The following is a 51,813-nucleotide window of genomic DNA, read 5'->3' as shown; positions in this document are numbered from 1 at the left end:
CAGCTTCTTTCAGATTCCAACTCGCGATGGACACCCTTGCTTTGGGCTGTATGATTCCCGCTATTAGGGCTCATTAGGGACTTGCACCCGTTAGCTAATACTCATGCCGAGCATACATCTAAGGAACCGGTTCGCAGGGATGCGCGCCGGTTTTTGATTTATGCGAATCAGGTGTTAAACGTCGTTATGTTTCACAGAAGTTATCACTTCGTTTAGGAGTCATACTTCACGCGGTATTTATTTGTGCATTTTAATGGAACACAGACAACACGGAAAGACACAGATTTTATTTTAATGTGCCAATGAATAATAAGGCGTAAGCATTCTAAGAAATACACATTGCATGCCCTATGGTTTGATTGTAATTTTGCCCCTGCATAACAATCAAACCGAATGCTTACAATAAGGCAATGTGCTAATTTATTTTCACATCAGCATATTGATTATTGACCTGTTCTTCTGTGTATTCTTGTGTAGTCTGTGTTCTATGATAGCATCACAAGAATCCGTTGTCAACTCCCGATTCGCATAATCAGCTGGTAAAAAACAGGGAACGGGGGTAAACAAAATAATGCTCTTGCGTTATATTTTAAAAACAACAATATACCGAATGCCATGAAACAGCTATATATCATCCTCCTTGCTTGCCTGCTTGTCGGATGCCAGGAAGAACAACTTATGGACAACTCACTTATAACAGTCTCCATCCAAGGAAACCAATTGGAAGGGATGACCCGGAACAATGAAGGAAAAAATATCTTCACCGCAGGCGACAATGCCTCCCTTTTCAGTCAAGGAGGAATAAACGCCAACAATATCGCCCTGACTTATCAAGATGGGGAATGGCATCCTGAGACTCCATTGTACTGGGATAAAAGTGGAAATGAAGCATCGGTTGTCGTCTACTATCCGGCATTCGCATCAACCCAACAAGAACTTTACGATACGGAAGGAAATCTGAAAGACATCTTATATGCAGCTCAAGAAACGCCCTACGGCAAACCAGTCGAACTGCAATTCGAACATCTCTTTGCCAAAATCACTTTTGAGACAGATGAATCAATCCATACACAGATGCAAAACATCCGTTTTACTCCATCCGTCCGACTGGCAAGCATAGAGCCTCACACCCGAACATTCACATTTGCAGAAACTCCGGCACCTACCGTTTCTTTCGAAAAACGAACCGACCGTATGTATACACTTTTCATACCTCCTGCCGACAATGTTTCTGTCGACATCAGGCTTGTCACCCCCGAAGGTGAACTACAACTCACCACTCCGACACAATCTTTCATTTCGGGACACCAATATACCTACCGGCTTATTTCCAAAGAAAAAGAAACCGGCATCTACACCGCAGAAGAATTTATCGCATTCTCCCATCTGATAAACGGGATGGAATACGAAGGCTACACGCTGGACGATTTCGGACATGAAGTAGATGGCGTCATGACCTATTTCCTTTGTGCAGACATTGCGTTTACAGAAGAGCAAAGTGAGCTAGTGCAGCCGATAGGGTGTAAGTCGACAGCATTGGGTAAAAGCAAATCTTTTAATAAATGTTTTGACGGTCAAGGGCATTCGCTTTCCAATCTACGTTTGATTACTCCGGAAGACACTAAACATCAGGGACTATTCGGATATATAGGCGAGCGAGGAATGGTAAAAGACTTGACTTTAGAAAACTGTTCGTATGTCAATCTTGATTTTCTTAATGAAACTCATTATGATGGAATGATTGTCGGTTTTAATGAAGGGAATGTGATTGGTTGCCATGTTCTATCGTGTAGTATCGAAGATAAAGCATTTGGTTATGCAGGAGGCTTAGTTGGTGAAAATAAAGGTACTATTGCCAATAGTTCAGTATGTAATGTTAGTTTTGAAGGAAGGCTTGATGGTATAGGAGGATTATGTGGACATAATTATTTGTATGTTATCAATAGTTATGCAAGTTCTTGTCAGTTTACGAAAAACGCCAATGCAGGAGGTCTATGTTATAATATGGCTTCCGGTGCTGTGCTGACGAATTGCTATGTACATGCCCCATTTTTCAATGGGAACTCACAATCCGCTCTCTTTTCTTATCAACTTTCAGCCGGTATATCTAATAATTGTTATTATCCGAAAGATAGTGGTCTAAAAGAATTTTATAAGGGCACGAAAAATGAAGGGAAAAATTATGCATACGATACTGATTTCACCGTTACTGATACGGGCGAAAACCTTTTGGATGCCTTGAATGCCTGGGTAGACAAGCAGCAAGGCGAGTATAACGGACTTCCCCTTTTGCATTGGGAAGCAGGAGATGAAGGTGTTCCAGCCAAGTTGGCAGGCCTTTAAAAGTCTGTTTTGAGTTTTGTGTGATGATGTAGGATGAGTTTTTAAGAGCTATTCCCAATAACCAGTAAGGCAGAATCAGCAAACAACCCCCAAAACCCAAAAACTTAAAAACTCAAAAACTTAAAACGCATGAACTCATCCCCATTATAGTTTTTTATCAGCCCAAAAGACTACATCTGTACAAAATGTTGTAATTTTGCGCCCAAACTCAAGAGTCTATGGAAAAAAATAAAAAATTAGTTGGAGCGATTATTCTATTGATTGTCATTGTTGCAGGCGTTTCTTTCCTTGCCGTGAACGAATACCGGAAAAATAAGGAAATGGCCGAAGTGTTTGCCGTAGAAAAACAAGAAATGGAAAATGAATATAGCGCGTTTGCTACACAATACGATGAACTTCAGGTGCAGATCAACAACGATTCGCTTCGTGAAAAACTGGAAAGTGAAAAGTTGAAGACCCAACGGTTATTGGAAGAACTGCGGCAGGTGAAGACAACCAATGCTGCCGAAATATTGCGGTTGAAGAAAGAATTGAAAACCGTACGTGCCGTGCTGCGTACCTATGTTATCCAAATTGACTCGCTCAACCGGCTCAACGCTGCACTGATGGAAGAAAATCAGGAAGTGAAAAGCAAATACTCAGCTGCCACAGCGCAAATCAATACCCTCTCGCAAGAAAAGAAAAACCTGAACGAAAAGGTATCGCTAGCAGCCCAACTGGATGCCACCAACATCTCTGCACTACCGATGAATAAACGTGGCAAGAAAGCACGAAAGGTGAAAGACGTGAAAAAAATTGCTATCTCATTCACCATCGTAAAGAACATCACTGCCGAAACGGGCAACAAAACAATCTACGTCCGCATTGCCAAGCCCGACAATGACATCCTCTCGAAAGGCAATACCACCTTTGCCTACGAAGACCGTGAAATTACTTACTCCATTAAAAAGTATATTGAATATACCGGAGAAGAACAAAGCGTTACCGTCTATTGGGACGTGGAAGAATACCTTCCTGCAGGTACCTATACGGTCTATATCTTTGCCGACGGCAATATGATCGGACAAAACTCGTTTACCATGAAATAAAAGCCTGCATCATGAAAAGAAGCCTATTCCACATCCATGCGCTATGCATGCTTGCATCTGCCTTATTCCTTGCATCGTGCGGGCAAGACCGCTCGGGGGAATATTATGCCCTCATCGGGCCAAAAACGTGGATGTACGAAACCATGCAACAACATTACCTGTTTTACGAAGACCTTCCCACCGAAGAAGGACTGAACTTCTTCGATAAGCCCGAAACATTTCTCCAGTCGGTTGTTTCTTCACAGGACCAGAAAAATGGAAGCGTGTTTTCCCACATTGATTCGGTAAATGTTTCACGTGTACAAAGTGCTTACCCCACTTTCGGATTGGAAGGCTCATTGATACGCAATACCAACGGTGACTATGTAGTACATATATTATATGTGTATCCTGATTCTCCAGCTTCTGAAGTGGGACTGAAACGCAACGACTGGGTGGTAAGCGTGAACGACCGGGCTTTGAATACAAGTAACTTCGAATCTTTCTTCCAGCGTCCCAGCAGCTCCTGCCGCTACCGGGTAGCTACAGAAGTAGATGGACAGCCGGATACATCCTACGTTGACATGCCTGCTCCCCGAATCATCGAACAACCCAGCGTATTTACCTATAAGACCATAACCGCCGGAAGCAAAAAAGCTTTTTATATCCTCTACAATGGATTTGAAACGGACGACGAAGAATCACTGAAAGCAGCCTTCAACGAAGCTGCCGCCCAGTCACCATCCGACATCATCCTCGACCTTCGCTACAATCCGGGTGGCTATGTATCCACCGCCCAATTGCTTAGTACCATCCTTGCCCCACAAGGTGCAATGGGACAACCGTGGCTTACAATGGTATTTAATGACAAGACTGATCCTCAGACACAGACCTATACTTTTGATGCCAGTCTGCTGCAAGGGGTAACCAATCTGAATTATGACCACCTGTACGTCATCACCACCTCTAATACAGCCTCGGCATCCGAAATTGTTATCAATACCTTGCGCCCATATTTAGGTGATAAGCTATTACAAGTAGGTGCTGCCACCTTTGGAAAAAATGTGGCACAGAGCTTGTTTACCAATGAAGCTTACCCACAACTGGAATTCTGGTTAACCACCTCATATACAGCTAACTCGGAAAACTTTTACGATTATTATACTGATGGGCTGCAACCTGATTATGTTTCATCTGAAGACTTAACTGCCAATTTAGGAGAGTTCGGCACACCAGCCGACAGTATTTTGGCTCCGGTATTTTATCATTTGGAACACGGCACGTTTCCCTCGACTGGAACAGAAGAAAGTACCCGTTCAACAGGAAGCAAAATTATTTATAACCCTATAGACCACAAGCCAAAGCGAAGCCAAATGTCAATAAAATGAATGTTGACATTTATCAGCATGTTCTCATGAAAACGCAATAGGACAGGCTTTGCCAAATAAATCGCCCAAAGCACACACGAAACGAACACATCAAGACAAGAAAAACTTTTTGGAGAAATTCAAAACAGTTTCTCTTGGCTTTATGCTATTTTGCTAGCACATTTTACAAACATAGGAACTAAAAATTCACCGCAAAACAATGCCTGTTATTTTCATACCAGTAGTTCACTTTCCATCCATGGTATTCGCAAACCGCTTTCACTATCGCCAGTCCTAATCCATTACCTTTTGTTTTTTCTGACGGGCGGTAGAAGCGATTGAATACCTGCCGGGCGTCCAATTCCGGCTCATCGGAAGTGTTCGATACGATAAGCTGCCTGCCGGTCAGAACAAGAGTGATGTCCCCATTCGGACGGTTATGGTGGACAGCATTCACCACAAGATTATTCACGAGACTTTCCAGAAGGGTGCGGTTGGCACGTATCATCAGCGAAGTCTGGAAATCTTTGCGGAGAACGATGTTTCCCATAAGGCATTCCAATGAAGGCAGCAGTCTGTCGAGAAAATCGCCCAAACTGATGGTTTCCATCTGTTCGTACTGGCGGTTGTCTATCTTGGCAAGCAGCAACACCGCGATACACATTCTTGACGCAATCCCTCACACCCACCTCCGCCAGCTTCGCCTTCAAGTTCTTGATGTGCGTGTAGACGAAGTCGTGATTGTCCAGCATATCCGCCATGTCGCCGCTGGGATACTCTGCCATCCCCGCCTTCGACACCGCCTTGCCCACGTTACCGATGAAGGGCAAACAGCTCCCTTTCGTCTTCGATTATCAGCAGTTTCATTGCGTTTGATGAATAAACATGGAAGCAAAGGTAATAGGGAAATTTGAAGATATATTGAAGAAGAATCGAATTTTTCACTATATTTACCCACAAAACTACTTATACTGAAAAAGATATGGATACTCAGACATTCATCAGCAAATACCGCCAGGCTTTTGGTGAAACGGCGGAACTTCCGCTTCTGTTCTATTATGATAACGAACCGGTGGCAGATACAGATAAGATAAACGGTTGTCTCTTTAAGGGAATGAATGCCGCGAGAAAAGGGAAAGGGCTTAGCCTGAATGCCGAGACCATCGGTTGTGGCGGAGGCAAGCTCTATACCGCCTTTGCGCCGATGCCTGAGCATGTGCCCGGCTTTGTGTCACATAAAGAACGCTACAAGGCTTCTCCAGAAGATGTGATAACGTGCATTGAACGGCTTGATATACGGCCGGCTGCTAAAAAGTATCTTAATTTCATACGGATTGACCGCGTAGAGAGTTTTGAACCCATGGAAGGGATTTTGTTTTTTGCTACTCCCGACATGCTGTCAGGACTGGCAACTTGGGCATTCTTCGACAATAACGCCGATGATGCTGTCTCCTGCATTTTCGGCTCAGGCTGTTCATCAGTTGTAGCCCAAGCCGTAAAAGAAAACAGAACAGGCGGCCGTCGTACGTTTATAGGCCTGCTCGACCCTTCCGTGCGCCCTTATGTAGAAAGCAATGTGCTGAGTTTTGTGATTCCGGCAAGCCGTTTTAAAGAGATGTATCAGACAATGGACCGTTGTTGCCTCTTCAATACAAATGCATGGAGTAAGGTAAAAGAACGGATAACCAACAGCATCTGACCTGCGCTTACTTGATTAACATGATGATGCTTCCGCCCGTAATCAGCAGCGCGCCCGCCACCACCCGCAGGCTGACCGGTTCCTTCAGAAACAAGAACGACAGGCAGATGGTGATGACGACGCTCAGCTTGTCTATCGGCGCCACGCGCGACACGTCGCCCGTCTGCAACGCCTTGAAGTAGAAGAGCCACGACAGTCCCGTCGCCACGCCGCTCAGCACGAGGAAGAGCCAGGCATGACGCGGTATCTCCCTTATCTCGCCCACGTGCTGCCCGAAGAGCACGATGCCCCACGTCAGTAGCAGGATGACGGTGGTGCGGATAGCCGTAGCCAAGTCCGAATTGATGTCCTTCACGCCCACCTTGGCGAAGATGGCGGTCAGCGCGGCAAAGAGGGCGGACAGCAGTGCATAGTATTTCCACATAATCGCTTTCCTGTTTTTAAGTCGGTTGCAAAGTTATTGTATCTGCGCAAAGGTAGGAGCGGATTTTGTAGGAATTTTGAAGAAAGAAGGAAAGCCTCTGCCGGGAATAGTACTTTTTCCTGTAAGATTTGTCGGAGCTTCGGATGGGGGCGGATTACTTAGCATAAGGCTTGTATTCTTCAGGGATAGGAATATGGAAATGGTAGCACAAGGCAAGCACATCTTTAATATCGTTTTCATCAAAAACATATCCTGTGTGGAAAGCGACCTGTGCCTGGGGAGGAATACACGACACTTTCTTTCTGCCGATACAGCCTTCTCCATTGAACGTGTCCGCCGGATAAATTGCTCCTTCAAAAACAATCTTCCGTTCCGAAGTATATGTAAACAAATGCAAGTCCACCGTCCGCCCATCCGCATCTGCGAAAACGATGTGCTGCGGAGTGGAATATGTTTCTGTCCGTTCCTTGAATCCCTGTTGATGTAAAGCATGAATGAAACGCACAGCCTGCCTTTCTTCCACAAACAAGTCAATGTCTTGATGTTCTCTCGTTTGTTCGCCTAACAATGCATCTACACCCCAGCCGCCGTCAATGAAAACATTTATCTCCAATTCTTCGGCAAGCATGATTAAATCAATAGCATCTTTTTCGGTAATCATATCTAAATTTTGGAAGTTTGCATGCGAATATAGAAAAAATCAGCAAGCGGAGCAAACACTAAGCCTCATCAAAAACAGATTTACACCGTCGGCTCCCCGAAGGACTCTACCGGGCAAAAATATGCCGGAATATTTCTTTCACTACTTCTGACTTCGCATCGGCATACTCTTGTACATATTTCCAATCTTTGGTGGCCAAGTGCTTTTTCGTGTTTGCATACAGACGGCGGTCATCTTCATGCGCTATCAGCCAATCACGGAAGTCTATCATTCTGTCTGCTTCCTTGCATCCGATTGAAAAGACATGCAAATTCACTTCCGGCGATTTGCCTTTGAACATCCGATGTTCAAACCATTCTGGTTCACGGATTCTAAGAACATATCCTGCGTCTTGCAATAACCTCACGTAATAGGTTTCATCTGCCGAATCTGGTACCAAAAGAAGAATGTCGATAATCGGTTTCGCGCATAATCCAGGAACTGAGGTGGAGCCGACATGTTCGACAATAATCTCTTTTCCGCACAAGGCTTTTTCTATCCGACTCTTTTCACGTTGAAACATAAGTTTCCAATGAGGGTTATATTCATCCAAAATGATTTTCTCCGACAATTCGGCAAGATTCCCGATAGTTACCTTTTCAAGATAGTCTTTTGATGTCATAGTTTTTTCTTGCGAAGATATAAAAATTCAGCAAGCGGAGCAAACACCAAGCACCACCAGCTGCAGGGGCAGACCTGCCACGAAGAGGATGGGCTTGGCGTAGAGTTGATCCCGCGTAGAGTTGATGAATCGAAAGAGTTGCTTTCATATCCAAGTTGTGTTTAGTGGTTCCAGTAATTGTAAGCGGCGATGACAAGCTGCCGGTTCGTACGCATCAGCAGGGCATCCCGTTCCGTCTGTATCTTGTTGCGGAGCACGGTCAGATAATCCAGCACGGACACCTGCCCGGCCTCCACCTCCCGCGCATAATCGGACAGGACACGCTCGTATCCGGCGAGTAGCTCCGTCAGAGCCTTTTCCCTCCGGTCATATTTCTCCAACTCCGACAGGCATTGGCAGAGCCTCATGCTGCGTTGGTATTCGGCATGGTCCCGGTAGATGCGTATGCTTTGCTGCTGCAGTTCCGCCTGACGCTCCTTCCAACGCTTTTGCCTGCCGTCGAAGAGCGTCCACGTAAATGTCAGTCCTGCGCTCCAGCCGAAATGCCTGTACCATTGCGAGAAGCTGCCCGTCTGCATGCCTCCGTCCACAAACAGGTCCAGCCGCGGCTTGTACTGCAAGTTGAAAGAGCGCAGCGATGCCGCCGTGTTCAGGCTGTCCAACCGGTACTGTTCCGTCACCGCGCGTTCCAGTTGGTTCTCTTCCAGGCGGATGTGGTTGCGAGCCATATCCATATTGATGCGGGATTGCTCCTGTGCCACTTTGTAAGACGAATGTCCCAAGAGCGGCTGTGTCCACGTGGCTCCGGCATGCAGGTGCCCGCTACTCTCGCCCAAGTCGTAGCCGTAATAATCCGTGGCATCCTGTGCGTTCCATCGGAAAGAGGTTTGTCCCCCGTCTTTGGTCAGGACGGGTACGAACAGGTAATCCCCGTTCAGCTCCAGCCGTGAACGGGTGTACAGCGCCTTCAGCCGCCGGAGTTCCGCCTGCTCTATTTGCAGTTGGTTGCGGTAATCGTGGAGCAAGGGGCTGTAATTCCGTGCAGCTTCTGCATAATAAGACAAATCATGAGACATTTGCTGCCCTCCTGCCGTAAGGATACAAAAGGAAAAGACTAAAATAAAACATATCCGAATCATATTGATACCGTTTATTCCGGCAAAAATAGATACGGATGTTGTAGGAATCTTGAAGACATCCGGCAAATCCCCAAGAATAGTGAAGACAAATGCATCAAGGCGTGAAAACTTTTTGAAGAAATTCACAACAGTTTTTTAAAATCTGAACCAATGCTTTGCCAATCAAATAAAAAGCATTACCTTTGCAGCCGCTAATACGAGTTATTAGTATAATTCAAATCATTTTATTATTTACTAAACTTTATATTTAAAGATGGCAACAAAAATCAGATTGCAAAGAAACGGACGCAAAGGATATGCGTTTTATTCAATTGTTATTGCAGACTCAAGAGCACCACGTGATGGTAGATTTATTGAAAAAGTTGGTACATACAACCCCAATACCAATCCTGCCACAGTAGATTTGAATTTCGACCGTGCATTGTATTGGGTAAAAGTAGGTGCACAACCTACAGATACTGTACGTAACATCTTGTCTCGCGAAGGTGTTTATATGATGAAACACTTGCAGGGTGGTGTTGCAAAAGGCGCATTCGATGAAGCTACAGCACAGGCTCGCTTCAGCGCTTGGAAAGAAAACAAACAAGCTAATTTGGCCGCAATAAAGGCTAAAGCAGAAGAAACCAAACAAGCAGCCGTTAAAGAACGTCTGGAAGCAGAAAAGAAAATCAATGAAGAAATTGCTAAGAAAGTAGCTGAAAAGAAAGCTGCTGAAGCTGCCGCTAAGGCAGAAGCTGAAGCTGCTACCGCAGAAGAAACTCCGGCTGAAGAAGCACCTGCTACCGAAGCTCCGGCTGAAGCATAAATTCGCTTTTTGACGTAATAAAAGCGAGGCTGTCGCAAAATAAAGAATGGCAATACTTCTTGCCATTCTTTATTTTTTTAATGGATGTCCGCAAACAGCCAATGTAGGGGCGTATCGCATACGCCCGGATGCACCAACTTATCCACGCCGAAAGAGTTATTATGTTTCAGTTGAACCACGGATATAGGTGCAACGGTAAACGCAGATAGGCTCATCCGCTGTAAGATTAATAATCTTCAGGCTGCAAGATTATTAATCTTACCAAACGAAGCTATCTGCGTTGAAGCAAGAAGATAATAACAGTTTCGCTAACCAATTTTGTTTACTACACTTAGAAGCTGTTTTGAATTTCTCCAAAAAGTTTTTCTTGGCTTGATGTATCCGTTTTCGTGTGTGCTTTGGGCGATTTTTTGGTTCTTTTCGCTCCTGTTCTTCGTCAGATAGCCCGCTATCTTCCTCATCACAGAAGCGAAAATGCCTCAAAAACTCATCCCAAATCATCGCACGATAAATTCAAAACAGCTTCTTACTTATTACCGCTTGATGAAATAAACCACGGTGGGCAAATGGTCGCTATAGCCGTTCAGCCAACGCCCGCCCGCTTGCGTACGGTTGGGATAACCGGCATATTTTCCTTCGGTCTGGAACAGATAGTCGCGTTTGAATATCTGATGGCTCTCGTACGTCAGCTTCCGGTGCCGGCGGTTCAGGAAATTGCCGGTAAAGACTATCTGGTCGAAAAGGTTCCATTTCCCCCGGTACTTCAATGTCCCGTCACCCCCTTCCAGCGTATTCCACCACGGATTATACAGTTCTTTCTTTTTCACATCCTTGGCATTACGTTTGGCTCCGAGCGATTCTGCCATGCTCTTGTCCATCGGGTCGTCGTTCATATCACCCATAATGACAATCTTGATTTTCGAGTCCAGACGTTGCAAAGAGTCTTTCAAGGCACGCACCTGCACACCGGCACGCTCACGAGCCGGAGACTTGGCTCCACGCGAAGGCCAATGATTGACAATAAAAGCTACCCGTTCGCCTGCCAATTCTCCGTCCGCTATCAAGAAGCCACGTGTAGGCCTGTCGGACGGTTCCGCAAGCTGATAAGGCACCAACCTTGTAGATTTCACCTGATAAAGTTCCGGATTATAAAACATGGCACAATCGATGCCCCGTTCGTCCGGACCTTCGTAATGGATAATCTGATATCCCCGCCCTGCCAAAGCCGGTTGCTTCAGCAAGTCTTCCAATACACGGCGGTTTTCCACTTCCGCCATACCGATAACCGCAGCTCCGTCAGACACTTTATCCGTAGCCAACAGGCTCAATACAGTCGACATGTGCTCCAATTTCGACTGATATTTCTTATCATCCCATTTATTCCGTCCGTCCGGCAAATATTCATAATCGTTCTTCCCTTCATCGTGAACGGTATCAAACAGGTTTTCCAAGTTATAAAACGCCACTCCGTAGAGTTTCCCTTTCTTATTCTGTGCATTACCTGCTACGACCAGCAGGAACAGAAAGAGTGTCAATCCGATTCTTTTATACATATTCCTTCAATTTTATCACCAACTCCAGTCACTTATCACCGCTTCTGCTTCTACCTGATTCTCTACCGCATCATCCAGATTGCAGAAGAAATCAATGCCTGTCTTCCGTTCCAGCTCATCCACCGGAATCACATATTTTTGCAAATCTTCCGCTTTAGGATTACGAATCAATCCTTCTTGATGAGGTATCAAAAACGCAATGGCATGAAAATCATTTCCCTTTTCAGTCAATACAGCCATAAAATAGGACGCAGGACATGCCAATCCGTGTATGGTAAAACCATTTTCATCGGTCGTAGGAGTTCCTCCCGAAACGTGTGTACCGTTAAAGTTCACCAATAATTCATTGAGGGTTCCTCCTTTTGCCACATATACTTTATCGTAGGTTCCTGATGCTGTAGAACGTCCCCACGTCTGCACTTGTTCTTCCAATCCACGCCAAAAACCTCCGTTAAAGTCATTCAATTGTGGCGACATGTTGCTATAATAAAAGGTCTGCTCGTTGGCTTCTTTCGTATACACCCGGTCTTCCGAAGCGCATAAATGGCCTTTATCGAAACCGTCACTCTTATGGTCTGCTTCTTCCGTACGCATCTCTTCCGGCAACTCTTCGTCTACCGCCCACGCATCGGTACGTGATACTTCATCAGCCGAAGTCGTTTTATCGAAACTGAAAGCCACCCAATTGGCGTGCCGCTTAGCCGCATTCCACTCCAGTGCATAATTCAATACCCGATTACCGTTTACCTCAATGTCATGTGCCACATACACATTCGAATCGTTCAGGCAAGGCATTTCGTATTCCGTCACGTAATCATTACCGGCATTCGCATTCCAGTTTCCAGCCGGAGCATCTTCTTCCACATATTCAATCGTTACATTGTTTCCTTCGATGTCTATTACCCGGAACTTCAGATAGCGGTAACGGTCGGCACCCATACACCAAGCCCAATAAGCGGCATCTTCCTCGATGTCAACCGATTGTTGCCAACCGGCTTCTTGTACAGGTACTTCCGGCATGGCGTCCAGACGTCCGGCATCGCTTTTTGAAAACCAGTAGACATCCCCATGAAAAGTCTTGCCTTGAATGTAAAACGGATAGGTGAATCCTTCGGGCTGGCATACAGAGAACCCCTCAGAAGCACTTTCGTACCCTTTCAATACCAATGTGACCGCTCCTTCTTGCGTGGTCTCATTCTCAATGGTTATCGTATCATTATCGCTACACCCGACTACTATGAAGCCGAAAAGCAGCATGTATATTCTTAAAACAGATTTCATATATTCAGTAACCGGTTAATAATTAAAACGCAGATATCCGCAGATTCACGCAGATTATAATTCCAGTCTGCACGAATCCGCGAATATCTGCGTTTCTTTATGTAATCATTTCATTTTATAACTTATTCAGCCTCATTCACCACGATATTCTTGAATTCCCACGTAGGAGCAGCCGTAGAATTGCTGATGTAAACAAAGGCAATCCGGATGGTTTGTCCTGTGTATGTACTCAAATCGTACGGACCTACCGGATAGAAATCCCACGTCTGCCCGTCAGACCATTGCGATTCATCGAATATCAAGTCTTCCCATGTGCAAGACTCTACATTGTCTACATAATCGGTAGAAATCTTAATCTTGAAATGGTCGGTCAATGCTTCACCATTCAGATAACGGTGCGCTTCCTCAAATGCCACCTGCGGAGCCATGGCTTCCGACAAATCTATCACCGGAGATACCAGCCAGCTTTCTGCCGGATAATTCGTATTGTTATAGTAAGCAGATGCTTTCCAGCCATATTGTTCCGTGTTCGACCATACATAGTTGACGCCTTGCATCGAAATGTCCTGGATGGTAAAACCACCTTCATCACCCAACAAGCTTTCATTCAGGTAAGTGCCTGCCATAGCCACATATCCTTCGCCGGTTTTTTCGAAAGTAGTGGTACGGGAAGAATAAATCTGCGATGCACTCCAGCCGGCATCGTACGTATATTCCGTTACAGCCATTGTTCCGTCGGCATCTGCACGGTAAACCACGGCAGCCTTATCACCTTTCGCGGCAAACGGGAACTTCTGAACCAGATAGATGGGGAATACATTGGCAGGCCGCGATACATAGTCGGCACCCAATTCGGCATACATAGCCGGGTCGGCAACCACAACATTCGCGTCTTCATTCGTATATTCGCACCATGCACCTTCACGATATACATAGAGGGCAGCGGTATTGGCGTATGCGCCCGATGCACGGCTCATCTTCAACATCTGGGCTGCTACTTCCGATTCGGGCACTTCCTTGAAAAGGCATACATCCCAGTATTGTCCGTTTACAATCGCCAGATTCTTGATTTCGGCGGTAGGCGCACACTGGTCAGTGCTCTTGTAAGCGAATGCCAAGGTAATCTTTTTCCCTGCAAACTGCGCCAGGTCTACGCTTTGAGCGATGAAATCCCAACGGTTAAATCGAGAACCATCATAAGCTAAATCTGTCCACGTAGTTGCCTGTACATCACCGGTATAATCAGTAGAGACTTTCAGTTGCATAAAATCAGCCGCATTGTTCCCATTCAAGAAATTGAAAGCAAAATCAAAGTTCAGTACTGGATTCTGCGCTTCCGACAAGTCGATTTCGGAAGACACAAACCAGCTTTCGGCTGCCAAGTTTTTCTTATTTGCATCATCATATCCTGTCGCTTTATAATAACCGTATGAGGCATCATGAGACCATACAGCAGACAGATCTTCAGGAACAGTAATGTTTTTAACAGCAAACAATTTGCTTTCTTCCTTCATCGCATCCTCCACATACGTGTAGCGCGAAGCTGCATAGCTTCCGTAGCTATACGAATCGTTATAAAGAGTCAGTTTTACGGTCTTGTCCCTTTCGATATTCTTCAGCTTAAACGTGCCGTCTCCGTTCGACTCAAACGACCATTCTCCGCCTTCCGTTGGTAAAGAAGTCGTAAAGTTAAAATTATCGTGTGTCTCGTCCATGTAGATGTACTGCATGTAGCTATTCAACAACGTATAGCCTTCCGAACCTTCTTCGATCGTAACAACCTGCTCTGAACCGTTATCCGAAGAAATAATGCCATCGGTCACGGTAATCGCATCGGGATAGATATATCCATAAGGTTTACTCGGGTCGTCCAGCTTGCCGAACGGATAATAACTGCCATCGTTGGCTTTAGCCGCAATGACGTAATTTCCGGCTTCTCCGTCGAAGGTATTAACCTGCTGATACACTACCGGAATGACACCGCCTCCCGCACCGGGCTCGAACTCCGAGTAAGCATAGTTCACGGCTACCATATCTCCTTCTTGCGGGTCTTCCATTCTGGATTCCAGTACCGAAGGAATCTGTCTCAGTGTAGACGGAGACAAGTAAGTAGCGGTAGAAGTCCCGTTCCATACGCTACGGTAATCGTTATTGGTCAGTGTGTAATCCGAAATCTTCTTGAAATCGGCCAGATAGCCCGACTGCCCTCTGTACATATTATATTGTACCGAGATGCGCGAACCGGTATCGGCATTCGGATATTTATAATCGATAAAAGCAGGCAAATACCATTCGGCTTCCGTGGCATCGGCAAAATACTTGTTCTCGCCGATGGCTTCTAAAGCCGCCACATAGGTCTGCCCTTCCGGGTCTTTCGACAAGGCAAGTTCCTTGTTCGCTTCCATTCCCGCTATGGTTCCGTAATCGGAAGAAGCCAGCTGGATGGTAACGCCCGTCTTCACATCGGTCAGGGAAGAATCAATATTAAACTGGTCGTTATAATCTTCGCATGCCGACAAGCCCGCCAGCAATACGGTCGACATCAATATTATCTTTTTCATATACTGCATTTCTTTTGTTTAGGATTAGAAATTTACTTTCAGTCTCAAGCTATACGTACGGCCGAACGCATAGTAGCAATAAATGTTGTCGGCTGTAGCTTCCTGCAGGGTTGAAGAAGAAAGCGTATTCGGATTGTATGCCTTCGAGATATACTGGTAATCCAACAAGTTGTTCACGTTTCCGGAAAGGATAGCATTCAGCTTGCCGATCTTGAAGCGGTAAGAAGCATTCAGGTCAAACTGGCTGGCTGCCGGAATCTTCCACGGGTCGAGCACAGATACCTCCCTGCCCAACGACAGGTTGCTTCCCGACAATGAATAGTACGCATAGTTGCGTCCGTAATACGTCCAGTCAGCACCTACACGGATGGACTTGCCAATCTTGAAGGTAGCGCCGATAGCCGCCGTGGTCTGTGCCGAACCTCCTACACGCACACCTTTCAGGTTAATCTTGGCATTGGCATGGTCGGCAGCACCTACTGTGGTAACGGTTCCTTCAGCCGTCAATGCCTGACCGTAAGCATCGTAAGCATATCCCGTAGCGTTGCTATCCCATTTCCAGTCACCCAACGAGAACATACCCGTCAGCTCCAGCCAGTTCAACGGAGTGATTTTCACATCCAGCTCGATACCTTTGTGCAAGGCGTTCACACCGGTCATGTTCATGAAATATTCCATCTGGTTATCCATCGTACCGCTCTTGGTCATGGTCTTGTCCAGCCATTTGGTATAATAAGCATTCACGTTCGCGCTCAGCCACTCGTTGCGGAAACCGTATCCCAACTCGAACGACAATACCTTCTCGTTCTTGGCATCCTTGTTGATGGCATGGCTCGTAGTAGCTTGCATGAAAGCACCGTAAGAGAACTTCGGCGCACGGCTGATATATCCTAAGTTAAAGAATACATTGTGATTGTCGGTGATGTTGTAGTTGGCACCACCCTTTGCCGTAAAGCCCAAGAAGCTGATTTTATCGGATTTGGCATGAGCCTCGTCGTAATAGAAACGGTCGTAACGCCAATACGTGGTATTCGATAACGAACCTGCCACGAAAGCCGAGAGCTTATCCTTGTTGAACTCGGTCTGGAAGAAAGCTCCCTCTTGCAATACGTGTCCGTCATAGTCACGGTACACCACATCGCCTACACCCAGTTTCTGGTATCTCCATGCCGGATTGGCTTTATTGATATTGTTTTCCACCTGCACATCGCCACGGGTAGAGTCCATGAAATACTGGCCGCCGAACAAGTCCGAAATCTCGTTCGTATGCGTACCTTTATAATAACGGAAATCAATACCTCCGTAGAAATCAAAGTATTTGCCGAACTTGGTCGTATACGTAGAAAGCAAGCCGTACCAGTTGTGATAGTTCTTCGACTGGCTCATGACCAACATCGAACCATACTCGCTTGCGGCATTGATGTCTTCGATGGCTCCATAATCGAACGTACCGTCAGCTTTCCGGAATTTGGTCTGCAATTCACCGTAATAAGCACCGTTCCAGTCGCGGTACGAATATCCATAGTCTTCATTTCCTTGTCCGGAATTTCCATAACCGCGTCCGATTGATACGTATGCCACCGTACTCAGCGATGATTTCTCATCAATCTGCCACTGGTGGTTCAAGCTGATTTGCGGCTTGTGGTATACGTTGTATTCCGCGCTCTGACGCTCGCCGTTGTTATCGAATCCGTACGTAGAGTTGTATTTGTAATTCTTCACGCCATACACCTTCTCCATACGTTGCCAGCCGGCAATGGTCAGGGCACCGTCACGCTGGTAGTGCTTTTGCGGAGCACCGAAAGCCGTCAACGACAACTGGTGCGCATCATTCAGGCGTTTCGAGATATTCAGGAAATAATTGTATCCTTCGAAGTCAGTGCCTTGCACATAACCGTTACCCCACGTACGGGCACCGAGCAACGTCATTGCCCAGCCGCTTTTCGACACACCGGTAGAAACGCTGAACAAAATCTTGTTCATGCCGTCGTTCCCCATCGAATAAGCAAGGGTTCCGCCTTTTTCGCTATCCAGTCCACGGGTCACAATGTTAATGGTACCACCTACCGAAGGAGCCGATACCTTCGAAGCACCCAAACCGCGCTGGGTCTGCATGGTGCGTGTCACATCGGTCAGTCCTGCCCAGTTCGACCAATAGATGCCTCCCCACTCCATATCGTTCATCGGCACACCGTTCACCATCACGGCGATATTCTCGTTGCCGAACCCACGCATATAGATTTCAGAGTCACCATAACCTCCGCCTTCCTTGTTGGCATGCACACCCGGAGTCGACTTCAGGATTTCGGGAAACTCCTGCGTACCGAGCTTTTCCTCAATAAAGTCCATGCTTACACTGGACACAGCTACCGGCGTCTTGCGGGCGATAGCCACCGACGAAGTAATCACCACGTCCTGGAGCATCTGTGCATCCGATTCCATCAGGATGGTACCCAAGTCTACCTCTCCATCCTTCCCGATTGTTACGGTCTTCTCTTTATAGCCCAAGTATGTAAATACGATGGTAACTCCCTTTTTAGCAAGCTTCAATGTGAAACCTCCGTTCACATCGGTGATAGCCCCCTGCGTAGTCCCCTGCACAGCAACCGTAGCCCCGATAAGAGGCTCGTTTGTACCTGCATCCACCACCATACCTTTCACGGTAGCCTGTGCCACCGCCGTAGCTGTACAACAAATGGTAAGCACAGCAAACAGTAAAAAATGTTTCAACTGATCTTTCATACGTCTCTTTTTAGTTTTGCATTATTAAAAGATTATGAAACAAATATAACAAATATTTCGGTTCCCTAAAGCATTTGAAGCCTTTTTCATCACGACTTTAACCACATTATGTTAAAGGATTTAGCAGTTAACAAAAGGAGGGACTATCAAATTAACACAAAAACATTTCCTCCAGTCCAAGTGGAAAAGCCCCAGAAGGCTCACAACTACATCTGCCACCAAATTTTCAACACCGGACTTTCAATTTAACACATGAAATAAAAATGTAATGCATGCCAATCAGGAATTAAAAGCTGTTATGTTTCACAGGAGTTACCACTTCGTTCAGGAGGTAAAGGTCAATAGTCCTGCTTCTGAAACCGATACCCAAAGCCCAGCGGACAATAACTTCTTCTAACTCCCCTTTAACTCCTGATTGGCATGATTAATTTACGCACATTGATTATCAACTGTCTGCTATCATCTGACGGACTATCAACTATCTGCGTCCGTCACCGCATGTAATTGCGCGCACCGATGCATATAGATGAAAAAGCTTTGCCAAGTACTGTGACATGCCAAAAACTATATTCCCACATAACAGCGTTACTGATTGTCAACACACCCGGCTCAACAACGTAACAAACCGCTTCCTGAGCCTGACGCACAAAACCGTATGAAAATGCAGCGTTAATGTGCTAATGAATAATATGAGAGCACATTAACACATTAGCAAATTAGCAAATTGCCACATTAACAAATTGCCACATTGCCATTATACCGTTCAACGTTTCTCTATCAGTTCTATATAACCAGCATCCGGATGATGAAAATAACAAATCCGAATGCCCTGCAATGCCCCTACCTGTACCGGGGCAAACAACCGTTCATAGCCTTGGGCAAGCAACTCCTCACAAGCTTTATCAAAGCCCAAAGCTTCGTAAGCCAGATGATACGGCATAACACCATTGGCATGAAGCAGACTGGCTTCAAGCGAACCAGACTGCAACTGATGTACAAGCTCAACAAGAGGTGCCCCCTCCTTAGTCAGGTAACAAAGTTCAACCTGCAAGCCTTCATCGTAAAGTATCTCTCCAGCTACATACCCCAATTGGGCAAACTGAGCAGCAGAAAGACGGATATCGGCTACCACATAACCGACATGATGGAATAAGATTTCGTTCAACATACAAGTGTTCAGAATTTATCGTAATGTATTTTTGTTTTGTTCCATTTATTCTTCGGTTGAGGAATGTTGACCGGATGCCCCACCAATATCAAGTTCAAAGGTACAATATGGACAGGCACAGACAGCAAATCACGCAATTTATCCACACGGCTTTCCAGTGGATAAATTCCCGTCCATACAGCTCCCAGCCCGATAGAATGGGCTGCCAGCAACAGATTCTCGGATGCAGCCGAACAATCTTGCACCCAATAAAGTGTGTTGTCTTCCTTATCTATCTTATTGATGGATTCGTAAAGAGACACATCGCCACAAACCACAATCCCCGTACATCCCTTATTTATCATCTTTGCATAAGGCAAACAATCCTTGAGTTTTTGCATGACTGCCTCATCACGCACCACGATGAAATGCCAAGGCTGAAAATTCATCGAACTGGGTGCGGCCATGGCTGCCTGTAGCAAGATGTGCAACGCCTCATCGCTTACCGGCTCGTCTGTAAACCTCCTGACCGTAACTCGTGTCAGGATATTGGTTATTGTTTCGTTCTGTATCATAATATATTATCATTTATATATTCCAATGCTTTCGAATAATTTTACGGAGTGCACTTAGATTCTTTTCTTCAAAGAACGTCCAATGATCGCAATCCAACTCATAATAAGGAGCGTTGGGATAATGCTCTTTCCATGCCTGATGATTCATCCCAAGCATTTGGCGCATCTGCTCCAAAAGACGTTCATCGTTTTCCTCACCTCTTTCCAAGTAAATCATCTTAGAGGCATTCGCCGCCATGACATGCACAATCGGCCCTTTATAATCTAATGCGGGGAAATTTTTGTACAACTCATTCGTTATACGGATCCGCTCTCTCAATATTTCTTCGATTATTTCTTCCGGTATCTCATCCGTTTCAACGCGTTGATATACCGCCTCCATATTCAAGACAGGATACAAAGCTTTCTCCGGATGTTCCCGCTGCATGTAGTCAGCTAAGGCAATAGCTAATTCCGCACCGGTACAATAACCTGTCAGCATGGCTATCGGCTTACCTTCCAATACCTCCAAAAGGATTTTTGCATAAAATTGCAAAAGCACATCCAATGAGACCGATTCTTTGCCAATAAAAAAGTCGTAATAAGAATCGAATACAAAGACTGAAAAATCCTCAGCAAAAAAACGGAGCAAGCCATCATAAAAAGGCGATACTGCCGGGAATCCGGTAATGAACACAAGTACAGGCTTCCGGACATCGTATTCAGCAAACCAGAAATAACCACCGCTTTCCACATCATGCAGCAACCGGCGTATCGTACGGCACTTATACACCGAAGAAACGGTGATACGCAAGCTGGTCCCGGTTATCACCTTGCCCACAAATTCCATTACCTGCATGGAAGTCATTCCCGCTTCGTCCAACAAATCGGTTTCTACCCCAATGCCTTCCGTGCCAATCACTTCTTCAGCTATCGCCAGCAGTGCCTTCTCATCTTCCGTATCCGCCCCGACAACTTCACGCTTCACCACGACATCGGGTTCGGGCAACCGTTTACGGTCTATCTTGCCATTTATCGTAAGTGGGAACTCATCCACCACCGCCCATTTGGAAGGAATCATATAGGCGGGCAACTTGCCACGCAAAGCCGTCTGCAAATCAGAGATATCCAATAAAGATGATGCACAAGGTTGTACAAACGCCACTAATTCTTCCCGATTATCTTTCTTCCAGACTTCCACCAAAGCATTCTGCACATTTCCGCATTGCTGAAGTTGTGTTTCTATATCAGACAATTCAATGCGAAAGCCGCGCAATTTCACTTGATTATCGGCTCGTCCCATAAAAATAAAATGTCCGTCCGAGCGACGCTTCACCAAATCACCGCTTTTATATAAAAATGTATTTATTCCCAAAGCCTTGTCTTCCGGTACGGCATAAGGGTTCTCAATAAACTTTTCCTTATTCAACTCCGAACGGTTCAAGTAGCCAGAAGTCAACTTCATCCCTCCAATATACAATTCTCCAATCACATTGTCTGGCACGATATGATAGTATTCATCCAATACATAACAAGAAACTCCCGGCAACGGAATGCCTATATCGTTCGGTTCAAAATCGTCATCAACCACACACAAGGTCGTATCTACCGTGTTCTCTGTAGGGCCATATGCATTAATCAACCTATAGTCTTTATGCCAATATTCAAGAGCAGACAATGCCGTAGTTTCTCCCCCTACCACAATCGTTTCCAAAGAAGGGAATTTTCTTTTGGGCAACAAGGGCAGCATAGCAGGAGGAATAATGACAAAACTCAAAGCCTGTTCTTCCATCAAGTTTGCCAAAAGTACCGGATCTTTCCGCTGGCCGGCAGAAGCAATAACCAAAGCTGCTCCTGCAAACAGGACAGGAAATATCTCTAAAACCGAAGCATCGAAGCTGATACTGGCAAACAGCAGACCTCGTGATTTTTTTGACAAGCCGTATACCCTTGTTCCAACTTCGCTCAAGATATCCAATGCCTGACAAGAGATAGGAACCCCTTTAGGCATTCCTGTCGTTCCGGATGTATAAATAATATAAGCGACTCCCGGTAAAGCATCTTTTTTGTGTGACACGATATTTTCATCAATCACCTCCCCAAACGGATAATTCGTTCTGTCAAACAACATGACACAACCGGCATCTTGCAAAATAAACTTTCTCCGCTCTTCGGGTAATTCCACATCTAAAGGTACGAAACAACAGCCCGCTTTAAGAATGCCCAGCATCGTCACGATGCATTCATTCGAAGCACTCATAAGCAAGGCTATGGCAGAAGAACCGACACCAGCCTTTCTGATAGAAACAGCAACCGCATCCGACAGTTCATCCATTTCTTTATAAGTCATGCTTCCTTTTTCATCTATCAAGGCTATTTGCTGCGAATAATTTTGAACATTCCAGGCCAATTGTTCCAAAAACGTTTTTGAGTGAGATAACTTCCCTGCAAGTGCATTCTGTTGAATAATTGCTTGGCTATATGCTGGAGAGGCTAACGGATAATCCAATAAAGATTTATCCGGATTCTCAACAACGGCTCTTAAAACAGTCTGATAGATAGCTGCAAAAAGTTCTATCTCTTCTTCCGTGAAATTAGAGTTTCTATAACCGATACGGCAATAAATACGGTCGTCTTTATCAGACAAGATGCTAAACACCATATCAAAAACCGCTTTATCCTGCAGCAAGTAATCATGATACAAGGCTTTTTCTTCGAAAGTAAACATGACTTTGATTAATTCCAGGTTTGGCTCTGCAGCACAAGCACGGGCTATTTCCACAATTTTATCATAAGATATAGCCTGTTCCTCAACCGCTATCAAACTGTTTTTAAGTGCAGTCAAATAGTCAAGAAATGTAGATTGCCCGTATTCTTTTTTATAGCAAAGAAGCAGCACCTGAACAAAATAACCGATAATCCATTTCTCATCATTCTGCTCACGTCCCAAATAGGGAAAACCAACTGCAAAATTAGTCTGCTTATATACACGTGACAATACCATCATATAAACGGCATAATAAAAGATGAATTGTGTATAACCGTTCGTACGACAAAAAGAATAAATCTTTTCAGACAGTTCCTCAGGTATCCCACACGTATAAAGCCTACCTGCCAATCCGCTGCCCTGTTCATGTTGAGGCAATTTCAATTCTGTTATACCAACCATGTATTTTTCCCAAAACCTGACACGGTCTGCGTATTTTCCAGTATGGATAAATTGATTGGCCTTTAAAGAATATTCTACGTAACTGCCTGACATTTTTTCTAACCGCTCTTTCCGGCCAGACACCCAATCCACCAGAACAGACTGAATCAAATGAGCCGACCAACCGTCTGATATCAGATGATGCATGACTAAAGAACAAACATATTTCTTCCCGTCGACCCTATATAATTTGCAATGAAACAAAAAGGGCTGAGTCAAATCGAATGAAATCTTCATATCAGCAGTCAAGCATTCAGAAAGTTCAGCCTCAAGGATATCATAGACTTCTACATGAACGGGAGTATATTGAGCTACTTGAATAAAAGGCTGCCCTTTTTGATCAATAGGGAAATACATTCGGAAACCGTCTTGAGCCTCAATCAAATCATTAAATGCCTGTTCAAAAACTAACGGTTCCAACGTAGAAGGACACTCAAACAAACACGGTAAGTTATAGGCATCTTTCAGCTCATTCGTTTTTGTACATTCCATCCATAGACTGAATTGTGAAGGGGATAAAGCGACCTTTTCCTGTACAGGAATTACATTCGTCTTATTTTTTTCAGAACTTACCTCCAGCCGTTGTTCTATAAAAACAGCCAACTCCTTCAAAAGAATATGCTGATAAATTTCTGATGCGGTTATCCGGCATCCGAATTGCTCCTGTATATGGAAAGATAACTGAATAACGGCCATAGAGTCGCCCCCCAAAGCAATAAAACTATCTTCACGTCCGATAATCTGTTCCGATAACAAACCGCTCCACACTACGGCCAGCCTCTTTTCTGTATCCGTTTCAGGCAACTCAACTTTCCGGTTTTCCTGATGTAAAAAAGGAGCTGGCAATAACTTCCGCTCAACCTTTCCACTTGTATTATAAGGAAAATTCTCCATCGGCACAATCGCAGCAGGTACCATGTAAGCAGGCAAATGCTGCATCAGATATGATTTTAAAGCACCAGTAGAGAACTCCTTGACAGATACCACCAATACATAAGCGACAAGGCTCTTCCTTCCTTCTTGCTCATGCACAAGAACCACCGCATTCTTTATCACGTCCCCGAACTGCATTATTTGGGATTCGATATCCCCTAACTCGATACGGTAGCCATTTAACTTTATCTGATAATCGGAACGTCCAATAAAAATAAGATGCCCGTCTGCACGCCGCATAACCAAGTCGCCACTTTTATACAAACGCAGATTACTGTCATCCTTTTTCTTTTCTTTAGAGGCAAACGGATTAGCCAGAAACTTCCCGACATTTAATTCGGGACGGTTCAAATATCCATCAGTCAACTTCAAGCCGCCTATATAAAGCTCACCCATTGTATAATCGGGCATCAACTGCATATATTCGTCCAATACATAACAAGTGCTTCCCGGAACACTGAGACCTATATCATTAAATTGAGATTCAGGCGTCAGAATCGCATGAGTCGCATCTACACAATTTTCAGTCGGACCATATACATTTACAAAAAGGCGGTTTTCACTCCAGTAATTTATGACTTCCTGACTACAAGAATCTCCTCCTACAAAAATTGTATGAAGCTTAGGTAAGTGACGATGCGGAATTGTAGCCAAAAAAGCAGGTGGTATAAACATGGAAGTTATCTGACATTTTTCCAAAAATTCAACAAATGCAACCGGGTCTTTTCTTTCTTGTTCCGGACTTAATACCAACGTAGCCCCCGCAGCCAGTGCCGGAAATATTTCCATCACGGAAGCATCAAAACAAATATTTGCAAATTGCAATTCACGAGAATGCTCATGCAATTGCAATACATCCATAGCCGTTACCACTGTTTGTGCCAACATAACATGCTTTATCGGAATTCCTTTAGGCTTCCCTGTCGTTCCGGATGTATAAATCACGTACGCAGTGTCTGAAGGAGAGACCTGTGGCAGAACTGTATCATGCTCATCCTCCTGCACTAAATCTTCTACGGACAACAACGGAACTTTATGACTGAATATCGGCGTTTCTTTTGTCACCAATAGAGCCGAAATCTTACAATCATCCAGCATAAAAACAATCCTATCAACAGGATATTCATAATCAACAGGTACATAGACATTGCCAGATTTCAATATTCCCAAAATTCCAACAATCATCAAGGGGTTTTTAGGAATTGATAAACCGATATACTGATTATGCAACCTCATTCTTTGTAAAGCTTTAGCCACAAGGGTACTCTGTTTATCCAGTTCTGCATACGTAAAAGACAAATCCCCATATTCAACAGCTATATGGCCGGGATAGCAAGATACAGATTTTCGGAATTGCCCAATAAAAGTTTGAGGAGCAATTACCTTGTTGTGCAAAGCATTATTTTCCCTTTCCAATAACGCTTGTTCTTTATCTACCGGAAGCAAACGAATGTCTTTTAACTTTATATCCGGATGAGCGAGGACTTGACTCAATATTTCCCGGAAAGTCTCTGCCAATGACTGGACGAAAGTCCGGGGAATGGAAGGTTTAAAACGAATGTTACATTGCAATGCATCACTGGATATAGCCAAAACCAAATCCAAAGGAGGAATAACATTTACATGCCTGTAGTTTTTTGTGATACAATTATTCAAATCTAATTTTAACTCACCAAAATCTAAAGGATAATTAATGCTGGCATTAATCATATCCCTCTTGTCTAAATTTTCTCCACTTCTGAAAGATAATATATCATCGTAAAATGCATACAAATGTTCACGTTCTTTATGGCGATTTTCATTCGCAAAAACTATTTGCTCTATAAATGATGTTTCGCCATTACAAAAATTATATCTTATAGGCAAGTCATTTACAAATACCCCAAATAAATCGTGATATTCCTTACCCCGCAAATTAACTGTGTGATCTATCAATAATTCTTTTTCATGCAAAAGCCGCGACAATGCCAGAGCCCACACAGTAGAATATACCCGGAAAGGACTTGTTTTCTGTTCTACGCAAAATTTATGCAGATTTTCATAGAGAGTACTTCCCAAAGTAAAATCATAACAAAAGTCATTTTCTTTAAGCGTATTTGTTTTAACAGCTTGTCGGGGAACAGGTAATCCCAACGGTATATTCTGAATATAATCTTTCCAATATATACGATCTTGTTCCTTTTGCCGAGACAAAGACTGCCCCAGATCCCAATTAAATTGATTCAACATAGGCAACTGTTCAACAGATGTATATGTTTTATTCAACAAATCATTATAAATCAACGACAAGCGCCTAAAGAATGTCTGAATACTTATGCCATCTATTGCTATATGATGAATCGAATGCAGCAGATAATAACAATTTTGTCCCCGAATGAGATAAAACCTGCAAGGATATTCTTTTTCTAAATCAAAAGGCTGATATACCAATGCTTCCAACAACTCATTTATCCTTTCTTCAGAAATGCCCTCTTTCTCTTCTACCAGCTGAAAGGGTAAATAATCCAAATCATCACTCCATACAAAATAAGGTATGCCATCCATCACTTGTACTGTAGAATGAAAAGGAGGATATTCCAACATTATAAACTTATACGCCTCTTTCAATATTGATATATCCAACTCTCCCTTTACTTGAAAAGTACAATTTGTTCCATTATATTCAATTGTCGGATATTTCAATAGATTATCCATCCAAAATCTTTGTTGAATAGCATTTAGCTGTATTCTATTCATTATGATTCCTTTATTTTTTAACATCAAAATTTATAAGAAACTTTCAATAAGAAACTTATTGACTGCTGGGGAGAAGGAATAGCTTTCCGAGCCCCTCCTTGATAATATTTCAAATTAAACAAATTATAGACATTAGCTGATAATGAGACCTTTTTATATAAATAATCAGCACCCGCATTAAAAATAGCATACGGACTTAACTCATGTTCAAGGTCATTTATCACATTTTCTCCAATATAGGCAGATTGTATCGGAGATATTTGTTTCGAATAGACCGTTGCATTAATCCTAGCATAAGCATTCCCATATTTAGCATCCTTCAGAAACTGATAACGATACATCCCTCCAAGTCTAAATTTAGGGATATGATGAATATAAGAACCTGTAGCAGCATAATTCGTATTATCCAACAACCATTGATAAGACATATTCAAATAAGCCAGTGAACGAGCATTTGAATAAGAAACAACTTCTTCAATCCCTATAACGTCTATACCACCTGAATTGTAATATGTCGGAATTGAATAATCCAAATAAATCAAATCTGACAGACGGTTATAGTACAAATTCGTCTCATATTTCAAACGAAGTGAAGGAATAGAATGATTGAAAGTCAACTGGATTGCATCCAGTTGTTCCGGTCCAAGATTATTTCCTCCCGGATACGTTGTTGTATTCGATCCACGATATAAATAAGGTGCATCTACAAATGAATGAGAATAACCCAACTTCAGATTCACATTGGAATTAATATGGTAAATAAGAGAAAGACGAGGTGAACACACATTCAATTTTTTACCATTATACCGGTGCTTGTAATCATAACGCAACCCTCCATTAAAAATGAAATATCTTCCAATGTTGGTCTTCAACTGAGTAAAGGCAGAAAAATTAAACTCTTTTCCCAATAACAAGAATCTATTCTGATTTGAATAAGTGACCAATATTCTATCAAAATTATCTCCAACAGACATATTACAATCCTTTAATGTATAACTTTCAACTTGCATTCCAACGAGCAAGGAACCTTTCCATATATTTTTCTGAAAGTCATAATTGGTCTGCATAATAGCTCCATAAGTATAGTCACGTAACGATTGAACTTGGTAAACTCCTCGTTGACGAATTTTCGTTTTATCAATATTATCCAATATTTCATTATCTCGAATAGGAATCCTCTCTCTATCAGCAGGCAATATACTATCCCCCCCAACATCATAATTAGAAATATTTTCTAAATCAATATAAACATTGAGTTTACTATGCCAATTATCCCTCCATGATTTTTCATAAGACAAATCAATATGTGTAGCTTTTCGAGTATGCCCAGGTTTCGAACCATTCATGTTCCGATATTTATCATACGAATACAACCCTTGAAACAAAACCGAATTATAAGAAGGAACTTTTTTCGAATGCTGCGTATTAAACATGAACTTAAATTCATTCCATTGAGCCGAAAAACCTATATCATACGCAGGTTGATGATTATAACCATCTATATACATATAGCCGGAACGGAGAATTTTACCATAAAAATCCTTATCACCCACGTCTACATAACGCTTTTCACCTTGTGATGTATACACCGAAGCCCAAGCAAGAAAATCAATTCCTAATCCACTTTTCCCCATTAAGAAGTCAGCACGATACGTATGATTAGTACCTATTCCTGCCGAGAGCTGTACACCATCAACCTCACGTCCCTTTTTTGTAATGATATTAACCACCGCTGTTAATGCCACATTACCATACAGAGAAGAGGCTGGACCTCGTAACACTTCTATCTGTTTGATTTTATCAAGGCTGGTACGATAATCAGGCGCTTCCGAATTAGTGGTACGACTATTTAGCCTGTGCCCATCCAGCATGATTAAAATCTTTTCCTGGGACGATGAATACACGCCATGCATGGCTACATTCATCTCATCACCTTCAACAAGCGACATTCCTGGCACATACAAAGTCAATAAATCGGCCAATGTCCTTGCCCCCGATGCCTTAATCATCTCTTCCGTTATCAATGTAACCGGTACCGGAGCTTCTTCTATGGATTCCGCTTGCTGAGATGCTGTAGTAATAGTTGTCTCTTCACCTCGTTTCAGACGTTCTATCATATCTGCAAAGCGCAAGGGGTCATGGATGGATGTGCTATAATACGGGTCTTCTTTCAAAAGGAGAGAAGCATACTTTTCAGCATCCTGTACATAGTCTTTTCCTAAATAGCACAACGAAAGCAAGCGGTAGGCACTGGTCTTCAATGCCCCGTCAAACCCTGTGATATTCTCATTCAACAAACGAATGGAAGCATCAAAATGTCCTATGGTATATTCTTCTTCTGCCTGCATATAAATCTGGCGCAGCTCACTATCGTCTTGCGCCCATGCCATGGATGCCGCCAGCAAAAAGAAAGTAACAATCCATTTTCTCATGCTTTAATCGGTATTATTAATGAAAATGTAGTAAACCGGCCTTCTTCTGAATCAAACTCAATGCGTCCGTGATGTTTCTCCTCAATGATACTACGGGTGATAAACATTCCCAGCCCCGTACCTTGTCCTGTAGGCTTGGTCGTAAAGAAAGTCTCGAACAGCCGTTGTTTCACTTCAGGGCTCATCCCTACCCCATTATCGGTGATTGAGATAACCAACTCTTCCGCCTGCCGTGCCACCTTGACCGAGACCGTCGGCTTATAGTCGGCATCCCCGTTCTGCGCCTTATCCCACACAGCATAACAAGCATTGTTCATCACATTCAGTACGGCACGGCTTAAATCCTGAGGCACTACAGACATCATCGGAATATCCTTTCCATAATCTTCCAAGATAGAGATATTAAAATTCTTCAGATTTGCCCGCATCGCATGATACGAAAGCCATACATATTCCTTTACCAGCTTGCATACATCCGTCGGAATAAACTCGTCTTCTTTCCCACGCGAATACAATAATATATTCTGAATGATGCTGATAGCCCGGTCGCCATGTTCCTTTATCTTTTGCAGGTTCTCTTTCAGGCTTTCCATTATATCCCGGATATCCTCTACGTCATCCCCGTCAATATCTGCCGTATTGGCTTCGATATCTTCTTCCAAATCTTTTATCAAGTCTCCAGAAAGCTTGCTGAAATTGATGACAAAGTTCAACGGATTACGTATCTCGTGTACGATTCCTGCCGTAAGCAAACCCAATGTAGCCATTTTTTCCTGCTGCCTTAACTGGTCTTGCAAACTTTCTACCTGCCGCTTCAATTGTTCTATCGTTTCCATATCTTGAGATTTTTGAGTTAATCTTTTTGTTTTCTTAATTATTCTCTTCCCCTTTCTCATCCGCATCATTCTTTTTCCCATTTTCCGGATGGTGGACAGGTACAGAAATAACAAATTCGGTATATTCATTCTTAACCGATTGTATAGTGATGTCCCCGCCATGATTGAGTATGATTTCCCGGCTAAGATACATACCTACTCCCACCGCTTCTGCCGTAGTTTTCGTGGTAAAGAACGGATCAAATACCTTGTCTATAATAGAGGACTCAATGCCAACACCATTATCATAAATACTTACTTTCGCCTGGCTTGAATCGGCATCAATGAAAACCCGCAACCGTATCAAGGGTTCGAAAGCCTTACCTTGCTGACGTTTTTTCCGAAGCGCATACATGCTATTTGCCAGCATACTCATCACAACCTTGCTGAACTGTTCTGCATCCACTTCCGCTACAACCATCGCTTCCTTATCCGGTGATTCTATCCGGATATGACACTCAGCTATATCTTCGGCGTAATACGCATGAAGCATCTCTATATTCTTACGGCAAATCGATGCCAGATTGATCAGCGTCGGATTCACACTCCGGTCTTTCAGCATTTCCTCCATTGCTTTCAATATACGCGTCGTATTCAACCCATGTTCTTCAATCTTCTTCAGGTTCGTATTCAGCATATCAAGTGCGTCAACGGAATCTTCGTAAATGTCCGAAGTCATATTCTCCTGGTCATCGTCCAGGTTATCCTTGATGTCTTTTACCAGCCCGATGCTCATGTGCGAGAAATTGTTCACATAATTCATCGGGTTCAGAATACGGTCTACAAGCCCTTTGGTCAACGTACCCACCGTAGCCATCTTCTCTTGACGGATAAGCTGGTATTGAGCCTTGCTCAAATCATCGAGGGCAACCTCCAACTTTTTGGATTTTTCTTCAATCTCGTCCTTCTGATTACGTATTTGCGAGGTCCGTTCTTCCACGATATGCTCCAAACGCATCTTCTCCGCCAAAAGCCGGCGCATACGCCACCTTATCAAAAACAGGATGAGCAATGAAAGCGCAACGATATACAATACGATGCTATACCAACGTACATAAACAGGATAACGCACGGTTAAAGGCAATGTCAATGATTCCGTTGTACGCCCGTACCGGTCGCGTGCCATAACCTGAAATGTATAACGTCCCGAACGTGGATTGGCAAAACGTGCCGAAGTCTCCGTACTCCAATCCGACCATTCCTCACCGGCATCCAACCGGTAACGGTACTCCGTTGCACCCAGAACGGAAAACAAATCCGAAGAGAAATACACCTTGATATCACGGATGCCGCTATTAAATGTAAGCTCTTTAAAAGGAAGCGTAACCCCCAGGCGGTCTCCCTCATCAAATCCGCCCCATACCACCGAATCATTATCAATCACAATGCGCCGAAGATATACATGAGACTTCTTCGCATAATCCGGTTCTTTCATCGCCATATCCCAATGAATCAGTCCGAAATTTCCTCCCAACCATACATCATCCCCGTCGGTCTCCATGGTTCCTATTGTCAAATCATGTATGGGACGCAAAAGGGCATTTATCTCCTCCATCCCTTGTTTTTTGGTGTATATATGCAGGTTTTTCCCGTCATTATTCGTTCCCCAGACACGCCGGCCCGGCTCGGGATAAACAAACTGGGGATATTGGATATCCGAAGACCACAAAGAGCGGTCCGCCACTTCTACCAGCTTTTTCCCTGCCTTATCCCACTTAAACAACCCTACATGGCTCAACACAAATATGATTCCATTCTGGACGAAAAGCGTATTGTTAAAACTGTCTTTCTCCCCTTTGGCATTTTCGGGAGCCAGAATAACATACCCGGAATAGTCTCCTTCGCAACGGAACACCTGGCCATAAATATTCCTTACCCACAACGTCTTATCGTCATCTACATAAAAATAGGTAGCCTTCTCGATAATGTTCAGCTGTTTCCTTTCACCCTGCCGGACCTGATAAACACCGTCCACTTCACCCGCATAATACGTTCCATCTCCGCAAACATAGGCAGAAAGCGTATGGCTGTCCGTTATTTGCCGTGCCTGCCTGCCATATACGGCATACAAGCCGCCAGCCGTAGAAGCATAGACATTCCCTGCCGCATCTTGCTGGAGCTGCCAACAGGCATGCTGGATTGCCCGAATCGGTTCAAAAACATCACCTTCCTTGTAGAACAAGCCTTGCAAAGTGCCTACGTAAAGCCCGTCGGCGGTATGGCAAATGGACTGCACTTCACCCGATAAGCCCTCGTTAGAGCGGAAATAAGTATATGCCGTATGTATATTTACTAAAAAAAGACCATTATCGGTAGCTCCCCACACATAACCAGACGAGTCTGCATAAATGCCATTCACATTGTTATTGCACAACCCGTTTTGCTCTGTCAGCGCATACACTTCATTCCCCTCTTTATCCAACATCACAAAACCATTTCCAGCCGTAGCCAACAAGACCGAGCCATTCTCCAGCGTCAACCGCTTGTTTACCAATGCCTCTTTATAATACCGGATATCATCGGATTTGTCCTGATTAACAATAAAACCGTCCATGGAATCATCCTGAATATCCGCATCACCCAGCGAAGTCGTAACATAAATCTTCCCATCCTTCTCCCCGATATCCGTCACTTCGCCCAAAAAGCCTTTATTGTTTTTAGAGAATACCATCTGCAATTCCAGTTCTCCATTCCCGCCTGAGGTCAGATATCCGAACAGATTGTATCCGCCTACCCAGATTCGTCCCCGGTTATCCTTAAATAATTTCGTAATCCGGAATACCCCCGGAGCATGAATCGTATGCCACTCCGTCTGGTCGTAATACAATACCCCTTCGAAATTGGCAACATACACCCGGCCGCTATCATCACTCACAATATCAAAATTACGGTTGTGCGCATGATAAACCGCAGGAGAATAATTGACAAAGAAAGGAATCCCGTCCTTTGCCTCTATTTGCCCTATACCGGCAAGCAGCAAAAACACCAGACACAGAAGATATCGTTTCATCGTCTTCAATCTTTAATTTTATTTACTAATTTAAGCCGTATGCGGGGAACATTACGCCCTACATAATACGACCATTCATCATCGGTAAAATCCCGCTTCAGTTTGCTTTGGATAAGAGCAGCCATCTCATCGGGAGAAATCATGATACGCGACACTGCTCCACTCTCATCTCCTGTCCATATCGTATTATCTTCCGCCATGCAAATGCAATGCACCCATCCGGATAAAATCTTCAACGATACCGCCTCCTGCTTGCTGGCACTGATGTCCCACAAGCTTACGGTGCAATCATAACTGGAAGAGAACAAGTATTGCCCTTTAAATTCAAGTTGAGTTATACGGGAACGATGCCCCACAAGCGATTTTACCACATTCCCCGTCTCATCTATCAGATAAATATTTCCATTCTCTACTCCGACCGCTCCCATTTTCAAGTCAGACGACCAGGAAAAAGCCGTAACTTGCTCTTTAATAAAATGTTCCTGAGGAACCAGTTCCCCTTCACGCCCTATCCTCCATAAGCCGTTTTCCTTACCGAATGCCAACCATTGGTTTTCTTTACATCCCAAAGCGGCAAGAGGTTCTGATAGAGAAATGGTTTTCTTTATCCGGTCCTCCTTCTTATCATATATATAAAGGTGCATAGCCGAAGCCAAAAGCAGCTGTCCGTCGCCGAAAGGAACAATCCTCATCCACCCGTTATCTTCCGGCAAGAGAAAGGTCTCTGCCGATTTCCCGTTTATGACAAGCATCCTCCCATCGTATGACAAGGCATACACCACATTATTTTCATCCCAATAAACATCTCTGAAACTATACTCCGGATTGCTGAACAACACTTCATTCCCAGCAAATCCCTCATCATAACGCCATCGGTTCACCTCTCCATAGTTACTCACCGAGACATAACTGTTTTTACCGTCCGAAGACTGAACTATCTTCGTGACACCTCCCTTATGGAGATTCCTGGACACAAAACTTTCACTGGTCTGTCCCAAGGCATTAAAAATAACAGGCTGATACACATTTCCTTTATACTCGGATGTATATTTCCACGAAGCATACGCAAGCAAAGCCGCCACATCTTTATTGCCAGCCCTGTATTGCACATTGGAAAGCAAAGCCAAAGCACGTCCCAATGCCACATTGCTCAACGTATCAGCCACATTCCTTGCATATTCGGCACGAAGTTGTTGTTGTACGGCAAGCTCACGCTGGTTCTCCGCCATATTTCTAGCTTCAACCGCATTGCGGGAAAAAGCTTCCGCCTTTTTCTGCTCTTCTTCGGCACGTATGCGCATCTGCTCGGCCACTCCCATCTGGAATACCGCTTCTTCGCGTTGCTTCTCGGAAATATCTTTTTGCTGATAAGCTATGTCTTCCATCTGTTTGCTGATACGTTCCACCACATACGACTTACCTTCTTTTTCCTTATACTCATCCAGCTGAGCCCGTAAAGCATCCACCCGCCGGGATAAGCCGATATTGAAATATCCCAATATCACCACCACAACGAGAAGAAAAACACTCAAGATATGCCAACCATGCTTTTTCACTTCGAATTTCAGTATATATCATTTAACAAAGAAAACGAAACTGGCTCCGATGGCTTATGAAGCCAGTTCCGCCGTCCGATGGAACTATCTCCGTCCGCCCATGCAAGTATATGCGTTTTTACCAGCAACAAGCCGGCCTTACGACATACCCACACTTGCGGACAAAAGAAACGTCCCCTTTTAATAGGTTTTATTTGCTTGCCAACGCTTTCAATATCTCGGAAGCCAGCAAATAACAATGCCCTCCGGTGCGCGCCGAAACCAAGTCTCCGTCGATCACAACATCTGCATCAACATACTCTACACCATAGTTCTTGGCATCGCCCAACAGATTATTATGCACGGTCATCTTTCTTCCTTTCACCAGTTCGGCTACAGGAGAGAACAACCACAAGCCGTGGCAAATCACTCCCTTAACGATGTCCTTGCGCGCAAATACTTTTTGCAAGAACACACATGCAGGAGGAAGCTTCGTCACATCTTCGGTATACCGAAGACGGTCTGACACCATACCTGCAGGCACGATAATAGCTGCATAATCATTAAGAGCCTCATCATCAAGCGCCTCAAAGCTCTCATTACAATAAAACGGTGCCCTGAATTCATGCCCGCTAAACGTAATGCCCTCGTTGCCCCAAAGACGGGACAGAAAATGAACCTCATACCCGGCTTCCTTGAAACGGAACTGATAATAGAAGATTTCATTTTCATAGAAATCGCTTTCTATAAGTATTCCTATCTTATTTTTCATCATCAATCTTTTTCTTGATAGTCAATATATTTTCATTACCTACATGTTCATACGACACTTTATCCATCATCTGAACCGTAAGGAAGATTCCAAGTCCCCCTATCTGGCGTTCTTCCAGCGGAAGAGAAACATCCGGCATATCCCTTTCCAACGGATTGAACGGCACACCTCCATCAATAAACTTCAGCGTGATGCATCCGTCGGCCTTCTCTATCTGAATCTTCAGATAACCTTCCACGCCTTCAGGGTAAGCATAACTTACCACATTGACCACCAGTTCCTCGCAAACCAGATGAATGGCATACAATTCCTTGGTGCATGATGCCACCTCCCCGGTCTGGAGGATGGCATCAATGATTTCTTCCGTTCTGCCTGCAATAGGCTTGAAAACCAATTCTTTCATAGCATTACCTGCTTACTTGCTTACGAAAGAAATGTAGTTCTGCAGACCTGTCATTTCAAACACGCTACGGATATCAGCAGCGCAATTCACAAACTCAATTACAGGGTTTCCGCCCAATTTCTGCTTGGCAAAAATAATGGTACGTATACCGCTACTGGCAATATAAGCCAGCTTGGTGGCATCAAAGACAACTTTTTCTATGCCCTTGCCTTTGTATCCGTTCAATTCTTCCATAAGGGCAGGAGCATTGCCTGTAGTAAGCTGGTCACCTAAAACGATAGTCAAGGTATTACCTTCCTGATTGATTACAAATTGATTATCCATATCTTTTTAATTTATAATTTTACAATTTACTATTTACAGTTTTCTATTTCCCAACCAAAATCATGATAGAACGCGGCCCTACCAGGATTTCCTGCTGGTTTTCAATCATACACTCTTCTCCCGGTTCGCAAATATCGTCCGGAGCAGCCATTTCCGTATTGGCAAATACATGCCATGCCATGCCTTCGGGCAATTGCGGGAGTTCGAACCCATGCATGTCCCAATGCATATTCATGGCTACATAAATAAAATCATCAGGCACTCCGTCTGTCTCCGCATACCGCCCGTTCAGCATAAAGGCTGCGGTCAGATTGTTATATCCGGTATCAGGACGCCATGCTTTTACACCGTGCCATGAGAAATCGGGATATCCCAGATTACGGTAATCACAATGCCCGAAATGATATTCGAAACGCAATGCTTTATGAGCCTGACGGAAGCGGATAATCTTACGGAAGTAATTATAAATGTCCTCATTCTTCTGCAGATTCGTCCAGTCGATCCATCCGATTTCATTATCCTGACAATAAGCATTGTTATTTCCATATTGGGTATTCCCCATTTCGTCACCCGATAATATCATCGGAATACCCTGGCTTACCATCAACAAGGATATTGCATTCTTTATCTGTTTATGACGCAGGTAATTGATTCCCGCATCTTCACATTCGCCTTCCCAGCCGCAATTCCAGCTATTGTTATTGTCTTCTCCATCCCGGTTGTCCTCGCCATTCGCTTCATTGTGCTTGCCATTATACGATACAAGATCCATCAATGTAAATCCGTCATGGGCTGTAATAAAGTTCACACTTGCCTTAATGCCCCGGTTTTGAGAGGCATACAAGTCGGCTGAACCTGCGATACGTTCTTTCACATCGCCCAATACATGTTCGTCACCTTTCAGGAACCTGCGGATGCTATCCCGGTATTTCCCGTTCCATTCCGCCCAGCGCCCCCATGAAGGAAATGCACCTACCTGATACAAGCCTCCGGCATCCCATGCCTCAGCTATCAATTTGGTTTTACCCAAAATAGGGTCATGAGCCAATGACTCCAGCAAAGGCGGATTAGGCATCGGACATCCATTCTGGTCACGTCCCAAGATAGCCGCCAAATCGAAACGGAATCCATCCACGTGATAATCGGTTACCCAATAACGCAAGCTTTCTACAATCATATCCCGCACATTGGGGTTATTGCAATTCAACGTATTTCCGCACCCGCTGAAATTGAAATAATATCCATCCGGTGTCAGCATATAATAAGTCTTATTATCAATACCCCGATACGAGATATAAGGACCATTCTCATTCCCTTCTGCCGTATGGTTGAAAACCACATCCAGGATAACTTCAATGCCATTCGCATGAAGTTGCTTGATAAGATTTTTCAATTCATCCACCTGCATACCGAAACGCCCGGTAGATGCGTATGCGGCTTTAGGGGCAAAGAAGCCTACATTGCTATATCCCCATACGTTGTAAAGCATATGCCCGTCAACCGGAGAAGGCTTGCTGTTCTCAAATTCGTCAAACTCATGAATCGGCATCAATTCCACGCAATTCACGCCTAACTCCTTCAAATAAGGAATCTTTTCGGCTATGCCGGCAAAGGTCCCGGGATGTTTCACATTCGCATTTGCGCCACAAGTGAAATTACGGATATGCATTTCGTAAATGACCAATTCATTCACCGGCGTTTCCAAGGGAAGGTCGTCTTCCCAATCAAAGTCATCACAAACCACACGGGCACGGTATTGGTATACATTGTCCCAATCGGGCTGGGCACCCCATACGTCACGTCCTGCAATCAGCTTGGCATACGGGTCCATCAAGATTTTCGTCTTATCAAAACGATGCCCTTCTTCCGGATTCCATGGACCATCCATCCGATAGCCGTATTCAATGTTCTCGAAATCCAAATCAAAAACCATCATCGAGAATACATTTCCCATCTTGAATTCCTTCAGGAAAGGTATTTCGACAAACGGTTCCGGTTCATGATTATGGAAAAGAACCAACGTACAAGCCGTAGCGTAACGGGAATAGACCGAAAAATTGACGGCATTTCCCATTACCGTAGCTCCAAAAGGATAAGGACGCCCTGTACGCAATTTCAATCCTTTATATTCATGCGTCGGAAATAAATCTACTCGCTGCATACTTACCCTATTTGAGTTTGACACTCTTCTACTGTATCGAAGTATTTAAAGAAATGTTCGAAGCCTGTAATAGCCATTACTTCCCTCACCTCTTTAGATACACCTACCAAGTACACATTCAAGCCATTGGATGCAGCTACTTTATAAGCATAAAGCATGACACGCAATCCGGCACTCGATACATACTTACATTCAGACAAGTCCAAAATCACACTTTTGTTTTCATCCAAAATAGACAATATGACTTGCTGTTCTTCTTTGCTGGATGAAGCGTCCAACACAGAACCTACTTTATGAACTTCCGCACTCATCTTTTTTCAATCTTTAGGAACAATAACGACTTTGACTTTCGGACGATATTCTACGGCAGGCAGCTGTATGGTCAACTTATCTGCATCGAAATTCTTCCATTCCCGTCCGTCAATCCATACTTCCTGCAATTTCACGCTTCCTACAGGCAAGATATCGGGTTGTACACGCAATACATTATCCTTGAAACCATTTACCATAGGTTTGAAATATAAGGTCAACGGTTTCTTGGTATTCAGCAAATTGGTATAAGTAGCTGCCAGATAAGCTAATTCTACTGAATGGTAAGCACTCATCGAGTGGCTTCCCTTCTTACGTTCCGTACCCAGCAGGTAAGGCAAGCCATTAGCCAATACATTGAAATAAACGGCTCCGTCTTCATGGTCAAGGAAATAAGTATTATAGAAGGCAGCTGATTCACGTGCATATTTCAAATATTCCTCTTTGCCATAGATACCATACAGAATCTCGTATGCCAAAATCGCCTGCTCCTGTTGCCACCATGCCTTACGGTCGTGCCATGCGAAACGATAATATTCTTGATTGCCATGCAAACGGCGTTCCATCACATCATACCAACCGCCACGCTGTACGTCCAAACCTACTTGAGGCATGACCTCTGCAATATGCTGGGCAAATTCTTCATACGATTTCTTCGGGCAGATGCTATTGATACGCATCAAGTTCCATGCAATCTTCAGATTATGCCCCACTACCGCACGGTCTTGTTGCCATCCCCATGTCAGGTCATGACTCCAATCGTCCATAAAGCGCTCATTTACAAACGGGCTATTCTCATAATCCGGGAAATGTGTAGTGATAGTATCGGCTGTATATTCCAAGAAATCCTTGTATTTCTTTTCCTCAGTAGCCAGATACAAGTTAATCAAATAAGCAGGAGCATGATCACCTACAGAGTTCCAGTTCTTACGCTTCCGGTTCGGGCCAAGGCTTGAACTGTCCGGACTCAACAATACCGGGTCTATATGCGAATAATATCCTTCTCCTTTCTTATCCTTGAAGAAACGTTCGAAAAGGTCGATAGTCAATTCAGCATCGCGCAAAATAGAAGGGTCACCGTTCACACGGTAAGTCTGAATCGGACCAGCCAATGCATAAATCTGCTCATACATCGGGATGGCATCGTAATCATCGCCAAACTCAGAAGTAAAGATTTTCTTTTCTTTGTCCCCATCAATGTCAATGCCATGATACCAATAAACCACATTCTCATCTACATCGTAGAAACGCATGTGTTTTTTCAAGTATTCCACACCTTTTTCAGCTGTTTCCAAGAAAATGTCTTCTCCGGTCAGCATAAAAGCGGAAGCCATACCGTAAATCATACGTGAAATCGTATCGGTTTCCTGGCGGAAAGAGTTCACTTCCCGTTTGCCGCCCAGGCTTACCGCCGTACGGTATTTTTCATAATCGATTTCACCATCACCGAACTGCGCACGGACAAAAAAGTTACAGATACTTTTTGCCTGATTAGCCCACCAGTTTGATTCTTCAAAACGGAACTTACCTAATTCTCTTTCCGGAAAATCTATCTGTTTTGCTTCAAATGTATACTGCCCGTCATGTTGGGGATAGAAAATACCAAAGACAAAAGCCATACGGCCATTTTGAGACAAAAGCTGATAAAGATTACCAGTAGCATCCTGGTAAGGTTCGTCCAAATTACGCATCAAACGCGCAAATGTAGTATCTGTTAACAATACAGGGAAAGAACGTTTATCTGTTGTTGTCAACGTAAAACATTTCTCACTTTCATTAAAATCGCTTACATATCCGGCAATCAGATCTGTAAATTCAAACTGCATCTTATCGGCAGGTTTGAATACTTTAAAATTGTCTTTCATAAAAAAAGGTCTTTTATTGTACTACATGTGTTATTTCAATCGTTTCAATATCAACATCGTAATGTCATCGCTTTGAGGTTCGTTCCCAACAAAATCCTTCAAGTCTTCCAAAATAGCTTCCGCTATTTCTTCGCTCCCTGCACCCGGTACACTCTTCAAGGTTTTCTCTAATCCGCTTTCCGAAAACATTTCCCGGTTTTCATTAAAGGCTTCTGTCACACCATCGGTGTAGAGAATCAACGTGTCTCCCGGCTCCAAAGTCAAGCTCGAATTTGTATAGACAAAATCATCAAATACGCCTACGATGAAATTCTTGGAAAGCGGTAATGGTTCTACGGTATTATTCTTACGCAATAAATACGGAGGATTGTGCCCTGCATTCGTATAGTCCACCTCGCCGGTCTTGATATTGTAAATACCATAAAAGACCGTTACAAACATTGAGTCAAGACTTTCGTTACACAACAATTTATTAGCATAATTGATGCATTCATGAGAAGGGACTCCCCTGATGCCTGTAGCACGAATCAACGTCCGGCTTACTGCCATAAACAAGGATGCCGGGACACCTTTCCCCGATACATCGGCTATTACAAAGCCGATTCGTTCTTCGTCTATCTGGAAAAAGTCGTAGAAATCTCCACCCACATCTTTCGCCGGAGTCATTGAGGCATAAATGTCAACAACATCAGCCAACTTAGGGAATGGCGGAAATTTACGAGGCAATATAGCCTGCTGAATCTCACCAGCCACCGCTAAATCATTTTTAATAGACTCCAACTGATCATGTTCATTCTGCGATTCTCTGACAAAATTTATTTGCTCAATCGCCTTTTCTATCGTGCGTGACAAATCATCCAAATCAATCGGTTTAGTAGCGAAATCAAATGCACCGTTGTTCATCGCCGAACGGATGTTGTCCATATCGCCGTATGCCGACACCATAATGCATTTCAATGCCGGATTCCTCATCTCGTTGATGCGGGTCAACAAAGTAAGCCCATCCATTTCGGGCATATTGATATCACTCAAAATAATATCAAAGTCTTTCTTTTCCAACACCAATTGCAAGGCTTCCAAACCATTATGCGCAAAGGTGAACTCGTATTCACCCTTGCGGATTTTCCGACGAAAATACTGGGTCAACAGTATTTCCAAGTCCTGTTCATCGTCTACGCTTAAAATTTTAATTGCCATATCTTATTCATTCTAATAATTTATACCTTTAAATTCTTTCTACCTCACTTCGTAAATATTCAATTTTCTAGTGGTTTTTTCGGCAAAGTATGAGCAAATGCCACCACCAAAAAACCGATTATCACAGAAGTAACGGCACACACAATAAAACGCATTCTACCAGAACCATCCATCGAATTATCTACAAACAAGTCCGTATAAAGCGGAGACACAAATTGTCCCACTTGAGCCACCGACATGATAATAGCTACTCCTAAAGTCCGCTGGCGCGGAGTGACAATGCGCGGCAAGAAAAGAGAAATGGGAGGCAAAGCAAAGCCGCCGCCAAGCCCCACGACCAAACATCCTGCCATCAAGACGCCATACGAATGAGAGCAAGCGATAATGACATATCCTGCCGCCATTATCACCGTGGCAAAAGGCATGGTCCAGTCTTTCAGATTCCGCATAATCCAAGCCAACAACACACCGGCAATAATCGCCGGGATACGCATCAGAGAAAGCGCATAGCCACACTCTTTCGCATTGCCGATACCCTCCACGTCCATAAACAACGCCAAGTCGGTATTTATCACAAAATAACAAGCAAATATCATCATGGCAAAAAACGCTAAAACAAATATCTTCTTATTCATTCCCGTTTTCCTGCCTGCACCACCTGCAGCATTTTTGGGGGAAGCCAACGGTGGAATAGAAGGCATAAACAAAGTGGTCAATACGATTGATATAACCACAAAGGCGTAACACAAGAACGAATAACGCCACGAAATACTTGCCAACACACCCGACAAACTCATAAAAAGCAAACCGCCCAACTGGTTAAAAGAGCCTTGTAAGCCCAAAAGCTTGCTACGTTTATTGGTATCCGGAGCAAAATCAAATATCAGTGAAGTGGATAAAGGAGTCATAATGCCTAGACCTATTCCGAAAAACAAACGCATTAACAACAAAAGCCGGAAATCGTTCACAAAACCTCCAGCCACACCAAATACAAGAAAAAGTATCATCCCGGTAAGCAAAAGCTTTTTCTTGTCTATCTTAGCGGTAAGACGCGCGGAAAACAATCCTATCGGCATCATTATCAACGTAGGCAAGGTTAAAACCAACTTGGCTTGTGTTTCCGAAATATGCGGGAATGCATCCCGTATAGCAGCCAAGGCAGGAGATACCGCCGTAGGTGCCATAATAGTAAGCACAGATACCGATAAAATAGACGGTATCAACATTTTCGAATATTTCTTTGTCTCTTCCATTTTTATATTCAATTATCCTCCCATTTTTTATAAGAACATGCGGACAGGCTTGCCTACAGTCACACTCAAGCGCAGATAATTCACCACGCCTCCTATATACGAAGGCTTATCCGCATTGTAACGACAAAGCATCATTGATAAACAACTTTCTGCCAAACACATGTGCCGATGATGAACCGGCATTATCATTCAGGAAAGATATGGTAGAATAAATATTTGTCCGATCCGGCAAAAGAATTTTCCGTGCCATGAATGTCCGTATTCAACCTGATTAATATGTCCGGAAAATGAATATATACTTCATAAGCAATTCCAGTTAACTGCTACAGCCCACGAAGATAACTGACTTGGCAAAGTCAGTATATATTCATTTTGCACATCATTGCTCCGGTTCATTACGGACATGCATTTTTTATTTATACCCTTCCCAAACTGAAAGGCGGATACACTTCACTATCTACCAACACATCAATAATGCAAGGCTTGTTCAACGCGATGGCATCCTGCAACGCCGGCAAGAATTCTTCCAATTTTTCTACCCTATATCCTTTCGCTCCACATGCTTCGGCATACTTCACAAAATCCGGATTCTCAAACTGCATATATGCCTCGTCATTATACATATTCAGCAAGAACTTCTTGATGATATTAAATTCACTGTTATTGAATATAATCCAAATAACAGGAATGTTATATTGCACTGCAGTCATCAATTCGAATCCTGCCATCTGATAGCATCCATCACCCACGCCTGCAATCACCACTTTATCCGGATTAGCGCATTTCACTCCCAAGCAGCCGTTCGTATGGCTTGCCATAGGTCCGAAACTTCCCGGATTCTGATAGCGCTGATTCTTATTCAACTGCAAATAACAGCTCAACCACAACATGTGCGAACCGGCATCACCCATTACAATGGCATTGTCTGGCAGATTCTGAGACAAGACACGGACGATATCTCCCGGAAAAATCCGTTGGGCATCTGTATGCACCGGTTCCTCATAATAATGCCCGTTGGGCAATGCACCGATTTGCAAGGAGGGCAAATCACGTTTCTCCAATAAAGGCAATAACTCCTGAAGTGCCAATTTGATATCGCTTACCACCGCTACATCAGCTTTATACACTTTATTGATTTCAGCCGGATCAATATTCACATGAATCAACTGTTTATTCGCATATAAATCCGGTTGGAATGAGAATGTAGCATTTTGAGCGAACGAATTTCCCATTGCGAGCACGACTTCCGCCTCCTGAAAATACGTATTAGCCGCCTTGTCACCCGATGTTCCATACATGCCTAAACACAAAGGATGATTCTCCGGCAATAATCCTTTGGCATCCATTGTCTGGACAAACGGTATTTGATACCTTTCTATTAATTGGAGCAATTCGCCGGATGCCTCACTACGCACGCAACCATAACCAATCATCGCCAGCACTTTCTTATTCTTACTGATTGCATCAGCCAATGCATCCGCCGCTTTTTGCAGAGCTTCTTCCGTTGCCTTAACCGCTTTTACACGGATGTTAATCGGGCGGAAATTGGTTACTTCTGCCGTAGTCACATCTTTCGGTATATGGATATGCACCGGTCCCGGACGCCCGTCGAATGCTGTATTTATAGCGTCTTCCAAGATATCACACGTATCTTCTGCCCGCTCCAATACATACGATTTTTTGGTCGTAGCCGAAAACATCACCTGCGAATCAGGCGTACGACTCAATCCTGTAGACTCGTTCAACGCACCTTTTCCCCGTTGTCCCATTGAAGTATATCCTGTTATAGCCAATATGGGCAACGAATCGGATAATGCTACCGCCATGCCTGAGAACAAATTAAACGCACCCGGACCTCCCGTCGCAAAGCACACACCCAAATTATTCGGGTTAAACATAGTGTAGCCACATGCCATGAACGACGCCGCCTGCTCATTGCGGATAATAACGGTCTTTATTTTTTTCGAATCGCGCAGAGCCAACAACATAGAGGCGTTTACCTGTCCGCTCCCTCCAAATACATAGCTCACGCCGATATCTTCCAGTGCTTTTACGATGGTTTGGTTTACATCCATAATAAATCCTTTTTATTATATGTTAGTTTTACTTCTGTTTATCAGCCCACTCATCCTCGTTAAACTTTGCTTTCGCGCTTTTAGGAGGATTTTCAGAAAATAATTTTCCGCCTGTAGCTGCCTCGTTCAAACCGTATCCGTTAAAAAAAAGATAAATACGGTCTTTGGGCACTCCGCTTACTTCGGAAAAGGTAGAGATGAACTTATCGGCTACAATCTTCTTTTGCTCGTCGGTCATCTCAATGCTATGAATTATTATTGCCGGCATTTTGCTTTTGGATTTAAAAAAGGAATAAGTCATGTGCGGAATTAACCCCACACATGACTCTCCTTATAATTATTATTTAAGAGAATTCAACACTTTCACAATCATATCACCGTATGCGATAGATGATTCTACCGAAGTACCGGTAATAAACGGATGATCATAATAAACTTGCGGGTCTTCACGACTTGCATTGATACGTGCTATACAAGCGCCGTTAGGACCTACTGCGTCACGAACCAAATCTTCGATAGGCCACAAGAATCCCGGAGTAATCACATTCGTACCGCAGTTATCAGGAGTTGCACCATACAATTCGTATGACATAGCCATACCCGGACCATAGAAATCCCATGCACGTGGATGAGCACAAATCTTCTTGCCATACACAATCGACTTATAATCATTTTCCGGGTCGCGGAGGAATACCAATGTAGAAACGGCATAGCACAATGCAGCCACAATCTTACCGCTCTTATAAGCATCCATAATCAGCTTATGCAATTCCCAGCAATTACACATATCCAACATAGCACCCGGACCGCCAGTCAAAGCAATCGCGTCATAATCAGCCATGTTTACTTCTGAGAATTTCAACGGATGTGCCCATTCTTCACCATCTACCAATTCCTTGCAGCGGTCGCAAACTTCTTTCGGATTAGTCTTGATATTCTGTACACCGTCTACAAAATCAGGGTCTACACTGATTTGGAAAGGAAGCGGTTTCTTTCCTTGCGGAGTAGCCAAAGTCACTTCAAAACCAGCTTTCTTACATGCATCCCACGGAGCCTGCAATTCCTCACCCCATGAACCATAATTCGTTGCAATAATTAAAACTTTCTTTGCCATAATCTCAATAGGTATTTAAAATTAAACATACAGGGGAAAAACCTGCTTTTTTAACACTCTTATTTTGTAATAACCAATTTATCCGCATTCAGAACTTGGAAGGTATCGCCACGTTGCATCGCCTCGTCACGCTGATAAACCAAGCTTTCAGCTTTTACATCCGGCACGGCATTATCTCCCGTCAGTGTCAAACGAGTATGCGCGAAATCAAAGATTCCGCTATTGCAGACAAACAAATCTTTCGTTTCTGTAAAGTTCCGGGCTTCCGTATGCCATTCGCCTATCTCTACATGATACGGAAAATCTTTAGCCGACTGAGCGTTTACGCCCACTTCCGCTACCAGAAAATCATAGGGACCCGACTTTGACACCGTAATCGAGCCGGTATTTTCCATGCGATGAATATGTTCTTCCTTGCCTACCATCTCGCTATAGATACCGAACGCAACCGCCTTCGGAGTAGAAGCCTCGCTTCCTTCCAAATGAATCTTCACCGTACCCTTATTGACCAAAGGAGGAACAAGCTGGGTATTCGGCAATGAATGTTCATAAAAAGCACATGCCAAAGGATAAGATTGGTACAAGAACGACACCTTATTAACAATGAAATGCGCACGCGAAACAATATCAATATCTCCGGCATTAATCAAATGCGTATTGGCAAAACGGGCTATCGTCATGATTCTTCCTGTCGAATTGATTCGGATAGAACCATAATTGGCAATCGTTCCGCCAATACCTGTTGTAGCCAACACACGGACGGTAGAAGCCTTCTCGACATCCACATTGATTTTCCCGTTATTGATGATGGTCACATTATTGACCGGAAGAGCGATGACACGAGTCTGTGTATCGAATGAACCGTTACCCAACAATTCGATAGTCCCATTATTGATAACCGTCGAATTCTCACCCGCCAACAACGTTTCTCCATATACAGCCGTTTCCAAATCCTTCTCCTGATCGAAATAAATCCGGATAATTCCCTCGTTGATAATGGTCGAATCCTTACCGGCAGCCATGGCAAAACATTTCACGAAACGATATGTTCCGTTCGGGTCATCAGGCGTAGCTTTTACTTGCGCCTTATAAGCGTCAACAATGTCATGCATATGTATCTCGATGACGCCTTCATTTATCAAAGTCGCATTCGGAGCCAAACGCTGCTGTCCCGGATTTTCTTCATCATCCATCAATGCCGCCAAAGCATACAGAACAATATTACGCCCCTTAAGCACTTTACCGGCGGCAATCGCCTGCTCAGTAATATCTGCTACATTACCTGCCTCTGGCTTAGTGATAACCAGATGTTCACGGTTGACATAATACCCTGCGCTCCCTACACGGACACTTTTTCTTACTATATTTTCCATATTCTATTTTCTGTTTTATTTGTCAGACAAAGACACCTGATTATTTTCTTTATCCCATGTCAGATTAACATTGCTTTCATCAGCTGCTTTTATCTCAAAGTTTTCATATCCGGAATACTCATAACGGAACATCGTTCTTCCTCCATTATAAAGCAATGCTTCCGGAGCTACACTGTAAGAAGTTCCGTCCACATAATCTTCTCCTTTCTTCAACAGCAATTCTCCTCCGCCAAAATCCATATTGACACCTTGACCGTAAAACAAATCCTGAGTCTGGGAAAAATCGCGTAACGTCGTATTCCAACGTCCCAGCTTTATGCAGCAAGTTTCTTCTCTTACCGCAGGACGGGTAATGAATCCAGCCTCTGCCATCCTGAAATCTACCGGACCACTTTGCGACACTTCGATGCTTCCATCATTGATGACATTCACCTGCAAATCTCCACCGCCGGCACCCATCAAGTCACAATACATGCCATAACCTTGACTTACCGAATTAGAGCGTTCACTTCCTTCAATGGCAATGCTGATACTGCCCCGGTTCACCAAAGAAGGCATCTGCGTACGTCCGCCCGACAAAGGGTCGTACATCGCACAAACGACAGGATTCTCAGCGTTGCCCACAGCGGTATATCCTTCAGGAAGGTCAACCATGGTCAAGTCAACCACACCATTGTTTATCAAATTAGAATCCCCGTAACGGGTCATGCAAAGTATATAACCAGGCAACCGCATCTGCATCGTACCATCGTTTATCACATTCGATTTAGTACCGCCCGTAGTAATCATACGCGCGTCTTCACACATATCCAATTCTGCGGTCATGACACCGTTATTGAATGCGGAAATGCTATTACCGAATGTTGCCATACCACGCAAACGGGTAGCTACAGAACCGTTTCCATAAAAATGAATTTCGCCGTTATTAATCATCGATGAGTTTCCGCCTCCGTTCATTCCCATGACATAAATCGTAGAAGTCACAGACGGATCATGGTCAAAATACACATTGATGACCCCTTCATTAATAATCGTACTATTCGTTCCGACAAACATGGCGATCAAACGAAGATAAGTATAAGGACGTTCCGGGTCATCCGGAGTCTGAATCTGGTCCTTATACCGTTCCACTAAGTCTTTGGTATGAATGGTAATGGTTCCCCGGTTGATAAGCACTACATCCTCTACCGTATTCAACGTATCCATTGCAAGCATCCCGCCATTATCCGTAAAGTTAATGCCAGCCATAGCGCAACAATTAAGCGTTGTCTCCGTCACACGGCCACTTGTCGTCAGAATAGTGGAAGTCATTTCGAATACCACATCGTCCTCGCTCACCCCCAAGACAATATCTTTCGTATTGACCACCGTAGCACCCGACTCGCCCGTTATCAATATTTCTTCCTCTCCTTCCGGAACGAATGCAGGCTCTTCATCCTCCGAGCAAGACGATATGGCAAACAGCAATATGCCCCAAAACCATAATCCAATAAATTTTTTCATCGAGAATCAACTGTTTTGGTCCGATACTCATGCTTATTTATCCCACGGAAAAACCGTCTTGACTGGAGCGAACACATCAATGGCTTCTGTCTCACCGATAGCTACAAAACCATGAGGCACATCTGCGGGAACCAAATAAGCATCACCTTCTTTCAGTTCGTATTCCTTATCGCCAATCGTAAGGCGGAAACCACCCTTGATGACATATCCGAATTGTTCCTGCGGATGCGTATGCATACCTACCACACTTTGGTCAGACATATTCCAGTGCAATACATTCAGATTCTTGCCCATGGCGAAATCTTGACGGATTACACCTTTACCCATATCTACTTTTTCTACTTCTTTGTGATTAATCACCATCTTGTTGTCCATAATTTTCTGCATTTTAATTGTATAACATAAATTCTTACTTACTGATTATACATGTGTCACCCCGATGCAAAGCAACAGGAAGCTGATAAACCAATTCAGATACATCAGGCCGTACACCTCCATCCTCCAATATTAAGTTTAGCTCCGATAAGTCAAAACACGCACTTTGGCACACGAACAAGTCGTGTGTCTGCGAGAAGTCACGGCTGTGCGTTTTCCACGTACCGATTTTCAACTTCACCGGATTGTCTTCTTTCAACTGCATGTTCACGCCCAATTCTCCCGTTACATAATTCACAGGCCCTTCTTGAGTTACTTCCACTGTCCCTTCATTGGAAACGAAACGAACTGGAGTTTCCCCATTATCTTTATTTTCCATCTGATAATAAAATCCGAAAGCAATCGCATCAGGACCAGAAGCTTTGCTACCTATCAAATGCACCTTAATCACTCCCCTATTGACTATCGGACTCGGCAATAAAGCACCCGGACGGAAATGCTCATACATACCCGTGGCCATTGGTGGGAAATTAAATAAATAAGGAATCTTCCCTTCAATCAAAGTGGCCAATGAAGTAACATAAATTTCACCGTCATTAAGCATTTGTGTACCTGTCACGCTTCCCATCGTCATCACACGTCCGGCCACACGCACTTCAATACGCCCTTTATTCCAAAGCGAACCATACATACCGGCTGTATGTAACACACGGGTTTGGAAAGCACGTTCCACATCTACCGTAATCAGTCCTTCATTCACCACATGCAAATGGTCGGCTACACCTCCTACACCACGCACCAATGCTTGCCAGGAACCATTGCCATAGAAATGAATTTCGCCTTTATTAACCAACATCGAATCAGCTTCCGCCCACATGGCACAACAATACATCGTAGTCTCGGCATCGGCGTCATGATCCATATAGACATTAATGACACCTTCGTTTATCAATACCGAATTTGCACCTGCAGCCATTGCATACCCACGCAAGGCATCTACCTGATAAGCATCCCCACACCGCTGTGCATTCCGAATATGAGCAGCATACAATTCTTTGAAATGAATGTCAATGACACCTTTATTTATAAGGGTAGCATTCGGAGCCAACATCATATCTCCTGGCGAAGAAGGATCTTCCGTCAATGCCACCAATCCACAAATCACATTATTCTGCAGCTTCCGGCTGACATTGAATTGTGCTCCGGCGGCATAACGGTAAATAAACAGATTCTGTTCCGAGGCATCTTCTATGCTTAAATGAAGTTCATTGACAGCATAAGCTCCTTCTCCAACTATCATCGCTTGAGGTGATACGATATTTTGTTTCATATCCGATTCCTGTTTTATTCAATTCATAAAATTATTTTTAGCAATAAGCCCACATTACTCAAATGCATTTCAAAACTAGCACAAATCAAAAACTTAACCAATCTCCGACTTCTATATCTTATATCAAAAAGTCCGGAAAGATGTATCAAAAGCCTATTAGCACAGTATCAAAATATCCTAAATGAATATCAAAAAGTCTATTTATCACTACTTGCCAGTGATTTACAACAGCCGGCAACATGCAATATATAATACATCACTTTTTCAGATTACATTTTAAACCTATTTTGTCTGAACACAAAATTCACCCATTAAATAAGAAATAAAATGTATCTTATGGGCGTAAATATACTTATTATAGTAAAACAAAATTGGTTTGCGAAAAATTCTTGATGTATTGTCATCCTGTATTGTCATCCTGAACGAACGTGAAGGATCTCGTGTACATCCACGTGGGCGCATCCGAGATGCTTCACTTCGTTACCAATGACGAATTTACAATTTGTCATAATCGAATGGGTTTTCCGCAGGAAATAGGCACTCAGCATGACAAATGATTTTTCGCAATTTATTTCTGATTGACTATATTTTATCAAAATGCAATCTTTTTAATGTATATTCATCATATTAAGAACAAAGTTAGTCAGTACAAGTTAACATGCCCTACAAAGCAGGCTAGAAAAGTTTCATGAAAATCACCACTATGTCTCACGAAAATCACATCAGGAAAGCAATAAACTGATTATCAAAAGATCTCTCCTTTCAGAAACTGTTTTGAATTAATCAAAGAATCAAAACAGTTAAAGTTGCTGATTGGGTCATATTATCAATCCAAGCGGTATCTTTTTATAGTTTCCATCTCAAAACCGTACGTTCTCCAATTGAAAACCGTACGTTCTCGATATGAAAACCGTACGGTTTCCATATGGAGAACGTAAAAAGAAGACAGTTTGAAACAGATACTGAACCTTTCAATCATACATTGATTTGTATCTGTCCAACAAACTTATCGGAGAAATTAAGAAG

At 43.6% G+C, this 51,813-nt stretch carries 37 protein-coding genes; 5 read left to right on the top strand and 32 right to left on the bottom strand.

Annotated features, from left to right (window positions below):
- Positions 1-615: 615 nt before the first annotated feature.
- The 3 genes from B5F25_RS11765 (at position 616) to B5F25_RS11755 (ending at position 4,798) form a co-directional block, all read left to right on the top strand.
- Complete coding sequence (locus B5F25_RS11765) at positions 616-2,343, top strand: fimbrillin family protein (RefSeq protein WP_087249737.1); 1,728 nt, start codon at positions 616-618, stop codon at positions 2,341-2,343.
- Positions 2,344-2,561: 218 nt separating this feature from the next.
- Positions 2,562-3,431 (top strand): hypothetical protein, encoded by an 870-nt coding sequence (locus B5F25_RS11760; RefSeq protein WP_087212703.1) that lies wholly within the window; start codon positions 2,562-2,564, stop codon positions 3,429-3,431.
- Positions 3,432-3,442: 11 nt separating this feature from the next.
- Positions 3,443-4,798: a S41 family peptidase gene (locus B5F25_RS11755; RefSeq protein WP_087212701.1), complete on the top strand. Its 1,356-nt coding sequence runs from the start codon at positions 3,443-3,445 to the stop codon at positions 4,796-4,798.
- Between the two features lie 178 nt (positions 4,799-4,976).
- Here the strand turns inward: B5F25_RS11755 and B5F25_RS11750 are convergent, their stop codons facing one another.
- Positions 4,977-5,441, bottom strand: coding sequence for an ATP-binding protein (locus B5F25_RS11750; protein WP_087249735.1), 465 nt, complete (start codon positions 5,439-5,441; stop codon positions 4,977-4,979).
- Between the two features lie 318 nt (positions 5,442-5,759).
- On the opposite strand from B5F25_RS11750, the gene B5F25_RS11740 reads away from it, so the two are divergent.
- Positions 5,760-6,476: a DUF169 domain-containing protein gene (locus B5F25_RS11740; protein ID WP_087249733.1), complete on the top strand. Its 717-nt coding sequence runs from the start codon at positions 5,760-5,762 to the stop codon at positions 6,474-6,476.
- Positions 6,477-6,483: 7 nt separating this feature from the next.
- Here the strand turns inward: B5F25_RS11740 and B5F25_RS11735 are convergent, their stop codons facing one another.
- The 4 genes from B5F25_RS11735 to B5F25_RS11720 form a co-directional block, all read right to left on the bottom strand.
- Complete coding sequence (locus tag B5F25_RS11735; RefSeq protein WP_087249731.1) at positions 6,484-6,900, bottom strand: EamA family transporter; 417 nt, start codon at positions 6,898-6,900, stop codon at positions 6,484-6,486.
- Between the two features lie 154 nt (positions 6,901-7,054).
- On the bottom strand, positions 7,055-7,561 hold the full coding sequence (locus B5F25_RS11730) for an aminoglycoside nucleotidyltransferase (RefSeq protein ID WP_087212693.1): 507 nt from the start codon (positions 7,559-7,561) through the stop codon (positions 7,055-7,057).
- Between the two features lie 106 nt (positions 7,562-7,667).
- A complete protein-coding gene (locus tag B5F25_RS11725) occupies positions 7,668-8,222 on the bottom strand; it encodes a GrpB family protein (RefSeq protein WP_022039532.1) in 555 nt (184 codons plus the stop codon).
- Positions 8,223-8,383: 161 nt separating this feature from the next.
- A complete protein-coding gene (locus B5F25_RS11720; RefSeq protein WP_087249743.1) occupies positions 8,384-9,361 on the bottom strand; it encodes a TolC family protein in 978 nt (325 codons plus the stop codon).
- A gap of 253 nt (positions 9,362-9,614) precedes the next feature.
- Here B5F25_RS11720 and B5F25_RS11715 point away from each other — a divergent pair, with 253 nt between their 5' ends.
- On the top strand, positions 9,615-10,166 hold the full coding sequence (locus tag B5F25_RS11715) for a 30S ribosomal protein S16 (protein ID WP_022039535.1): 552 nt from the start codon (positions 9,615-9,617) through the stop codon (positions 10,164-10,166).
- A 258-nt stretch (positions 10,167-10,424) separates the two neighbouring features.
- Here the strand turns inward: B5F25_RS11715 and B5F25_RS21790 are convergent, their stop codons facing one another.
- The 27 genes from B5F25_RS21790 to B5F25_RS11585 all read right to left on the bottom strand — a co-directional run bounded on the left by B5F25_RS21790 (position 10,425) and on the right by B5F25_RS11585 (position 50,787).
- Positions 10,425-10,667 (bottom strand): hypothetical protein, encoded by a 243-nt coding sequence (locus B5F25_RS21790; RefSeq protein WP_162614409.1) that lies wholly within the window; start codon positions 10,665-10,667, stop codon positions 10,425-10,427.
- Positions 10,668-10,699: 32 nt separating this feature from the next.
- On the bottom strand, positions 10,700-11,719 hold the full coding sequence (locus tag B5F25_RS11710; protein WP_087249729.1) for an endonuclease/exonuclease/phosphatase family protein: 1,020 nt from the start codon (positions 11,717-11,719) through the stop codon (positions 10,700-10,702).
- 15 nt (positions 11,720-11,734) lie between these two features.
- The gene (locus B5F25_RS11705) at positions 11,735-13,000 is read right to left on the bottom strand and encodes a DNA/RNA non-specific endonuclease (protein WP_087249728.1); all 1,266 of its coding nucleotides are present in this window, start codon (positions 12,998-13,000) and stop codon (positions 11,735-11,737) included.
- A gap of 122 nt (positions 13,001-13,122) precedes the next feature.
- The gene (locus tag B5F25_RS11700) at positions 13,123-15,561 is read right to left on the bottom strand and encodes a choice-of-anchor J domain-containing protein (protein ID WP_087249741.1); all 2,439 of its coding nucleotides are present in this window, start codon (positions 15,559-15,561) and stop codon (positions 13,123-13,125) included.
- A gap of 24 nt (positions 15,562-15,585) precedes the next feature.
- Positions 15,586-18,303, bottom strand: coding sequence for a TonB-dependent receptor (locus B5F25_RS11695; RefSeq protein ID WP_087249726.1), 2,718 nt, complete (start codon positions 18,301-18,303; stop codon positions 15,586-15,588).
- 763 nt (positions 18,304-19,066) lie between these two features.
- Positions 19,067-19,471: a VOC family protein gene (locus B5F25_RS11690; protein ID WP_022039543.1), complete on the bottom strand. Its 405-nt coding sequence runs from the start codon at positions 19,469-19,471 to the stop codon at positions 19,067-19,069.
- Between the two features lie 8 nt (positions 19,472-19,479).
- Positions 19,480-20,025 (bottom strand): nitroreductase family protein, encoded by a 546-nt coding sequence (locus B5F25_RS11685; protein WP_206423547.1) that lies wholly within the window; start codon positions 20,023-20,025, stop codon positions 19,480-19,482.
- A 13-nt stretch (positions 20,026-20,038) separates the two neighbouring features.
- The gene (locus tag B5F25_RS11680; protein WP_162614408.1) at positions 20,039-26,881 is read right to left on the bottom strand and encodes a non-ribosomal peptide synthetase; all 6,843 of its coding nucleotides are present in this window, start codon (positions 26,879-26,881) and stop codon (positions 20,039-20,041) included.
- A gap of 23 nt (positions 26,882-26,904) precedes the next feature.
- Positions 26,905-29,313 carry a TonB-dependent receptor gene (locus B5F25_RS11675; protein WP_087249722.1) on the bottom strand — a complete coding sequence of 803 codons (2,409 nt, stop codon included), beginning with the start codon at positions 29,311-29,313 and terminating at the stop codon, positions 26,905-26,907.
- Positions 29,310-30,149 carry an ATP-binding protein gene (locus B5F25_RS11670; RefSeq protein ID WP_013617817.1) on the bottom strand — a complete coding sequence of 280 codons (840 nt, stop codon included), beginning with the start codon at positions 30,147-30,149 and terminating at the stop codon, positions 29,310-29,312. The genes B5F25_RS11675 and B5F25_RS11670 overlap by 4 nt, the downstream gene beginning before the upstream one ends.
- Before the next feature lie 34 nt (positions 30,150-30,183).
- On the bottom strand, positions 30,184-33,198 hold the full coding sequence (locus tag B5F25_RS11665) for a sensor histidine kinase (RefSeq protein ID WP_087249720.1): 3,015 nt from the start codon (positions 33,196-33,198) through the stop codon (positions 30,184-30,186).
- A 5-nt stretch (positions 33,199-33,203) separates the two neighbouring features.
- Positions 33,204-34,754 (bottom strand): WD40 repeat domain-containing protein, encoded by a 1,551-nt coding sequence (locus B5F25_RS11660; protein WP_140406924.1) that lies wholly within the window; start codon positions 34,752-34,754, stop codon positions 33,204-33,206.
- 190 nt (positions 34,755-34,944) lie between these two features.
- Positions 34,945-35,505, bottom strand: coding sequence for a DJ-1/PfpI family protein (locus B5F25_RS11655; protein ID WP_239473396.1), 561 nt, complete (start codon positions 35,503-35,505; stop codon positions 34,945-34,947).
- Positions 35,495-35,908: an ATP-binding protein gene (locus B5F25_RS11650; protein WP_087207884.1), complete on the bottom strand. Its 414-nt coding sequence runs from the start codon at positions 35,906-35,908 to the stop codon at positions 35,495-35,497. The genes B5F25_RS11655 and B5F25_RS11650 overlap by 11 nt, the downstream gene beginning before the upstream one ends.
- A gap of 12 nt (positions 35,909-35,920) precedes the next feature.
- Positions 35,921-36,232, bottom strand: a complete 312-nt coding sequence (locus tag B5F25_RS11645; RefSeq protein ID WP_013617822.1) for an STAS domain-containing protein — start codon at positions 36,230-36,232, stop codon at positions 35,921-35,923.
- A 43-nt stretch (positions 36,233-36,275) separates the two neighbouring features.
- On the bottom strand, positions 36,276-38,393 hold the full coding sequence (glgX, locus tag B5F25_RS11640; protein WP_087249714.1) for a glycogen debranching protein GlgX: 2,118 nt from the start codon (positions 38,391-38,393) through the stop codon (positions 36,276-36,278).
- A 2-nt stretch (positions 38,394-38,395) separates the two neighbouring features.
- Entirely contained in the window at positions 38,396-38,704 is a 309-nt protein-coding gene (locus B5F25_RS11635; RefSeq protein WP_022039552.1) for an STAS domain-containing protein, read from the bottom strand.
- A 6-nt stretch (positions 38,705-38,710) separates the two neighbouring features.
- Positions 38,711-40,567 (bottom strand): AGE family epimerase/isomerase, encoded by a 1,857-nt coding sequence (locus B5F25_RS11630; protein WP_087249712.1) that lies wholly within the window; start codon positions 40,565-40,567, stop codon positions 38,711-38,713.
- A gap of 30 nt (positions 40,568-40,597) precedes the next feature.
- Positions 40,598-41,764, bottom strand: a complete 1,167-nt coding sequence (locus B5F25_RS11625) for a SpoIIE family protein phosphatase (RefSeq protein ID WP_013617826.1) — start codon at positions 41,762-41,764, stop codon at positions 40,598-40,600.
- A 59-nt stretch (positions 41,765-41,823) separates the two neighbouring features.
- On the bottom strand, positions 41,824-43,017 hold the full coding sequence (locus tag B5F25_RS11620) for an MFS transporter (protein ID WP_087249710.1): 1,194 nt from the start codon (positions 43,015-43,017) through the stop codon (positions 41,824-41,826).
- Between the two features lie 416 nt (positions 43,018-43,433).
- Positions 43,434-45,092: a thiamine pyrophosphate-binding protein gene (locus B5F25_RS11615; protein ID WP_022039556.1), complete on the bottom strand. Its 1,659-nt coding sequence runs from the start codon at positions 45,090-45,092 to the stop codon at positions 43,434-43,436.
- A 28-nt stretch (positions 45,093-45,120) separates the two neighbouring features.
- A complete protein-coding gene (locus B5F25_RS11610; protein ID WP_013617830.1) occupies positions 45,121-45,360 on the bottom strand; it encodes a hypothetical protein in 240 nt (79 codons plus the stop codon).
- A 72-nt stretch (positions 45,361-45,432) separates the two neighbouring features.
- Complete coding sequence (locus tag B5F25_RS11605) at positions 45,433-46,206, bottom strand: type 1 glutamine amidotransferase domain-containing protein (RefSeq protein ID WP_013617831.1); 774 nt, start codon at positions 46,204-46,206, stop codon at positions 45,433-45,435.
- Between the two features lie 59 nt (positions 46,207-46,265).
- Complete coding sequence (locus tag B5F25_RS11600) at positions 46,266-47,579, bottom strand: hypothetical protein (RefSeq protein ID WP_087249708.1); 1,314 nt, start codon at positions 47,577-47,579, stop codon at positions 46,266-46,268.
- Positions 47,580-47,594: 15 nt separating this feature from the next.
- Positions 47,595-49,082 (bottom strand): hypothetical protein, encoded by a 1,488-nt coding sequence (locus tag B5F25_RS11595; protein WP_087249706.1) that lies wholly within the window; start codon positions 49,080-49,082, stop codon positions 47,595-47,597.
- 33 nt (positions 49,083-49,115) lie between these two features.
- Positions 49,116-49,457: a cupin domain-containing protein gene (locus B5F25_RS11590; protein WP_013617834.1), complete on the bottom strand. Its 342-nt coding sequence runs from the start codon at positions 49,455-49,457 to the stop codon at positions 49,116-49,118.
- Between the two features lie 34 nt (positions 49,458-49,491).
- Complete coding sequence (locus B5F25_RS11585) at positions 49,492-50,787, bottom strand: hypothetical protein (protein WP_087249704.1); 1,296 nt, start codon at positions 50,785-50,787, stop codon at positions 49,492-49,494.
- Between the last annotated feature and the right edge of the window lie 1,026 nt (positions 50,788-51,813).

The sequence above is a fragment of the Bacteroides sp. An19 genome (assembly GCF_002160215.1).
Lineage (GTDB): Bacteria > Bacteroidota > Bacteroidia > Bacteroidales > Bacteroidaceae > Phocaeicola > Phocaeicola intestinalis.
Note: the sequence above shows the minus strand (reverse complement) of the source record. Positions and strands in the feature narration are given on the sequence as shown.

Coding starts and splice junctions, on each gene's coding strand:
- B5F25_RS11765 (WP_087249737.1), top strand. CDS start 616: ATGAAACAGCTATATATCATCCTCCTTGCTTGCCTGCTTGTCGGATGC.
- B5F25_RS11760 (WP_087212703.1), top strand. CDS start 2,562: ATGGAAAAAAATAAAAAATTAGTTGGAGCGATTATTCTATTGATTGTC.
- B5F25_RS11755 (WP_087212701.1), top strand. CDS start 3,443: ATGAAAAGAAGCCTATTCCACATCCATGCGCTATGCATGCTTGCATCT.
- B5F25_RS11750 (WP_087249735.1), bottom strand. CDS start 5,441: ATGTGTATCGCGGTGTTGCTGCTTGCCAAGATAGACAACCGCCAGTAC.
- B5F25_RS11740 (WP_087249733.1), top strand. CDS start 5,760: ATGGATACTCAGACATTCATCAGCAAATACCGCCAGGCTTTTGGTGAA.
- B5F25_RS11735 (WP_087249731.1), bottom strand. CDS start 6,900: ATGTGGAAATACTATGCACTGCTGTCCGCCCTCTTTGCCGCGCTGACC.
- B5F25_RS11730 (WP_087212693.1), bottom strand. CDS start 7,561: ATGATTACCGAAAAAGATGCTATTGATTTAATCATGCTTGCCGAAGAA.
- B5F25_RS11725 (WP_022039532.1), bottom strand. CDS start 8,222: ATGACATCAAAAGACTATCTTGAAAAGGTAACTATCGGGAATCTTGCC.
- B5F25_RS11720 (WP_087249743.1), bottom strand. CDS start 9,361: ATGATTCGGATATGTTTTATTTTAGTCTTTTCCTTTTGTATCCTTACG.
- B5F25_RS11715 (WP_022039535.1), top strand. CDS start 9,615: ATGGCAACAAAAATCAGATTGCAAAGAAACGGACGCAAAGGATATGCG.
- B5F25_RS21790 (WP_162614409.1), bottom strand. CDS start 10,667: ATGATTTGGGATGAGTTTTTGAGGCATTTTCGCTTCTGTGATGAGGAA.
- B5F25_RS11710 (WP_087249729.1), bottom strand. CDS start 11,719: ATGTATAAAAGAATCGGATTGACACTCTTTCTGTTCCTGCTGGTCGTA.
- B5F25_RS11705 (WP_087249728.1), bottom strand. CDS start 13,000: ATGAAATCTGTTTTAAGAATATACATGCTGCTTTTCGGCTTCATAGTA.
- B5F25_RS11700 (WP_087249741.1), bottom strand. CDS start 15,561: ATGAAAAAGATAATATTGATGTCGACCGTATTGCTGGCGGGCTTGTCG.
- B5F25_RS11695 (WP_087249726.1), bottom strand. CDS start 18,303: ATGAAAGATCAGTTGAAACATTTTTTACTGTTTGCTGTGCTTACCATT.
- B5F25_RS11690 (WP_022039543.1), bottom strand. CDS start 19,471: ATGTTGAACGAAATCTTATTCCATCATGTCGGTTATGTGGTAGCCGAT.
- B5F25_RS11685 (WP_206423547.1), bottom strand. CDS start 20,025: ATGATACAGAACGAAACAATAACCAATATCCTGACACGAGTTACGGTC.
- B5F25_RS11680 (WP_162614408.1), bottom strand. CDS start 26,881: ATGAATAGAATACAGCTAAATGCTATTCAACAAAGATTTTGGATGGAT.
- B5F25_RS11675 (WP_087249722.1), bottom strand. CDS start 29,313: ATGAGAAAATGGATTGTTACTTTCTTTTTGCTGGCGGCATCCATGGCA.
- B5F25_RS11670 (WP_013617817.1), bottom strand. CDS start 30,149: ATGGAAACGATAGAACAATTGAAGCGGCAGGTAGAAAGTTTGCAAGAC.
- B5F25_RS11665 (WP_087249720.1), bottom strand. CDS start 33,198: ATGAAACGATATCTTCTGTGTCTGGTGTTTTTGCTGCTTGCCGGTATA.
- B5F25_RS11655 (WP_239473396.1), bottom strand. CDS start 35,505: ATGAAAAATAAGATAGGAATACTTATAGAAAGCGATTTCTATGAAAAT.
- B5F25_RS11650 (WP_087207884.1), bottom strand. CDS start 35,908: ATGAAAGAATTGGTTTTCAAGCCTATTGCAGGCAGAACGGAAGAAATC.
- B5F25_RS11645 (WP_013617822.1), bottom strand. CDS start 36,232: ATGGATAATCAATTTGTAATCAATCAGGAAGGTAATACCTTGACTATC.
- glgX (WP_087249714.1), bottom strand. CDS start 38,393: ATGCAGCGAGTAGATTTATTTCCGACGCATGAATATAAAGGATTGAAA.
- B5F25_RS11635 (WP_022039552.1), bottom strand. CDS start 38,704: ATGAGTGCGGAAGTTCATAAAGTAGGTTCTGTGTTGGACGCTTCATCC.
- B5F25_RS11630 (WP_087249712.1), bottom strand. CDS start 40,567: ATGAAAGACAATTTTAAAGTATTCAAACCTGCCGATAAGATGCAGTTT.
- B5F25_RS11625 (WP_013617826.1), bottom strand. CDS start 41,764: ATGGCAATTAAAATTTTAAGCGTAGACGATGAACAGGACTTGGAAATA.
- B5F25_RS11620 (WP_087249710.1), bottom strand. CDS start 43,017: ATGGAAGAGACAAAGAAATATTCGAAAATGTTGATACCGTCTATTTTA.
- B5F25_RS11615 (WP_022039556.1), bottom strand. CDS start 45,092: ATGGATGTAAACCAAACCATCGTAAAAGCACTGGAAGATATCGGCGTG.
- B5F25_RS11610 (WP_013617830.1), bottom strand. CDS start 45,360: ATGCCGGCAATAATAATTCATAGCATTGAGATGACCGACGAGCAAAAG.
- B5F25_RS11605 (WP_013617831.1), bottom strand. CDS start 46,206: ATGGCAAAGAAAGTTTTAATTATTGCAACGAATTATGGTTCATGGGGT.
- B5F25_RS11600 (WP_087249708.1), bottom strand. CDS start 47,579: ATGGAAAATATAGTAAGAAAAAGTGTCCGTGTAGGGAGCGCAGGGTAT.
- B5F25_RS11595 (WP_087249706.1), bottom strand. CDS start 49,082: ATGAAAAAATTTATTGGATTATGGTTTTGGGGCATATTGCTGTTTGCC.
- B5F25_RS11590 (WP_013617834.1), bottom strand. CDS start 49,457: ATGGACAACAAGATGGTGATTAATCACAAAGAAGTAGAAAAAGTAGAT.
- B5F25_RS11585 (WP_087249704.1), bottom strand. CDS start 50,787: ATGAAACAAAATATCGTATCACCTCAAGCGATGATAGTTGGAGAAGGA.